This window comes from Texcoconibacillus texcoconensis, from assembly GCF_014202575.1.
Classification (GTDB): domain Bacteria; phylum Bacillota; class Bacilli; order Bacillales; family Salisediminibacteriaceae; genus Texcoconibacillus; species Texcoconibacillus texcoconensis.
The window spans coordinates 57,672-115,342 of the sequence record NZ_JACHHB010000008.1 but is presented as its reverse complement, the minus strand read 5'-3'; the positions used below and the strand labels follow the sequence as shown (position 1 = coordinate 115,342).

The window sequence follows — 57,671 nt, the reverse complement described above, 5'->3', positions numbered from 1 at the left end:
GCCTTGTTCTTCAGCACGGCGAATATGCGACGCTAATTGTGAGAAAGGTGTACCCCAACTGACGTAAAGAAGGTAGGCGGCGTGATCGTGATTTACGAGGTTAGGGAATTCCTCTATGTAATGAGGGTTTCCAGAAGTCGAATCGTGAACCGCATCATCCTCCTCAGCGTAAGCTCCTAATAACGCGCCGATTTCTGGCTCGAATTTTGCCCCCGTGTCATATTGGTCGGCAACTGCATGTGAATCAGCTTCCCTAAACAGTTGAACGTCACTGCGAAGGTCGTTCGCGTTACTCGTTGCGGCGATGGCACTTTGTGTGCTTCCTTCTTTTTCCCAGTAGTTAGCTTCTTGCTCCCAGCTTTCTACAGCTTCTTCATAAAGGCCCAACTCAACTTGCATGCTACCCATTCGGTTGTAGATCATCGCAATATTCGTGTTTCCTTCGTTTTCTAGAAAGCTAGGTAATACAGCTTCATAGTTTTGTAAAGCTGCGTTATATTCCCCATTATTGCGAGCTTCTTCGGCATCACTGTAAATGCTCCACATACTCGCACTCTCGCTTGTGCTCGGAAATAAAAATGTCACTGCCAAAACAAGCGTGAGTAAACTTGTAAACAGGTACAAGTTTTTTTGCATAATACCCCTCCCCAAAAAAGATTTAAAATGGCTACAACGGCGAGTATATCACGCAAGGTTAATGATAGATCGCGAAAAATGTCGAGCACCACACATTGGTGGAATTGTTGCTTTATTTCGGTAAAGGGTAGGTGCTCCTTCGGTAGCACCTACCGTTTCGCACGTTAAAGCGTGAAAGCATGTGCGCTAAAACGAAAATCTAGTTTTAGAAGCGGAGAAGGAGGGAATATACCCGTGAATAGTTTCACCCAATGATGAAGAAGCGGAGGGATCATCGATGCCGGGAATGAAATCGCGCAGACCTTACTTGGACTGGGACATGTTGAGTACTTCCCCAGAAGAAGTGCTAGCCTACAGAGAGCAGGCCGAAACAGAAGAGGAATTGAAGTGCGAAATCGAAGCCGCCGAGGAGCGTGGCGAACGAAAAGGCATCATCCAATCGATCATCAGATACTTAGAGATTCATTACCCAAAAGCAGACCACGCCTACGTAAAAAGAGAACTCTTGCAATACGAAACCGTCACCAAAGCCAAAAACGCCCAAACTGACATCTACCAAGCCCAGTCATGGCAAGAAATAGAAGAAACCACTTTAGGAGAATAAGACAAGTTGCAGCGAGGACACCCGTTCTCGTTTTTTTGTGCACACGAGACTGTTCTGTTTTAAAGCACTAAATGGTAGGTGCTACCAAAGTAGCACCTACCATTCAACACGGTGGTGTGCGAAAGCGGAAAAGTGCATCGTTATCAGCACCCTTTCGCAGCGGACGCGAAAGGGCAAGCTGGTGTGGTCTGGAGAGCTTGTCTTCTTCATGAAAAAGAGTTTTCTTCGCTTTCGCTTTCGTTTTCGTTTTCGTTCTCGATTTCGTGGGCGATGATTTCGTGGAATTTTTTTAGTTGTTGGAGCATGAGTTTGGCTAAAATGGTTTTGTAGTAGTCGAAGATGAAGTCGGGTACTTGCTCGATGAGTTGGTGGCCGTGGTCGGTGAGGGTGAGTCGGACGATGCGGCGGTAGCGTTTTGAGCTTTCTTGTTGGAGTTGGAGAATGTGATGTAACATTTCGTCGACATCGACATCAAAATCCATGTGATCGCCTCTGGTTCGGTCGTTTCTATTATAACGTAATGAGGACAGGGTCTGTCACGTTTTGAAATTTGTGAAATCGTCTCAAAGCTGTGGCGTTGCTAGCTATCTATTTGTAATTTTACTATAATATTTCGTGTGCGAAATAGTTTTTGCGAAAACGATAGAAGTTTTCATTTGTACCAGGGAGGGAAAAGGGATGCATACGACGGTCGATGAGCGGTTAGTTGAAATTCGCAACTTTCTCATCATTTATAAATTTGCAATTGAAGAAATGAAGACGAAGCTGAATATTTTGAGTGAGGAATTTGAATATATGCATGAGCGCAATCCGATTGAATCGGTGAAGTCGCGCGTGAAAAAGCCGAAAAGCATTATGGATAAATTGCAGCGAAAAGGGTTCGACGTCAACATCGACCAAGCCCGTGCCCGGGTGCATGATATCGCGGGTATTCGTGTCGTTTGTTCGTTCGTGTCTGATATTTATACAATCTATGATTTGATTTATAAGCAGCACGACATCAACGTCATCGAAGTGAAAGATTACCTCGAAAACCCGAAGCCTAATGGCTACCAAAGTTTACATATGATCATCGAAATCCCGGTGTTTCTTAGCGACCGTACCGAATATGTGAAAGTGGAAATCCAAATTCGTACCCTCGCGATGGATTTTTGGGCGAGCTTGGAGCATAAAATTCACTACAAATTCCAAACGCATGTCCCAAGTGAGCTTATCGAAGAACTTCGTGAAGCTGCCCATATCGTGAATAATTTAGATCAAAAGATGGAAACAATTAAAGAAGATATGCACGAGTATAAACAAAATTTCATTCCTTTGAAGAAAGAGTAAATGTTTTTTCGATTCAGTTGGGAGGTTGGAGGGAGGAACCGGTTGTCGTTTTTGCTTTAACGAAGTGAAGGGTAGGTGCTACTTTGGTAGCACCTACCCGGCGTCCCTTTAAAGCGCTAAAACACCTCATTTCGAAAGGAGTACGTCTATGAGCACGATTAGCTATATGAAAAACTTCATCAAAGATCGCAACATTGCATCCGTGACACCAACATCGAAACAAGGGGTGCGCGAAATCGCGAATCGAATGGACTTCACTAAACCGATGACGATCGTTGAGTACGGGCCCGCCACAGGTGTGTTTACCGAACACTTGCTTGAGCGCATGACGGACGACTCGCTGATCATCGCCATCGAGATGAACGAAAATTTCGTTCACGAACTACAGGGAAACGTCAATGACTCGCGACTTATCGTTTGTCATGATAGTGCTGAAAACGTCGATACGATTGTAGAACAATACGCATCGTCCGCTGATTACGCACTTTCCGGGATCCCGTTTTCTTTAATGGATGATTCGATGCGATCAAGGATCGTTCAAAAAACATCACAAGTACTGAAAGAGGGCGGACGCTTCTTTCCGTATCAAACGTTTTTCCAAAAGGATGCCCACCTGCTCGATCACTTAAAACAACACTTTCCAGCTGTAAAAGATGAATACTTCTTCCGAAACCTCCCACCAATGCGTTTATACGAAGCCGCAAAATAAGAGAAGCATCTTTTGTGCTGTGCAGAATGAAAGGGTAGGTGCTACTTCGGTAGCACCTACCCTTTACCTTGATAAAGCGGAATCCCCACTCACCCATGCGTATCAACTATGCTATAATAGAAATGACATTTTCTACTAAACATGCACGTATTCCGTGCTTTTTCAAATCTATCAATCTAACAAAATATGGAGGTGCATCAAAGTGAATAAACGATCAAAATGGCTCAGTGCCTTCACCGTTTCAGGTATTCTTTTTGCAACGGGAGGCGTTGGGGGTGTCACAGCTAATGACACAATAAAAGACAACTGTGATCTCACCGCTGACATTGAAGACGGGGAAAACCCTGATTACCAAACGACAAACTGCTTGTTAACTGAAGCCGCCTTAAAGCTAGACGTCCCACCAGAAGTCATCAAAGGGATCGCCCAAGTTGAGCAAGGCGAATGGAAACATTTCGACGAGGACGGAGAGACAATCATCTCTGAAGACGGCGGGATCGGCCTTATGCAAATTACGAACACGCAAGATTATGATGTTGAGCGCCTGCATGACGACTTACTATATAACATCGAAGCGGGCGTTGAAATCTTAAAAAATATGAAACAAGAACGCCAAGAGTTGCCGACGATTCATAAAGGTACTGAAGACTATATCGAAAGCTGGTACTTTCCTGTTATGGCTTATAATGGAATCAAGCCAGTGAATAGTCCTGTTTATATGGCAGATGGTACGCAAAACAGCGACGCTTACCAGGAGCGTGTATTTTCAGAGATCGAAAGTTTAAGTCTCTTAGGCGCTAGCCTCTCACTACCAAACTTTACGAGAGACGATTTTGACTACGATTCTGCTTCAAGTGAAAATATTGAATTTTTAACGGCTGAATTTGAATTGACCGACTCATTAACACGTTCAAACTATCAGCTAACGGAAGGTGACCTCGTTTATACAACTGAAAATGCGAGAATTCGTGAACAGGCAACAACGGAAAGTGACAGCATCACGACCGTTGAAGCGGACACACCGTTAACGATCCAAGCTGGTTATGAATATGAGGAAGTTCTCGATCGTCAAAACCATTTTGTCTGGTATCCTATTGAAACCGCTGATGGACAAGAAGGATATATCGCTTCAGCACTCATCGAACAGCGCCCAAAAGCACCTGACAACTTTCAATACCAGCAAGATGAAGGGATTTTGTCAGGGGAAGCAGCATCGAACAAAACGATCAAAGTAGAAAACGACACGAAAGGTACGTTCACAACAACGACGGATGACAGCGGTCAATTCGCCGTAGAGATCGGAGACATCAACATTCCGATGACTTTCTATGTTACAGCGGCAGACGACCATAACGTAGAAAGCGTGCCGACAGAGTGGGAGGCAGCCATCGAAGTCGACACGCCATTCACTGATGTAGCTTCCGACCATTGGGCGGCCCCGCATGTCAGTTATTTGTATGATTTAAACGTCATAAACGGCATCGGTAATGACCTATTTGGCGTTGACGATGAGCTCACACGCGCCCAAGCTGCTGCGATTCTCGTTCGTCACGAGGGAGGCGAATCGAATCCGAACGCCCTTGATGCATTTGAAGATGTTGATAAAGACCACGAATTTGCCGAAGAAATTGACATCGCTCTAAACGAAGGATTTTTCAAAGGTGTATCTGAAGACAGCTTTGCTCCAGATGCAAGCATGACAAGAGCAGAAATGGCTGTTCTGTTAGAAAGAATTTACGATATTCCAACGTCTGAGGCGGCGCATCCATTCACAGACGTTGAAGCAGGGAAATGGTACGCCGAATCGGTCGCTAATGTGTATGCAGCAGGCGTTGCTAAAGGTACCTCCGAGCAGCGATTCGCACCCGAAGAAACGATTACAAGAGGGCAATATAGCGTGTTTCTAACACGTTCAATGGACGAAAACTACCGATTGAAATAAACGATATTCCTTTACTGAAGTAAAGGGTAGGTGCTACCACGGTAGCACCTACCCTTTCACACACTAAAGCCTAAAACGACGATCACTTCTTTTAAAATATATCAAAGGGGAGCGTGTTACATATGGCTATCAAGGAATCCGAATTTTTTCACGGTACCGTACTCTCACGTATTTTACGAAAAAAAGAACCGACCTCATTGGAGAAAATCGAAAGCGAGCTTGGTGACAAATGGTCCAGCTATATCATAAACGACCGCACCATCATCCATATTTCACACCGAAAATCGACCCGCACCGGCCTGTCCAAATACTGGTACTTTTCCTTCACCCCAGACCAACTAAAAGAACTCAAACACTCATTTCCTTACAAACACACCGTCGCACTCGTTTGCCTCGACGCCAACTCACACCTAGACCAAGCAGAAATTTGTTTTCTTAACAAAAAGCAAACCAACCAACTCATCGACCCGAAATCCAAAGCCGACCAACACATCCGCATCACCCTAGAAAACAAACAACACTTCAAAGTATACGGCAGTTTACGCGACTGGCATCACGCCCTCACCATCGACCGTAACCAGATTGATCAAGTTGATATGTAAAACATATGCGGAAAACGTACAGTCCCCGTTTTTTTATACAAAGCTCTCCATGAATCTACACACTTTAGCCAAATAAAGGGTAGGTGCTACCGAAGTAGCACCTACCCTTTCGTACTTTAAAACGTAAAACCGCTATTGTTGTACTCGTTGTAGCGCATCGAATGTCGGTTTCAAAGTTTCATAAATATTGCGGTACACACCGTACAGTTCACGATATCTAGCGCTCGTGTCAGCATGAGGCGTGACTTTTCCTTGCATCGGAATGTATTCTTTAATAGAGGCAAGGTCGCGTACTTCACCGATGGCGAGCATGCTGAACCACGCCGCTCCCCAAGCAGCACTTTGGTGTGAGGATGGGAGATGTACGTCTTGTCCAAACATATCCGCAAGCATTTGCACCCAAAAAGGCGAACGAGCAAAACCACCATTTGCGTACAAGCTTGTCGTTTCCCCAACGAGACGACCGACGGCCTCATGAATGTTATAAAGGTTGAACATAACCCCTTCCATACCTGCTCTTAAAAAATGTTCTTTTCGATGATCCATGGAGAGCCCGATATAGCTGCCGCGTGCATTGGCGTCCCAATGAGGAGCGCGCTCCCCGTTTAAATACGGTAAAAACAATAAACCATTAGACCCTGGGGAAGCTTGTTCGGCTCGAGCAGTCAGTAACGTGAACGCATCGTCGCCATTTTTCGCAGCCTCTTCAACTTCTTTTTCACCGAGTGTGTCTTTCAGCCATTGTAAGACGATCGCTCCGTTGTTGGTCGGTCCACCTAAGATCCATAAATCTTCCGTCACCCCATAACAGAACACGTTTTGTTGTTCATCAGTGTTTGGGCGGTTCGCCATCTGTCGAATCGCACCGCTCGTTCCGATCGTAATCGCGGTCTCCCCAGGATTGATCGCTCCAATTCCTAAGTTAGCAAGCGGTCCGTCGCTTGCACCTGCAACGAACGGGACATCAACACGAAGTCCTGTTCGTTCCGACACGCGCGCATCTAATCCATGAAAAACATAGGTTGGCGCGACAGGTGTCGATAATTGCGAGCGGTCAATGCCAGCAACATTTAACGCTTGTTCGTTCCACGTCATCTCCTTGATATCAAATAGACCAGTCGCAGAGGCGACCGAATAATCGACCGCATCGACGCCAAACCAGCGGGATGTTAAAAACTCTTTGATCGACAAAAATTTACTCGCGCGCTCATATGGACCGTACGCAGTTTCGCGCATCCAAATCAATTTTGCAAGTGGTGACATCGGGTGGATCGGGGTGCCTGATTGTTGATAAATCTCCGTCCCTTCAGTAGACATCTTCAAACGTGTCGCTTGTTCGGCGCTCCGTCTGTCTGCCCATGTGATCACAGATGACAAGGGTTCGTTGTTTTCATCGACACAGATGAGTGAATGCATCGCCGACGATAAACCAACAGAGAGCACCTCATCTCCGCTGATCCCTCCTGTGACGAGCGAACGCCTTATTGCTTCGATGGCCGCGTTCTCAATCGCAAGTGGGTCTTGTTCAGCTTTGGCGGCATCGGTGTCGAGAAACGGGTATGTCTGTTCCGCTTCGGACACAACCGACCCATCCTTTTTAAAGATGACCGCTTTTGCGCTCGTTGTTCCTAAGTCTAAACCGATGACATATCTTTTCTTGTCCAAAAAAATCAACCTCCTCGTTGATGTAACGTTATATGCGTTTGATAGAGACCGCATTACGCATGTTATTAAGTGATTGTTCCATTTGTTCTTTGCGTGCGATGCTGATGTTGACGTATAGGGCGTCGATGATGCTGAGTTGTGCAAGTCGTGATGAGAGTGCTTCGGATCGGTAGTCAGTTTCTTCGGATACGGTGAACAGCGGGATGTCAACGCCTTCGCTTAAAGGTGATTTGGCGAGGGTCGTGATTCCGATTGTTGTTACGTTGTGTTCTTGGGCGACGTCAAGTACGTCTAACATGTCGCGGTTGGCGCCGGTGTGTGAGATGAGCGCAGCGACGTCGTTTTCGGTTAATTGCGAAGCGGACATGACTTGGAAGTGGGAATCGCTATAGGACGCGGTCGCGATCCCTGTCCGTATGAATTTATGGTGTGCGTCGACGGCGATGACGCCTGAGCCACCGCTGCCGTAAAATTCGACACGATCAGCTTCGAGAATCGCTTTGGTGGCTTCTTTCATCGTGTCTTGGTTGAGGACGGACAAGGTTTCTTCTAATGTACGGATGTTCGCTTTAAATACTTTTTCAGTGACTTGTCTTTCGTCGTCTCCTTCTTGAATCGTTTCGTGGATGTCTTGAAACCCTTTGTCGACTTCGGAAGCGAGTGCGATTTTCATCGCTTGGTACCCCTTGAAACCAATTTTCTTACAAAAACGAAACACGGTTGCTTCCGCGACTTGGATGTTTTCTGCTACTTGACTGATCGTTGAATGAACGATGTCTTCAGGATGTTCTAATATATAATCGGCAATCACTTTTTCTTTTTCGCGAAAACCGGTGTAAGCTGCTTTAATGCGGTGTTTAACGTGAGCCGCTTCAATATTTTCCATCGTGATCCCCCCTGATATATGGTTTTGTAAATAGATCAAGACTTGCTCATCAATGAGAACGTTTTACCGCTTAGTCGTTAAATGAACATCTATGTCTAAGAGGTTCTACATGTAGTATAAATGAAAACGCTTCAAATTAAAAAATATTTTTTCATAATTAGGGGTTGAAAAAGAAATAAAATATCATATAATGAAATCAAATAGAAAAATTATTTCAAAATTTGATCACATATTTGAAGGGAGTATCCATATGAAGCTAGGAATGATCGGTCTAGGGAAGATGGGGTATAATCTCGTTTTAAACCTATTGGACCATAAACACGAAGTCGTGGCGAATGATGTAAACAAGGATGCAGTAGATGATATTAAAAATTCAGGCGCAATTCCAGCTTATACAATTGAAGAAGTGGTGCAGAAGTTGGAAGCACCAAGAACCGTTTGGCTGATGGTACCAGCAGGAGAAGTAACAGGTCAGGTGATTGAACAATTATCTGAATTGTTGGATGCTGGAGATACAATCCTCGATGGTGGAAACTCGAATTATAAAGAAACGCTAGAACGTGCTGCATATTTAGAAGAAAAAAATATTCACTTTGTCGATGTTGGTACAAGTGGTGGTGTTGAAGGCGCGAGAGAAGGTGTCTGCTTGATGGCAGGGGGGGCCGAAGAAGTGCTACAAGGTAACTTAAATGAGATGTTTACTGATATCGCTGTTGAAAACGGTTACCTACATGCGGGAGAAGTCGGTAGTGGACACTTTTTAAAGATGATTCACAATGGCATCGAGTATGGTATGATGCAGGCTATTGCTGAAGGCTTTGATATTTTAGAGAAAAGTCCATTCGACTATGATTATGAACAAGTAGCGCGAGTTTGGAACAATGGATCTGTGATTCGTTCATGGCTCATGGAACTCACCGAAAATGCGTTTTCAAAGGATGAAAAGCTTGATGAAATTAAAGGTGTTGCAAATTCATCTGGTGAAGGGAAATGGACTGTTGAAACAGCACTCGACTACCAAGCGGCCGCACCCATCATCGCACTATCACTTATGATGCGCTATCGTACACTTGAGAATGACACTTTTTCAGGAAAAGTGGTAGCAGCACTAAGAAATGAGTTTGGTGGTCATGCAGTTGTAAAAGGTGACTAATTTTTTGTTTGTTCTTCAGCCATTCATTGAGTCTAATTAAGAGCTTTCCAAATATGAATGACTTCAAACGACAAAGTAATAAAATAGAAAACAAAAATCGACAACTTTTTATTGACAAATGGTTGTACACCTATTAATCTAAAATTAAATAAAGCGCTTTCTTCCCAATTAGAGGAACAATGTTCCTTATTAAGGAATGGGGACTAATAATTGTGTAGGTTGATGGAGGGAGCATAATCTAGCTACGTAGTAGAAAGCCGCCCTCGATCGTAAGAAAATTTCATTAGTTTTGAAAGCGCTTATTTAAATCGAATGCTGCTACAAGAGGGTTGTTGATCATACTGCATAGCAATGTTTCAAGAATGCTAGGTTAATGAATGAAACGCTGCTGGTGCTATGGTAGAGCGTCAAGTATTATGAGAAATTCTTTGTTAGGCGCTTACAATATCGTAGAGGAGGAGAGTCATGTATTTACCTGCAGGTATTATTCCACCTGTTCCGACATTTGTCACAGAAGATTTTGCAATTGATTATCGGAGTATGGAAAATGCCATCGATTACCACATCGAAAAAGGCGTTGACGGATTGTTCTTTCTAGGAACCGGTGGAGAATTTGTGCACTTATCGACGGAAGAACGAAAGGAAATTGCAACATATGCAGTTCAATATACGAATGGTCGTGTGCCAGTACTGATCGGTACAGGAACCCCCTCGACACGAGAGACAAAGCAGTTAAACAAACATGCTCACGAGGTTGGGGCTGATGCAGTTGTTGTCATTAACCCATACTATTTCAAACTTGATGAAACGCATTTGTATCAACACTTTGATGACATTTTTAAAGAGTCAAAATTACCGGTGTTGCTTTATAACTTTCCAGCTTTAACAGGCCAGGATATTCCTGCACATATGATCAAGCAACTTGTAGAAAACCACGAAAATTTTGTAGGGATTAAAAATACGGTGGATAGCTTGACTCATACAAAGGATATCATCAGCGCCACAAAACAATATGAAGACCGGTTCAGTGTTTTGGCAGGTTTTGATGATTATGTGCTAGGAGGTTTGAGTTTAGGCTGTAAGGGTGCAATCAATGGTACTGGTAATATCGCTCCTGACTTATCTACTCAATTATATCAAGCTTATCAGACAGGTGATTATCAAGTCGCAGAAGAACACCAACAAAAGATCTCAGAACTGTGCAAAATTTATCATTTAGATCAACCATTTATAGGTGTCATTAAGGAAGCAATGTATCAAGCAGGAATAGAAGTTCAATCGCAAACGTTGCCTCCTGTACAACCAGTAGGTGATGAACAAAAAGAAGAAATAAGTCGAATATTGCGTGAAGCTGGTATCTTCTCATAGAATTATTTAAAATTCTTAATGGCTTTGACGGAAAAGGAATTAGTGGTTCGGGTTAGCGTTTCAATGATTTGGCTAACTCTTCCATAGATAAAATTAATATTAAATTTTAGGGGGACGAGAATCATGAATAAAAAACATTTTCTTACTGGAACTTTGTCGTTAGCGTTAGTGGCTGGACTTACTGCTTGCGGAGGAGAGGAAGAAGCTGGCGGAGATAGTCAAACTGATGACCAAAATGAAAGCGCTTCAGAAGAAAACGTAGATACTGAGTATTCTAGTAGTGATGCAACATATACCATTGAAGCAGGGATTGGATTAAATAGTGAACACCCTCAATATAAAGGGTTACTTGAATTTAAAAATATTGTAGAAGAAGCGACAGACGGAGATATCTATGTTGAAACGTATCACAGTAGTCAATTAGGTGATGACCGTCAAATGATGGAGGCACTTCAACTTGGATCTCAAGAAGTAACGATTCCTTCTACAGCACCGATTACAAACTTTGTTGAGGAATATGCTGTCTTTGATTTTCCATTCTTATTCCCTAATGACGAGGTAGCAATGGAAGTGTTAAACGGTGAGGTCGGTGATCAACTTCTTGATGCATTAGAAGACCAAGAAATGGTTGGACTCGCTTATTGGGAAAATGGTTTCCGTGACCTATCTAACAGTGACCGTCCAGTTGAAACAGCGGAAGATTTTGAAGGTCTAACCGTTCGTACGATGGAAAACGAAATTCACCTTGATGCATTCTCTGAGTTAGGTGCAAACCCAACGCCAATGGCATTTGGTGAACTATTTACAGCGATGCAACAAGGAACCGTTGACGGGCAGGAGAACCCACTTGCAACGATCTACCTTGAATCATTTTACGAAGTTCAAGACTACTACTCTGATACGAACCACGTTTACAGCCCGTTTGTGTTTCTCATGAGTAAGCAATTCTTCGATGGCCTTCCAGACGACTATCAAGAAATTGTGGCAGATGCAGCACAAGAAGCAGGGGAGTATCAAATTGAAGAAAATCGTGCAGCGAATGCAGAACTTCTTGATGCTTTAATTGAAGAGGGAGTAGAGTACTCTGAAGTAACCGATGAAGCGCGTGAAGAAATGGCTGAAATCGTACAACCAGTGATCGATGAGCATGCTGAAGATCTTGGTACAGATTTCGTTGATGAAGTATATGAAGCAATTGAAGAAGCAGAAGCAAGTCTAGAGTAAGTAAAAGTGAAGGAACTGTTTAGCGGTTCCTTCACTCTCTATAAGGGCAATTCGATTGCATCAGGAAGGCAGGTGGAAGTATGGGCGTATTACGATGGTTGGATGAACACATTGAAGAAGTGTTTCTTGTCATTTTTTCATCGATTATGGTCGTCATTATTGCATTGCAAGTATTTATGCGCTATGTCATGGGAGACTCCCTTTCTTGGTCTGAGGAACTAGCGAGGTTTTGCTTCATTTGGCTTGTGTATATTGGGATTAGCTACGGTGTAAAAAAACAACGCCATATCAAAGTCGATGTCGTCCTCATGTTGTTTAAGCGAAAAGGTAAACTGATTTTGACGATGATTTCAAACGTGGTTTTCTTAATCTTTGCTTTAGTCGTTATTTATTATGGTCAAGATATTGCCATGAGAATCCTAGAGTTAGGACAGAGATCTCCAGGTCTACAAATTCCAATGGGCTTCGTTTACATGGCAACGCCTATCGGAATGGGTTTGACTGTTATACGCCTCATTCAACAACTGATACAGCAAACGAAAGCGCTATTAGGTAAATCAGCATTTGATGTTGAATTAGAACATGATAAGGCGCTTGAAGATCAGGAAGATACACTAGGCGATCAAGACCCGAAACCTGAACGTTAGGAGGGATACCCATGACAGAGGCGATATTGTTTATTAGTTTTGCAGTCCTTCTCTTATTAAGTGTACCCGTAGGAATTGCACTAGGCGTGTCTACACTTATCACTGTTTTATATGCTGGCACATTACCGGTAGAATTTTTAGCACAGGCATTAATCACGTCTGTTGACTCTTTTCCATTAATGGCTGTTCCATTCTTTATTCTTGCTGGGGAAATTATGGGAAGGGGCGGTATAACAGACAGGCTGTTTGGCGTCGCCAATTCCCTAGTCGGAAACAAAACAGGTGGCTTTGCGATCGCGACGATCATTACTTGTTTGTTTTTTGCAGCCATCTCTGGTTCTGCACCGGCTACGGTTGCGGCAATTGGAGGAATTATGATCCCAGCAATGGTACGTATGGGGTATGATAAACGGTTTGCAACAGCAACCGTTGCTGCGGCAGGGTCACTAGGTGTAATGATTCCACCAAGTATACCGATGGTTATTTATGGTGTTACCGGTTCGACATCTGTGGGAGATTTGTTTGTTGCAGGTATTATCCCTGGGTTTATTGTGGCTGGTGGATTAATTGTTTATGCTTATTTTCATTCGAAAAAAATGGGATATAAAGCATCGAATGAAAAGTTTTCAATGAAAGAATTTGGAAAGACATCTTGGGATGCTAAATGGGCTCTTTTGATTCCGATTATTATTCTAGGTGGAATTTACGGAGGTATTTTCACACCAACTGAAGCAGCTGTTATTGCTGTTGTATATGGACTATTCATTAGTGTTGTTGTCCATCGTCAATTGCCAATTAAAGAATTACCAAATGTTATCGCTTCAGGTGCATTAACAACAGCTACAGTACTAATTATTGTTGGATCTGCAACTGCATTTGGACAGTTACTTACACGGGAACAAATTCCAAGTAAGGTTGCCGATGCGATGATGTCCATTTCTGAAAGCCCAATTGTGATTATTTTATTAATAACTCTATTACTTTTAATTGTTGGTTGTTTTATGGATACACTTGCGGCAATTATTATCTTAACTCCATTACTTTTACCGATCGCAGTCGAAATTGGTTATGACCCAGTACATTTCGGTATTATTATGGTTGTTAACTTAGCAATTGGTTTCATTACACCACCATTAGGGGTTAATTTGTTCGTCGGCTCAGGTATATCTGGTCTATCGATTGAAGCAATATCGAGGGCAATTATTCCATTTTTCATCGCGATGTTAGTGACTTTGTTTATTATTATCTTTATTCCAGAACTATCTACGTTTTTACCTTCATTCAGAGGTTAGACGTTAATGGTAGAAAGTCTTGATATCGTGGTCGTGCTTAGACGAAATAAAAGGAGGTTAAGCGATGGAGGAGTATAAAAGGGATATCATCATTAACATTGAAGAAAAACAAACGATTGTTGAACTAAGCCAAATGTTAACTCCTTTTAAATCTGAGGTGTATTTAATCAACCGTTCAGGCGGTCATGTTGTTGAGGCAAATGTGAAAAGTTTGCTTGGCTTAATAAGTATGCAAATTCATAATGGTGATCAAGTGACAGTACGTACAGTTGGATCCGATGCGAAAGAAGCATTGAACAAAATCATTCAGTTTCTTACATGAACACAGGTAGCAACTAATGACCAGCTAAAATTTTAAATCAATTTATAATTGAAAACGTGAAAAATGAATCTCAAATAAGGGGAGAAGGCCATGAAAGTTACATCCTTAGAATGTTTTATTGTCCCACCGCGTTGGTGCTTCCTAAAGGTGGAGACGGACCAAGGTGTGACCGGTTGGGGAGAGCCAGTCATTGAAGGACGAGCTTATTCTGTTAAAGCTGCTGTTGAAGAGTTATCAGAGTATGTGATTGGATCCAACCCTCTTGCTATTGAAGATACGTGGAATCTTCTCTACCGTGCAGGTTTTTATCGAGGTGGTCCGATTCATATGAGCGCCATTGCTGGTATCGATCAGGCTCTTTGGGATATCAAAGGAAAGTGGTTAAATGTACCCGTTTATGAATTGTTAGGTGGAGCTTGTCGTGACAAAATGAGGGTTTATTCTTGGATTGGTGGCGATCGTCCAGATGACGTTGGCAAAGAAGCGAAGCGTCAACGGGACTTAGGTTTTACTGCTGTCAAAATGAACGCGACAGAAGAATTGCAGTATATTGATTCTTATAAAAAGGTTGATGCAGCTGTAGACCGGGTTGCAGCGATTCGAGATAAGGTCGGTGATGATATCGATGTAGGTATTGATTTTCACGGACGTGTACACAAGCCGATGGCAAAAGTGCTCGCTAAAGCATTAGAGCCGTACCGCCCGATGTTTTTAGAAGAGCCTGTACTGCCAGAGAATAACGAAGCATTAGCTGAAATAGCCCGTCATACGTCGATCCCTATTGCGACTGGTGAACGAATGTTTTCACGCTGGGATTTTAAACCGTTGTTTGAACAAGGTTACGTAGACATTATCCAACCTGATTTATCTCACGCAGGTGGTATTTCCGAATGTAGGAAGATCGCTTCAATGGCAGAAGCCTATGATATTGCGCTTGCACCCCACTGTCCATTAGGCCCTGTTGCACTTGCTTCTTGTTTACAAGTTGATGCTGTTTCTCATAACGCATTCATTCAAGAACAAAGTCTAGGTATCCACTATAACGTTGGCAGTGACTTACTCGACTATGTGGAAGATCCATCTGTATTCTCATACAGTGACGGGCACGTAGAGCTACCAAAAGGGCCAGGGCTAGGCGTAGAAATTGATGAAGAAAAAATTCGTCAGGCAGCAGAAGTCGGACATAATTGGAAAAACCCTGTGTGGCGACACGCTGATGGAAGTATTGCAGAGTGGTAAGAAACTTGAGGGAAGGTGAAACCTAGGTCGTTTTTTAGTAGCCATATCTAAGCACGGTATGTTGAATATAACCTTTTGTTCAAACAGTGCTCGTCGACATATGGCCTAAGTTCTATATCGGACAATGTACTTTGTCTCTACAATGGTGGCGTTCACTCATTCGTATGATCCTAGTATCTGAGGATAAACTAAATGTTTCGTTGTTTCATGAACATTTCAATTGTATACTTGAAGCATAAAAGAAAGCGCTAACATAAGTTTTAGTAGAGAGGAAGATTCATATCTCACAGTATAAAACGATTCAATCAGTTGAACGAGCGCTTGTTTGTATCGAAATTTTACAAAATAATAAAAACGGGCTCGGTGTGACGGAAATTGCCAACCGCTTAAATGTCGCAAAAAGTACAGCACATCGAATCCTGTCCACCCTTTTGCTGAAAGGTTATGTACAGCAAGATCCACGTACAGAAACGTATTCACTAGGCTTACGCTTTATTGAGTTAGGACATGTTGTACTTGATAACTTAGATTTACGTGACGCTGCACGCCCGGTATTAGAAACCATTGCGCAAGAAACTGGGGAAACGACACACCTTGTAGTGCCTGAGAGAGATGACATTGTTTATATTGACAAAATTGAGAGTGAAGCAACGATTCGAATGTTTTCAAGAGTTGGTAGACGCGCGCCCCTATATTGTACGGGGGTGGGCAAAGCAATTCTTGCTTATCTAGAGAGTGATGAGTTGCAGGAAATTGTGGAAAGGATATCCTTCGAGCCTAAGACGAAATTTACGATTACAACAAAGGAAGAATTTCTTATTGTGCTAGATAAGGTTCGTTTACGAGGGTATTCAATAGATGATGAAGAGCATGAAGAAGGCATTCGCTGTGCTGCAGCTCCCATTTTCAATCATGAGGGAAGAGTAATTGCGGGTGTGAGTATTGCAGGTCCGAGTCAAAGAATGACCGACGAAAAACTAGACAGAGATTCCTTGATTGTACGACAAAGGGCACAAGAAATTTCTGCAAAATTAGGGTATAGAGAAGCGAAAGGGGTTTAACTTTAGGCAGTTCCTTTTGTTGACCCACAGCTCTTTATATTCTTAAAAGCTATCAATTTTTCAATAGACCTATAAATATAAAATATTTTTTACCTATTGAAGGAACAGTGTTCCTTATAAAGGGACGCGTGAGAACGGTAAAATTTAAAGATATAAAGAAGGAGGGAATGTGATGCAATCGCCAGATGTTATTACAGTCGGAGAAACGATGGTGATTTTAAACCCAGACCAATCTATACCACTTGAGTACGCTCATTCATTTTCTAAGCAGGTGGGAGGAGCTGAATCCAACCTCGCAGTGGGTTTAAGTCGCTTAGGGCATAGTGTCGGTTGGATAAGTAGGCTAGGACACGACCCGTTTGGTCGTTATATTCAACAGGTTATTCGTGGTGAAGGTGTTGATGTTTCAAATACGTCATTTGATGATGAAGCACCGACTGGGGTGTTTTTCAAAGAAAGAAAATTTGGTGATGCGGTTAACGTCTATTATTACCGCGCAAACTCAGCTGCAAGCCGGTTACAGAAAGAACATGTAAGCGAGGCGTATATTAGTGGCGCAAAATATGTGGTCATTTCTGGTATCTTACCTGCACTCAGTCAAAGTTGTTATGAAACGACTGAAGAGGTTATTCGTATAGCACAAAAGTATGAAATTCCAATCGTATTCGATCCGAACTTACGATTGAAATTATGGAAAGACAAAGAGGAGGCTGCTTCTGTTCTTAATAGTATCGCAGCTCGTTCTGATTTTATTTTGACAGGACAGTCTGAGGGTTATCAATTGACGGGTACACATGACCCTGAGGAAATTGCCGCTTTTTATAAACAGAAATCTCCACAAGCAACGGTCATTGTTAAGCTAGGTGCGGATGGCGCTTACTATTCTTATGGATCTGAAAATGGTTACGTACCTGGATTCCCTGTATCGAAAGTCGTCGATCCAATTGGTGCGGGAGATAGCTTTTGCGCTGGCTTTATCAGTGCACAGCTAGATGGCTCGGATATTCATGAATCAATTAAAAAAGGAAATGCAGCTGGAGCTGTTACCGTACAAATTTCTGGAGATATGGAAGGGTTTCCACGTCCTTCAGAGTTAGAGCAGATGTTGCAATCTACTGATGAAGAAAATGGTGGTGTCTATGAAGAAGTGAATCGGTAAATGAAGTCCAATAGTTATCCCCCACGAGGGAGAAACACAATAGATTTATGAAAGTAAGAACTTTCTCATTAAAATAAATAAGAGGTGACTGTTCATGGTTGAATCAGGTTTGAAAAAATTAGAGAAATCGCCAATTATTGCTGTTTTACGTAGACCTCCAAAAGATCAAGTGTTTTCTATTGTAGAAGCAATCATTAATGGTGGTATCACAAATTTAGAGCTCACGATGGAAGGACCAGAATCATTAACGGTATTAAAGGAGTTAAACGAACGCTTTTCTGATCGAGCTTGGATTGGGGCAGGTACCGTTCTTGATGAAACAACAGCAATTAATGCAATTCACGCTGGAGCATCATTTATCTTTTCGCCGAACTATAACGAAAATGTTGTTAAGGCGGCAAAGCGTTATGGCGTAACAGCAATTCCTGGCGTTTTAACACCGACTGAAATCGTTAATGCGGTAGAAGCAGGAGCGGACGCGGTGAAAATCTTCCCAGCCTCAACGCTAGGTCCTAAATATATTAAAGAGCTTAAGGGGCCTCTTCCTCATATTCCAATGGTGCCAACAGGTGGCGTAGGTGAGGATAATATCGGTGAGTATATGCAAGCGGGTGTTCTTGCATGTGGCGTCGGTGGTTCATTGTTAGATAAGCAGTTAATTGCAGATGAAAATTATGAAGAGCTAACGAACCGTGCGAAAAGACTGGTCGATGCGACCGGGTTATGATGAATCGAAGTGTCCAATGTAATTAGGCGAGGAAGGGAGGATCAAGGTGCAAAAAAGTGATGTCGGAATTATTGGTTTAGGTGTTATGGGAAAAAACCTAGCACTGAATATTGAAAGTCGTGATTATGCTGTTTCATTATATAATCGTTCTTCTGAAAGGACGGATGATTTTTTGAACGGTGAAGGTCTGAATAAGTCCTTCCATGGAACGTATCGTGTAGAAGAGTTTATCCAATCGCTAGAGAGACCACGGCAAATAATATTGCTTGTGAAGGCTGGAGAAGCGACAGACGAAACGATTCAACAGTTAGTGCCTTACCTTGATGAAGAAGATGTCATCATAGATAGTGGCAACTCCCACTTTAAAGATACAATGCGTCGAAACGAGAAGTTAGCGGGAACAGGTGTACATTTTATGGATATTAGTTTTTCCGGTGGTGCCGAAGGGGCTTTAAATGGTCCGGCGATCATGCCCGGTGGTTCTAAAAAAGCTTTTGAAACCGTGGCCCCCTTACTATCAGCTATTTCAGCCAAAGTAGACGGATCTCCTTGTTTTACACATTTAGGCCCTAGTGGTGCAGGTCATTATGTGAAAATGGTTCATAATGGTATTGAATATAGTGATATGCAGTTAATCTCGGAAGCCTATTTTATTTTAAAGCATATTCTTGGCTTAAGTGCAGAAGAGTTGCATGAAGTGTTTGCTGAGTGGAATAAAGGGGATCTAGAAAGTTATTTAATTGAAATTACGGCGGATATATTGACTAGAGTGGACGAAGAAACAGCGAGTCCGTTGATTGACATGATATTAGATACAGCAGCACAAAAAGGAACCGGAAAGTGGGCAAGTCAGAATGCACTTGATTTAGGTGTGCCGTTATCAATTGGTGCAGAATCTGTGTTTGCTCGAATCATGTCTTCCCTCAAAGACGAGAGAGAAATAGCCAGTCAAAATTTATTGGGACCTGAACAACCACCTCTCGTTGATCAACGAACGTCATTTATAGAACTGGTTCGTAAGGCACTATATATGGCGAAGGTATGTGCATATGCTCAAGGGTTTATGCAAATGAAAGCAGCATCGAAAGAGTATGGTTGGGCATTGCCATATGGTGAGGTTGCGATGACTTTTCGGGGTGGATGTGTTATCCAAGCCCAGTTTTTAGACAAGATCAAAAGTGCGTTTGATCAAGACCCATCTATGACGAACTTACTGCTTGATTCTTACTTCAAAGAGATCGTGGAAAGTTATCAATTTGCATTGCGGAAAGTCATTTCAACTGCAGTTGAGGCAGGAGTTCCTGTTCCTGCTCTATCAAGTGCATTATCCTACTACGATAGTTATCGCACGGATCGATTACCGGCCAACCTTCTTCAAGCACAAAGGGATTACTTTGGTGCACATTCTTATCAACGAATAGATAAAGAAGGAACCTTTCACACCGATTGGTAAGAAGGGTTAGGGTGTGATTATTCCTTTGAAACATCTATTCTATATAAGGTTTCGACAGATTAGACGAGGTGAATCGAATGATGAGTGACGTTGATTTAAAGAAAAAAGCGGTTGGTGAAAAAGCGGTAGAGTACATTCAAGACGGGATGACCATCGGTTTAGGATCAGGATCAACAGTGTATTGGATGATGAAAAAGCTAGGAGCGCTCGTTAGCACCGGATTAAACGTGAGGGGGGTGCCTTCATCGTTAAGGACAGAAAAGTGGGCCAAAGAATTCGGTATCCCTTTAGTCTATTTTTCAGAAGTTAGTCGGTTAGATGTTTCGATTGATGGTGCTGATGAAGTGGATAGAAACTTTAACCTCGTAAAGGGGGGCGGCGGTTCATTACTTCGTGAAAAATTGGTTAACGATGCAGCGGACAAACGAATCATTGTTGTTGACGACAGCAAGAGGGTTCAGCAACTTGGGGCGTTTCCAGTGCCTGTTGAAGTCGTTCAATTTGGTTGGGAAAATACCGCAAAAAAACTAGTTAGTATTGGCTGTGAGCCAGCATTAAGGTTCGTTGATGGAGAACGATTTGTGTCTAACAACGGGAATTATATCCTAGACTGTCAATTCTCTAACATTTCAGATCCGTTTACACTTCATGAACAAATAAAACGTACGCTTGGTGTTGTCGAAACAGGATTATTTTTAAATATGACTGAAACCATCATTGTAGGTGAAGAGGAGGGCATGACAATTTTAAAAAAGTGTGCCCCAGTAGAGAGTGTGAAGTACTAACTAGCGTCGAATGGATGTCATTGAACAAAACCCATTAATGAGGAAAAAACAAATATAAATTGAGGGAGTGAGTAAGGTGAGTAAATTTAAAGTAGTTGTGACAGATTTTGAATATAGTACATTTGTGCCTGAACAAGAAGTTTTAGATGAGTTGGGTATTGAACTTCAGTTTGAACAATGTAAAACAGAAGATGAACTTATTGCAGCTTGCCACGATGCGGATGCTTTATTAAACCAATATGCTCAAATTACAAGAAACGTGATTGAAAACCTACCAAACTGCAAGATTATCTCTAGGTATGGTATTGGTTTTAACAATGTTGATCTGGAAGCGGCAAATGAAAAAGGGATTATTGTTAGCAATGTAACGGATTACTGTTTAGATGAAGTGTCAGACCATGCTATGGCGCTTCTTCTCGATAGTGTTAGAAAAATAACGAAGTTAAATAACGCTGTAAAAAGTGGTACGTGGGACTTTAAAAAAGCAGCTCCTATATACCGTTTAAGAGGAAGTACGCTTGGACTCGTTGGGTTTGGAAATATTCCACAAGTCTTGTCGCAAAAGGCGCAAGCTTTTGGTATCAACGTGGTTGCTTACGATCCGTTCGTGCCTTCTGAAGTTGCTGAAGAACATAGTGTGGAGCTAGTGAGTTTAGACGAGCTTTGTGAAAGATCGGATTATGTGTCGATTCACTTGCCATTGAATAAAAAGACAGAAAAAATCATTAGTCATGATCAGTTTGAGAAAATGAAAGAAGAGGCCTTTATTATTAACACGGCACGTGGGCCTGTTATTGATGAGAAAGCACTGATTGAAGCGTTACAAGAAGGAAAAATTGCAGGCGCAGGTTTAGATGTTGTGGAAAAAGAACCGATTGAACAAACAAATCCACTTTTAGAGATGGATAATGTTGTTCTAAACCCTCATGCGGCCTTTTATTCGGCAGAGGCAGAAGCGGAGCTGAAACGAAAAGCTGCAGAAAATGTTGCTGATGTTTTATCTGGTTATTTCCCAACTTATATTGTGAATAAAGAAGTAAAAGAGAAGCTTGATTTGCAAGAGAAATAATCTGACCAAATAGACGTGTCACTTTACTGAAGTAAAGGGTAGGTGCTACTTCGGTAGCACCTACCCTTTCGCTTGCTAAAGCGTCACCCTAAAAGTCCGAGTGTATCAATAAATATAATCACGATCGTTCCTGGAATCACGTAGCGGATAAGAAACGCCCAGAGGGGATAAAAAGGAAAGACGTTTCCTTCTTTCTCAACTTCTTTTCTTACCTCTAAAGGTTTCCAAATCCAGCCTAGGAAAATGCTCAACACGAGTCCGGCGATCGGGAGCAAGATTTCGGCTGATAGAAAGTCGAACAGCTCGAAAATCGTTCGGTCGAAAATCGTCACGTGTGACAGCGGGCCGAATGATAGTGACGCGAACACACCGATGAAGGTAATTACGACCGCTGTGATGGGTGTTGCGGTTTTGCGTGACAGGCCGAATCGTTCTTTCACGAAAGCGACGACGACTTCGAGAAGCGAGATCGCAGACGTTAAAGCTGATACGAAAATAAAGAAAAAGAACACGACAGCAAATAAGCCACCCATCGCCATGTCGGTAAACATCGCTGGGAATGTGATAAACACAAGTTCAGGGCCGCTGCCGGGATCGATCCCGTAATGAAACACAGCTGGAAAGATGATCAAACCGGCCATGATCGCAACGAGCAAATCGAGTGCGACGATCCCACCTGCGTTGGCGGGGATGCTACTGCGATTTTTGTTGTAGCTTCCGTACGTGACGTACAAGCCAGAAGCAAGCCCTAAGCTAAAGAACGCCTGTCCTAAAGCGGCGAGCACAGCGTCTGAGTCAATCACTGAGAAATCTGGCTGTAAGAAGAATTGCAAACCTTCTCCAGCGTTTTCAAGACTGACGCTTCGAAACACTAAAATCATCAACAAGACGAAAAGGGTCGGCATAAGAATGTTGTTCCACTTTTCGATCCCTTTTTTGACCCCACTCATAACGATGAAGACGACGATCGTCATCAAGATCACTTGCCAAATGATTGGCATAATCGGGTGCTCGGTAAACGCGCCGAACGCTGCGCCGTAATTTTGCTCCGCGCTAATCAGTTGTCCTGTCAGTGCTTGAATCAAATAGTAAAACGCCCAGCCAGCAACGACTGAGTAAAACGACAAGACGAGGAAGTTGACGACGACACCGATCAATCCGTTTAAATACCACTTTGCCTGTCGGTTAGGTTGGATCGCTTGGTAGCTCCCCATCGCATCTGAGCGCCCGCGGCGTCCGATGCTGACTTCCCCGATCAATAACGGAAGGCCAATCATTAGCACGAATCCTAAATATAAGAGCACAAAAGCCGCCCCTCCGCTTTCGCCAACGACGAACGGAAACCGCCAAATGTTGCCCATACCAATCGCAGATCCTGCAGCTGCGAGCATGAAACCGAGTCTCGTTCCCCATTGCTCCCTCGGTTCTAGGGCGTTACTGTTTTTTGTTTTCATGGTACATACTCCTCTCAACTATTCAAACTAAGCTCAGCTTCTCTAAACCCTTTCATATTGACATTGAAGTTTTTGGTTATCTTTCCAGTCCATCAATTCATATAGTCAAACGAAAAGGTGGTTCATATTCTAACACATTTTTTCAGGGACGTGGTCGCTTTAGCATAGTGAAGGGTAGGTGCTACTTCGGTAGCACCTACCGTTCAACACTTTAAACCGCAAAAGCACAAACGCACAAACGCACAAACGCAATCCCTTCTTCCCTTTTCCATACATAGTCAAGTAAAATATGGGTCATGCATAATACCAAGAAACACCACTACAGAAGAAAAAGAGGTCGAAGTATGGATAAAGGGTTTATAGACTACAAATTAAGTAACGACATTCAACAAGCTTTAGCGGATTTAGCGTACGAGCAACCGACAGAAGTACAAAGAAAGGTCATCCCTCGCGCACTCAAACAAGCCGACCTTGTCGTCAAATCACAAACGGGCAGCGGTAAGACGGCTTCATTTGCGATCCCGACCTGCGAACTGATCGATTGGGAAGAAAACCGACCGCAAGCTTTAGTACTCACACCAACGCGCGAGCTAGCCGCGCAAGTGCAAGAAGACTTCGTCAATATAGGCAGATATAAACGAGTAAAAGCGACAGCCATTTTCGGCAAACAATCCTTCGAGCGCCAGAAGCTTACACTCAAGCAGAAAAACCATATCGTCGTCGGTACCCCAGGACGCGTGCTCGATCACATCCAAAAAAACACACTTCCTGTAAACAGAATCAAGTACTTAGTCATTGACGAAGCAGACGAAATGCTCAACATGGGATTCATCGAGCAAGTGGAAGCGATCATCGAAGCCCTTCCCGAAGATCGCGTCACTTCACTCTTTTCCGCGACGATTCCTGAAGATGTCGAGCACCTTTGTCGCAAATATATGAAAGCACCAGAAAACATTGAGGTAGCCAGCACTGGCATAACGACCGATCAAATAACACATTCCTTGATCGAAATCCCACAAGACGATAAAAAAATATCACTATTAAAAGACGTCACAACCGTCGAAAACCCCGATAGCTGTATCGTGTTTTGCAATACGAAAGAAAACGTCGACCAACTTTACCGACAACTAAAACGCACCAACTACTCATGCGAAAAAATCCATGGCGGGATGAGCCAAGAAGAACGCTTCTCCGTCATGAACAAATTCAAACGCGGCAAATTTCGCTATTTAATCGCCACAGACGTCGCAGCCAGAGGCATCGACATCGCAGACATCTCACTTGTCATCAACTACGACATCCCTTACGAAAAAGAAAGCTACGTCCACCGAACAGGCCGAACTGGACGCGCCGGCCATTCAGGCAAAGCAATTACCTTCATGACCCCTAGGGAAAGAAAACAAGTTTCGCAAATTGAACAATATGTTGGTTTTTATATCCCGATCAACAAAGCGCCGTCCAAAGCAAGCGTTGCCAAAAGTACAGCTGCCTTCAAACAAAAAATGAACGCGCAACCTTCCGAAAAAAAGGACAAGAGCGCATCTTTAAACAAAAACATTATGAAGCTCTATTTCAATGGGGGCAAGCAAAAGAAACTTCGCCCCGTCGACTTCGTCGGCACGCTAACGAGCATCCCAGATGTCACCGCCGATGATATCGGCGTCATTAACATCCAAGAACGCGCAACGTATGTGGATATATTAAACGGCAAAGGAGAACACGTCCTCCAAGCGATGAAACAAAAGACGATCAAAGGAAAACAACTAAAAGTCCACCCAGCAAGAGAATAACACGCATCACCGTAGTAAAGCAGTAAATGGTAGGTGCTACCGCGGTAGCACCTACCATTTAACACTGTACACCGTTAAAGACTATTCAGCAGTCGGAAACTCGATAATAAAGCTTGTCCCTTCATTTAACCGACTTTTAACGTTTAGTTTCCCGTTCATAGATTCAATGATCTTCATCGAAGCCATCATACCAAGCCCAGTGCCTTCCGAACCTTTCGTTGTGAAATATGGCTCTCCTAAACGTGAAATTTGTTCTTCGGACATCCCTTTTCCATTATCAGAAATCGTTAATAATACTTTGTCACGTTCAGTTTTCGTATCGATAGAAAGCTGTCCGTTTTCAGGCATCGCTTCAATACAATTTTTCGTCATATTGACCAAACATTGTTGTAAAAATTGATTGCCACCCTTGATCGTCACATCATTAATATTCGTTTTGATTTCCACACCATTCATGTTCGCAAGTGGTGTGATGATTTGAAGTGTTCGCTCAATTTCTTCTTTTAAACTAAGCGTTTCTACTTGATCTGGAGTTGGCTTAGCAAACGTTAAGTAGTCGCAGATGATATCATTTGCACGGTCGATTTCGTCAATCGACGTTTCTAGGAATTGTTTCTTTTTGTCTTCAGATAAATCTGTATGTAACATTAACTGCAAAAATCCTCTTACGGTCGTCATCGGATTTCTCACTTCATGTGAAATCGAGGAGGCAAGGTGGCTAACAGCCTCTTTTTTTTCTGCTTTCAAAACGCGTTTACTCGTTGAAATATGGTCGCTGATGACTTCGTACAAATAAAGGATCATTAAGGAAGTAACCAATGTGAGAGTTAAATGCGTAAAAATAAATAGGTATGAAAGTTGAATATCAAAAAGAAAAACGGAATTCAAAATAGTAACTGTCGCCGTGAAACAGGATAGAGAGGTACCAATAACGATTCTTTTCTTTCTTGATCCTGCATGAAAACGACGAGTGAGTAAAATTAACAGAACGAGCAAGAAGAGGATGACGAAGGTCGACGCAATAACTCCAGCCCCTCCAATGACAAATCGATAAACGATCGCAATGGTAGAAAATGTAATTGCGGCTGGGACGCCACCATACAACCCGCCGTATACTAAAGCGATCGTTCGCAAGTCAAAAATATAGCCATCCATAGTTGGGATCGGAAAGCTCATACAAGCAATGATGGCAAGTGATGTCGTGGTGTATAGGACAAATGTTTTTATTCGCTTCGTCAATGTGTACCCATGTACCTCTAATAGCAATGGTACAAACAAGATGAGAACGATTAAGAATAAGACATTTAAAAACAACTCTTCAAGCCCAAGACCGTACAACGTAAACCACCTCGAATGAACAATAGAATTTTCGCGTTGGTAATCTATGTTAACACTGTGATTTTATTAGAAAATTGTACCAAAACTAGTTATGTTAAATCTAGTAAAAATTTTCACTTTAACGAAGTAAAGGGTAGGTGCTACCGAAGTAGCACCTACCCTTTCACACTGCACATTAATAAAGGAACAGCGCTTTTACGCTGTCTCTTTCGATTATCCATTCTCCTCCACAATAGGCAACTCAATAAGGAACCTCGTCCCTTCATTTAACCGACTCGTGACGTTCAACTTGCCATTCATAGATTCAATGATCTTCATCGACACCATCATCCCAAGCCCGGTTCCTTCCCGTCCTTTCGTCGTAAAATACGGCTCTCCTAAACGTAACAGCTGATCCTCGGTCATTCCTTTTCCGTTATCAGAAATCTTTAATAATACTTTGTCACGTTCAGTTTTCGTAACGATAGATAACTTTCCTTTTTCTGGCATCGCTTCAATACAATTTTTCGTGATATTCACTAAACATTGCTGCAAAAACTGTTCTTCTCCTTTGATGTAAACGTCTTCAAGGTTTGTTTCGACTTTCACACCGTTCATATTTGCTAGTGGTGTAATAATTTGCAGCGTTCGTTCCAATTCTTGTTTTAGATTCAACGTTTCCTCATTTTCAGGAGAAGGCTTTGCGAATGTTAAATAATCGCGAATGATCTCTGTTGCACGATCGACTTCATCGATGGACGTTGTTAAATATTGATTTCTTTTATGTTCTGGTAAGTCCGCATGTAACATCATTTGCATAAATCCTCTAACCGTTGTTAATGGATTACGAACTTCGTGTGATATTGAAGAAGCAAGGTGGCTGACAACTTCCATTTTCTCCGCCCTCATGACTCTTTTACTAACGATAATGTGCTCATGGATGACTTCGTATAAATAGATAATTAAAATAGCAGCGACTGTTGTAATGAATAGGTGAAGGAAAAGTAGCATTGGGTCAAAAGGCGTTTGAAAAATAATAATTGCAACAATCATAGCAAAAGTAGACAAAAACGATAGCGTTGCGCCAATGATTACTTTTTTCTTTCTTGAACCATCATGAAAACGTCGGTTAAATATAAACATCAGTATAATAAGGGTGAAGAGTGCCACTAAAGCAACAGGAACACCAGGTCCACCAAGTAGAACACGGTATAGGGCTGTGACACTTGCTAAAAGTAAGGCTGTTGGAATCCCACCATACAGTCCCCCGATTGTTAGTGCGACGAGACGTAAATCGAATATGTAACCTTCTAGGATCGGAATTGGAAACGATATACAAGCAATAATGGCAAGAACCATAGATATCGTAAAAATGCTTTTTTTGTTTTTTTGAAAAAACGCGTTTGCGTGCACCTCTAATAATAGAGGAACAAACAGTAAGAAAACGATTAAAAAAAGGACATTGAGTAAAAGCTCTTCAAGACCGAACACCATATAACCACCTACAGCAAGAATAGTTTTTGACTCTATTAATAGTTATTCTAAACATAAATGTAAGAAAACGCCACCAAAATTAGCGGATATTTGTCAGAAAATAAATTATTTTCTAGTAAAGAGGGACAGTCCCGCTTCAACTCATTAAAGAGGTGAAGCGGGACTGTCCCTCTTTCGTGCTTTAAAAGGTGAAAAGGTCGTGGGCGATGGTTGTGTTTGCGAAGATGTTTTGTGCTTCTTCTTGCAAGTACAAAATATCTTCATCTTGGTAGCGGGTGCTGATGTGATTTAGAATGAGATTTTTCACGCCGGCACGTGCGGCAATGTCGGCGGCTTGTTTTGTCGTTGAATGGTAAAACTCGTGAGCAAGTTTTTCTTCCGTTTCGGAGAAGGTTGCTTCATGAATGAGCGTATCGCATCCTTCGGCGAGGCGGACGGCTGCTTCGGTGGCTCTTGTGTCACCGAGAATGGCTATGCTTTTTCTTTTTTTCGGTGCGCCGAGAAAGTCTTTGCCATTCACCGTTCGTCCGTCTTTGAGTGTGACGGTTTCTCCGTGTTTGAGCTGCTTTAACACGGGTCCTTCTGGGATACCGGCTTCACGGATTTTTTCCATTAATAGTCGACCCGGTTTGTCTTTTTGTTGGATACGGTAGCCGAAGCACGGGACTCCGTGATCTAGTTTGGCGGTTTGTACGGACCATTCCTCATGGTCTATGGACAAGTCGCGGATTCCTTGTATTTCATCACCCAATTCTTGAATGTTCAAAGGGTATCTTAAATAAGTCCCGCTGATGGCAAGGGAGGTGTCGATAAATGACTTGATCCCTTTTGGGCCGTAGATGGTCAGTGGAGATTCAGCACCTTGAAACGAGCGGCTGCCCAAAAAGCCGGGGAGCCCGAAGATGTGGTCGCCATGAGTATGGGTGATGAACAGTTTGTCGATTTTGCTCAGCTTGACGGCTTTTGTTTGTAAAATTTGCTGTTGGGTGGCTTCGCCGCAGTCGAACATCCATTGTGCGCCTGATTGGTCCATGAGGTGTAAGACGAGTGATGAGACGTTGCGGTGTTTGGCGGGAACGCCTGCGCCAGTGCCTAAAAAAGTAATTTTCATCGTTGTCCTCCTAAACGTTTGCGCTTATTGTTATGTTCTATCGTAAGGAAGATGGCTGCGAGAATCAAATTAGTTTCTTGCGTTAAAGTACTGAAGGGTAGGTGCTACCGAAGTAGCACCTACCCTTCAGTACTGCACACTAGTAAAGCGAAATTCGTCATTCTCGACACAACCCAATAATTTCCGACAAGAAAAATTTAAAAAGCTGTTGCTTTTCGTGTATATACAAGCTACAATAACATTACAACAAACAGCAAATGTATATACAAGTAAATGAAAGCCTTTACCTTGTATGTACAAGTTAACTATAACGCTATAAACTAAATCAACCATTGTGAAAGGGGTTGCTAATAGGGGCAAAATCACCGAAGATCGTTCAATTATTTTTTTCATGAAAGTGAAAGCGTTGCTATTATATCTATTTTTTTATCACTTTGATGAAATCGTTGCCACGAACAAGGGAAGACCATTTTATTTTTCACATTGGTGAAAACGCCTACAGAAAGGGCTTTTATTTTCACTGGATATGTAAATGGCACTTATAAACAGCACGATCTATTTTTTGTCCGGACGATGAAAGCGTCAACATCGATTGTTTGACAAACTTCTTTTCTTTTCAAAAAGAGAGAGATTTTTAGCTGCCGCGTGAAAGCGGTGACAGGGTTTAACTATAACAAGTGAGGAGTAACGCATATGAGTATTCAACAAGAGTCTGTTCAGCAAATTATTGATGCGATAGGCGGAGTGGAAAATATTAATACAGCGAGTCATTGTGTGACGCGCTTGCGACTTTCTTTGAAAGATGAGGCGAAAGTGGATATCGACAAGTTGGAAAGCATTGATCTTGTCAAAGGTTCGTTTTCGGCGAATGGTCAGTTCCAAGTTATTATTGGACAAGGGACGGTTAACAAAGTTTATGACATGATGATTGATATGACGGGGTTAGATCGTGCGTCAAAAGGTGATGTGAAAGAGGAATCGACGAAGAAGCTGAACCCGTTCCAGAAGTTTGTCAAGATTTTAGGGGATATCTTTATTCCGATCTTGCCGGCGATTGTAACGGCTGGTTTGCTTCTTGGACTAAATAACATTTTAGTCGGGGAAGGGATTTTCTTTGAAGGTAAGACGTTAATTGAAGTTTATCCGCAATGGAAAGGGTTCTCGGAGATTGTTAACGTTATTGCCAGTACCGCGTTCGCCTTCTTACCTGGTCTCGTCGGTTGGTCGGCTGTGAAGACGTTTGGCGGAACGCCGCTACTCGGTATTGTTATGGGTCTGATGTTGATTCATCCATCCCTTGACCCGGCAAACCAAGTATTACAGCAAGATGTGATGCCAGCTTGGGATCTATTTGGGCTAGATATTCCGCAGATTGGTTATCAAGGACAAGTTTTACCGGTATTATTGGCAGGTTACATTTTAGCGAATATTGAGAAGTTCTTAAGAAAACGCGTTCATGATTCGATTCAATTGTTAGTTGTCGCACCAACGGCACTATTGGTTACAGGTTTTCTCGTCTTTACGGTGATTGGACCGATTTCTTTAACAATCGGTACAGGGATTACAGATGGTATTTTGGCGATGTTTGACAACGTTGCGCCGGTTGCAGGTTTTATTTACGGTGGTATTAACGCGCTATTAGTTGTAACGGGTATGCACCATACATTTATCGCGCTTGATTTACAAATGATTGCAGCGGTTGGTATGACGTACCTATGGCCAGTACGAGTCATGTCTAACATTGCGCAAGGTTCAGCAACACTTGCGATGATGTTCGCAACAAAGGATAAAAAGCTTAAAGGTACAGCTCTTGCAGCGTCTATTTCGGCTTACCTCGGTGTTACCGAGCCGGCGATGTTCGGTGTTAACATCCGCTTTAAGTTCCCATTCATTGCTGCGATGATCGGTGCTGCATTCGGTGGTATGATCGTTGCGATGAACCAAGTAGAAGCGACAATCGGAATCGGTGGTCTGCCTGGATTCTTAAACGTCTTCCCACAATTCTGGGGTGTCTTCTTCCTAGCGATGGGTATTGCGATCGTGGTACCATTCGCGCTTACACTCGGTTATGCGAAGTATAAAGACGGAAAAGAAAACGCGAAGAACAACGAATCAGCAAAAAGTGAAAACTCCGCAGCATAATCATTTGCAGCAATCGGAGAAGTTCAATGACATGAAGTGCACATGCAAAGGGAACAACCTTTGGTGGAACGGAAAAGTTCGCTTGTTAGAAAGTTTCAATGGTACAACCGACAAGTGCGTCGCCGATGGCCGATATAAGGGAAGAAACATCGAAAACTTCGCTTACGTACGAAACGGTGAAAGGGACAACCCCGCACCCATCAACAACTTTTACGGGGAACGGGGTGCCTCTTCACTTCGCGTTGACTAACCTTTGCTCATCTAGCAGACGACGCGTATGATTGTGACGAACTCATCGCAAGCTATAAACAGTAAGCCAGCACGTGACATATGTGCAATAACGTTACGATGATATGAGTAGGTTGTGCCAACTTGAAAAAGTAAAAGGGATAATAAATGAGGCCTTAAAGACGTTTGTCTTTAAGGCTCCCCGTATATTAGAACAGAGGCTGTGGTGAAAAGAGACACCAGCCATAGATAAGAACAGTTCAATTTCATGACAAAACGCTTGTCACATATAACAAACAAAGGGTGAAAAACATGAATCAACCAAACATTGTATTTATCATTTCTCACGATACAGGAAGATACTTAGGTACTTACGGTCACAAAGTAGAAACACCAGACATCGACGCGATGGCCGAAAACGGTGTTCAATTTAATCAATACTACTGCCCAGCACCGCAATGTAGTCCAAGTCGCGCCAGTGTGCTCACCGGCTTATATCCACATAACAACGGCATGCTCGGCCTTGCCCACAAACACTTTACGATCAAAGAAGGCACGACGACGTTGCCGAAAGAATTACAAAATGCAGGTTATGAAACGAGACTTTTTGGTTTAAGCCATGAAACGATTGGCGAGGAACCACAAGGCGTGACAACTTCCGGAACGAAGCTCGGCTACGACCACTATCAAGAAGTACCAGGCAACCGCGCACCGAAGGTAACCGATTACGTCGAAGATTACTTAGAAGAAAAAGCGCAAAATCAAGACAAGCCATTTTTCATCAACATCGGCTATGAAGAAACGCACCGTCCATTTGATGAGTATGAAGATGAAGCCGACGACCCTGCGGATGTGGAAGTCTTGTCTTATTTACCCGACACAGAAAATGTCCGTAAAGACTTGGCGCTCATGAATGGCTCGACGAAAGTATTTGATCGTGCGGTTGGTCGCGTGCGCCGCAAGTTAGAGGAAACGGGGCTGGCTGAAAACACGATTGTGATTTTGACGACGGACCACGGCTTGGCGTTCCCGCGTGCGAAAGGGTCGCTCAAGGACTCGGGGATTGAAACGTTCTTAATCGTCCACTCACCAGCGATGGTCGACAAAGGGGCGGTTCGTGATCAGTTGCTTTGTAACGTTGACATGATGCCGACGATCTTGGACCTTGCGGGGGCTGAAATTCCTGAAGGCTTAGACGGAAAGAGTTTCGCGCATTTACTAAAAGGCGGCGAAGAAGAGATCCGTGACGAGTTTTTCTGTGAGTTAACTTGGCATGACCGCTTCCACCCGATGCGCGGCGTGCGCACGCACAAATACAAGTACATCCGCAACTTCGAAGACGGCCCAGACGTGTACATGCCGTATGACATCCACAGTAGTTTGAGCGGTCAAGATGTGCGCGAGCAGTTTTACGTGCCAAATAGCGAAGAAGAACTGTACGACGTCGAAAACGACCCGAAAGAAGACAACAACTTGGCGGCTGACCCAGCTTACGCCGAGGTGCTCGAAGACTTGCGTGGGCGCGTCGATCGCTGGATGAAAGAAACGAACGACCCGATTTTACATGGTCCTGTCGAAGGTGTAGAATCAACGAAATGGGCTGAAGAAGCCGCTAAAGGCCAAACGTACGAATCCCGAAACAAGTAAGAAGGTGTAAGCGTGGAAAACGAACCGAAAAAATGCTGCTGCACGCCGACAAGAGGGAGTAGTGGTGCTTCCGAGCATCGTGCTGGCCAGGAGATTTCCGTCTCACGCGGCGGGGACACCTCCGGCATGGCGCACATCGCAGGTGGCACTTTTACAATGGGCACCGACGATGAGGTTGGTTATGAAGCCGACGGCGAAGGCCCGCCCCGCGAAGTTAAAGTCTCACCGTTTTATATTGATATTCATCAAGTATCGAATCGCGAATTTGCCGCCTTTGTAGAAGAAACGAAGTATATGACCGAAGCAGAGCGGTTCGGTTGGTCTTTTGTGTTCTATCAATTTGTTTCCGATGAAGTCAAACGCACCGTCAAACAAGTCGTACCACAAACCCCATGGTGGCTCGTCGTCGAAGGGGCCTCCTGGCTCGCGCCAGAGGGCCCCGACTCTTCCATAGAAGACCGGATGGACCACCCAGTTATTCACGTTTCTTGGAATGACGCGCTCGCCTATTGTAAGTGGGCGGGCAAGCGTCTGCCGACAGAAGCAGAGTGGGAGTTTGCCGCCCGTGGTGGTCTGGAGCAGAAGCGGTACGCGTGGGGAGATGAACTAACGCCAGATGGCGAACATCGCTGCAACATTTGGCAAGGGGAGTTTCCGAAGACGAACACGGGTGATGACGGCTATGTTGGTACAGCGCCTGTTGATGCGTATGCGCCGAACGGGTATGGATTGAAGAATGTTGCCGGTAATGTGTGGGAATGGTGTGCCGATTGGTTTAGTCCGACGTATCACCAGCAAGACGTGCGCGTTGATCCGAAAGGTCCTGGCTTTGGCACGTCGCGGGTGATCCGTGGAGGGTCCTATTTGTGCCACGAATCGTATTGCAACCGGTACCGCGTCGCAGCTCGGAGTTCAAATACGCCAGATAGTTCGACAGGAAATACGGGCTTTCGCTGTGTGAAAGATATATAATAAGAGGAATCTATAGACCACACGTTTCGTGTGGTCTATAGATGTTTATGCTTTAAAGCACTGCAGGGTAGGTGCTACCGCGGTAGCACCTACCCTTTAACATACTAAACTGTTTTCTCGAGATCCGCGCCTGAAATGATTAAAAAAGTGTCATTTTCGCCGTTTTCGAAAATGACACTTTTCAGCGTATATGCTTTGTATTATGCTGTAATATGGAAAAAACGTTGTAAAACAAAGGTGCTGTGTCGCTTTAAAGTGATAAATGGTAGGTGCTACCGAAGTAGCACCTACCATTCACTACACTAACACAGTAAAGTATCGAAAAGGGTCTGATAATATTGAATCCAACAACGAAAAATCTATTAAAAATCGATTCCTCGTACAACCGCGACATGCTCATGCGCGATGTTATCGCAGGACTGACGATCGTCGTCTTACTCGTTCCGCAAGCGATGGCGTACGCGATGCTTGCCGGCTTACCGCCTGTTATGGGGCTTTACGCATCGACGATCCCACTGATCATTTATGCACTATTCGCCTCATCAAAACACTTAGCCGTTGGCCCGACGGCGATTACGTCATTACTCGTCTTTTCGGGTGTGTCGGCTTTCGCTGAAGCAGAAACATCACAATACATCGCGATCGCGCTCGTCCTGGCGCTTATGGTCGGAATGATCCAACTCCTCATGGGTGTGTTCAAACTTGGCTTCATCGTGCAATACATATCCGGCGCTGTCATCAACGCATACACGTCAGCCGCCGCGTTTATTATTGGCTTGAGCCAGTTAGGCCACTTGCTCGGTATCGAGCTGGAAAACCATTTGCAACTCCATCACCTCATGTATGACGTGATCACATCCTTTGGTGACCTGAATGTGATAACGGCAGCGATCGGAATGGGGAGTATCATTTCTCTTATTCTCGTAAAAAAATACATGCCACGAATTCCATCGGCGTTATTTATCGTCGTCGTGACGATTGCGGTCGTTTTTGCGTTTGGTTTTGAAGCAGAGGGCGTCGATATTGTCGGAGCTGTGCCATCTGGTCTTCCAGAATTAGGTGTTCCGGAAATTACGTTTGACACGGTGCAAATGTTGATTCCGACGGCGTTTCTCGTTGCGCTCATGGGCTTTATGGAGTCACTTGCGATCGGCAAGACGATTGCGGACCGGGAAAACTACACGCTTGATGCGAACCAAGAGTTGAAGTCGTTAGGCCTTGCGAACATGAGTAGTGCGTTCGTGCAAGCTTATCCGGTGAACGCGAGCTTGTCGCGTAGCGCGATCAATCACCAAGCAGGCGCGGTGTCACAAGTAGCATCGCTCGTTACCGCGGCATTTATTATTTTGACATTGCTCTTTTTCACAAGCTACTTCTATTATTTACCACAAGCCGCTCTAGCAGCGATTATCATGGTCGCGATTTCTAAACTCGTCGACTTTCGCACGTTGAAATATCTTTGGAAAGTCAAGCGGACCGACGGCATCAACTGGCTCGTCACCTTTTTCGTCACGCTTTTCCTAGGCATCCAATGGGGATTCTTCCTCGGCGCGCTATTCTCGTTTGCGATCATCATCAACCGCAGCACGAAGCCGAATATCGTCGAGCTAGGTCTTTTGGGTCAGGAAGGAAATTTCTATGACCGGAACCGTTTTCCAGAAGCGAAAACATTTGAAAACACCGTCATTGCGCGCGTTGATGCTTCGTTGCATTTTGCGAACATTTCCATGCTCAAAAATGCCGTCAACAAAATGATCAACGACCGACAAGACGTCAAATTCATGGTGATCGATTTAGCAGGTGTCAATGACATCGATGTCGGCTCGATCAAGGTGTTAAAAGAAATGGTCGAATCATTAGCGGCAGATCGTGGGATTACGCTTTACTTTACGAACATGAAAGGACCGGTCCGCGACGTCGTTGAGCGTGCGGAAAGTGAGGATGGGACGATTCACAGCAGCATGTACCGAACGATTGAGCAAGCGCTCGAAGCGCACGGCGTAAGCGAGCGCCAATAAGCGGACTGTTCAAAGGGGAAAACTACTGACAAAGGGAGCAAAACAATGGGGAATCCAGACATCGTAAGTGTGATGTGGAAGACCGTGTCCGAATCTTGTAATCTCGCATGCGATTACTGCTATTATAGCGATTGCGCCGGGAATGCAAGTGCGGTCGACCGCATCGACGACCAGCTACTAGAGACGTTTATTGAAAAATACATGGCGATGACACGTGGTGCTGCCGTCTTTTCTTGGCAAGGCGGCGAACCGCTCCTCGCTGGGCGCGATTTTTTCGAAAAAGTCGTCCACCTGCAAGCGAAATACGCACCGAAAAACACCGTCATCAGTAACGCGATCCAAACAAACGGAACGCTCATCGACGACGAGTGGGCGAAGTTTTTCAAGAAGTACAACTTCCTCGTCGGTGTCAGCATCGACGGCCCGAAAGATATCCACGACAAACGGCGCCCGACCGGCTCAGGAGCAGGCTCCTTCGACCGAACGATGGCCGGCGTCGACGCCTTACGTCGCTACGGCGTGCCATTTAACATTTTAACCGTCATTCACGAAGATAACGTAGGACGCGCCGCTGACTTGCTTGAATTTTATAAGCAGGAACGTTTTGCACATATTCAGTTTTTGCCTTGTATGGATTTCAAATCACAGTCCCCGGGTGAACCCGGACAGTATTTAGTCACACCCGACGAGTATGGGGCGTTTTTGTGCGAGGCTTTTGACACGTGGTATAACGACGGACAACCGCTCGTCGATATTCGCTTTTTCGATAACATTTTACGGGCGTATTTAGGGATGGAGATGGAATCGTGCGTACAACGGGAGGCGTGTCCGAAAGTGTTGATTTTAGAGCAAAATGGGGATGCGTTTCCGTGCGACTTTTATATCAGTGATGAGTATAAGCTCGGGAACGTCGGCGTTGATTCGTTGGAGGCGATTTTAAACCACCCGCGCTACGACGAATTTTTGAAGATGAAACCGGACTTGCCAGAAGCGTGCCGCTCGTGCGAGTACTTAGCGCTATGTAACGGAGGCTGCCCACGAAACCGCGTTGGCGGTACCGAGCGGAGCGCGATGGCCGTGGATGACCGCGACTACTTTTGTACCAGTTTTAAACAACTGTTTAAACACGCCGACAGCCGATTAACAAAGCTTGCTGCTTTACTTCGGTAAAGCGGGACTGACCCTCTTTAGTGCTTTACTTAAATGAATGGTAGGTGCTACTTCGGTAGCACCTACCATTCAGTACTTTAAAGCGCTAATTCAAATCAGCAAAGGCATTTTCGATTCTTTCCATCGCTTCTTTGATCAATGGCCTAGGTGATGGAACGCAAATTCTTTGGAAATCGAGCCCTTCTTCGCCAAACATTTTTCCGTCTTCTAATATGACATTCGCCTCGTTGTATATGCGGTCGTGCACTTCATCAGCTGATATGCCATAACCACTAAAGTCCATCCACATCACGTACGTGCCTTCAGGGATGTACGTTTTCACTTTCGGCATTCTCTCATCGAGAAACTGTTTCACAAACGCCAAGTTTTCATCTAAGTAAACTTTCAATTGATCCAACCATTCTTGCCCTTCGTTGTATGCAGCAATTAGTGCCGAGACAGTAAATGGACTCGGTAAAGACATGCCGATTTCCGCTGTGAATAAATCGCGCATTTTCTGATTAGAAATAATCACGTTCGTACAATGCAAGCCCGCGAGGTTGAACGTTTTGTTGATCGCCGTCAAAGTGACGATGTGATCGTCGTTTTCCACGGTTTTGACGATCGGAGTAAACGTTTGACCCGTGCGGATAAGGTCACCGTGAATTTCATCAGCGACGATCGTGACCCCATTTTCCGCACAAATGTCCGACATGCGCCGCAAATCTTCATTACTGAAAATTCGTCCCGTTGGATTATGCGGGTTACACAAAATAAACATCGTCGTGTTCGGATCTTTCGCTTTCGCCTCAAAATCAGCAAAATCAATCACGTAATCACCGTCATCATTTTGAACGAGGGCGTTATTTTGCACGACGCGCTCATGTCTTTCAACCGCATTTGTAAACGGTGGATAAACAGGCCGTTGAATGATGACACCATCCCCTTTTTCAGAAAACGCCTTAATTGCCATGTTTAATGCATGGACTGTACCTGGGGCATAGACGATTTCCTCGACGGCGATTTGCCAATCGTACTTTTCAGCGAACCATTTTTGAATCGCTTCATAGTATTCAGGTGGAATGATCGTATAGCCAAAAATTTGATGGTCAACCGTTCTATGCAAAGCGTCGATCACTGGCTGTGGAACAGGCAAATCCATATCCGCTGTAAATAAAGGGATCGAATCCTCATCATACCTCTCCGTCAAACCAATTTGTTTAATGAGCTCACCGCCATCCCACTTCAAAGAATATGTTCCACGACGGTTAATTTGTTTATCAAAATCGTACTTCATACAAATGTCCCCTTTATCATAAGTTAAAATATTGGAAAATGATGTCGAATGTGGCTATACTTAAAGCATTCAAAAAACAAGGGTTAACCTCATGCGTATCTATGTATTGATGTTATCATACGTGCAAACGTTCAGCTAAACGATCGCTTCATCAGTTAGAAGTGGAAGGGGGTAGTTCATTAGAACTATCTATCAATTACTTTAGTGAAAAAGTTTATCTTGTTGCGTGGCTAGGGATCGCTTTCATATAGAGATATTGTGTGGATTTTATGAAAGTTGTATGGTCAAGTAAGATGTTTTGCTATAATATAGTCGTTTAGTCTCATTTCAATTAATAGTAAAGGTGCAGATCAATGAATTCTATTTTTCAGCTCATTCATAAACGAACTTATTATATTTCAATACTTTTTATTATTTCAATATTGGTTTTAGGTTTGCTCGTTGACAATCCACGTCACGCAGACATTGATGTCATTTTTTTCATTCATACTTTGTTCGTCATTTTTATATCAGTGGGTTTAATCATGTATCCGCGCTTTGAAAAGCCTTGGTTTCGAAATCTCCTGATCACAGTGATGTTTGCTTTTTTTTATTTGTTGTTTTTCATTTATCCTGATGCGACGACAACACCCGTATTAATTTCTTTTATTCCAGCGATTTCAATTCTGTTCTTTGATTCAAAATTGTTTTACATCACACTTATAGCAAACACTGTGCTCGTTTCGCTATTTTTTATGTATATCATTTTTATTGATCAAGGCACACACTTTCCTTACTTGACGATGCATATAGCAGGAAATTTGATCAATATTTTCTTATGCCAAACGTTATTATTTATTATTTTTAAAATGCATCAGGCGAGAATACGGAATCTCCAATCATATTATGCAGAAGTGCAACAATCAGAACGTTTAAGAACAACAGGAGAACTTGCAGCAGGTGTAGCCCACGAAATAAGAAACCCGCTTACTGTCGTCAAAGGGTATTTACAGTTGCACCGATATGACCAATCGCTAACCCCAGCTGTTAAAAGAAGTTATACGTTAATGATCGATGAGCTAAACAGCGCCGAACACGTGATTTCAGATTTCTTAACGATTGCGAAATCAAGTAAAGAGCAAATGCCAGAAACTGTTGATGTGAAGCGAGAACTTAAAAATATTACAGATTTACTATTATCTTACGGCCATTTACATGATAATGATATCAACTTACAAGCAGAAGAAGGCTGTTACATTGCTGCAAACAGTGTTGAATTTAAACAGCTGATTATTAACCTTGTGAAGAATGCCATTGAAGCTTCTGAAACAGGGGCTTCCATTGATGTGCGAGCTGTTAAAAAGAAAGGTAACGTCGAAATCGACATTGCCGACTACGGTTGTGGCATGTCTGAAGAAGAAATGAAGGTACTCGGAACTCCATTTTACACGTTAAAAAGCCAAGGAACCGGGCTCGGTTTAATGATTTGCTATAACATTGTCGATAAATATAACGGAAACCTTGATTTCCAAAGTGAAAACGGACAAGGAACAACCGTGCATATTCGCTTCCCACTCGAAATCTGACGCAACCATGCGTCAGATTTTGTGCTTTATCGAAGTGAAGGGTAGGTGCTACTTCGGTAGCACCTACCCTTCACTGCTTTAAAGTAAACAAGTGTACGTTTAAGCACATTAGCAGGTGACGGAACAGAGTTGATATTTTATCTATTTTTGTGCAACGATTTAGAATGATTGGCGTCTCTTATGTGAGGAGGAATTCATATGGCAAAGAAAACAAGGATCCCATTTGTAACAGCGGTTGTGTTAACAGTGTGTATGATCTACATGCTTGGAGGGTTAACCGCAGCAATCGGTTCTGGGGTGTCAGGTGCAGCCATTCTACTTTTCGGTCACTTAACCCTGCCGGAAATCATGGAAGTATTCAATGTGCTGAGTATGCTAACAGTTGTTGCATGGGTGATTTGGGCTTTTTTGTTTGTGGTAGAGGAAAAGAAGTCGTGAAGTGTAGGTGGGGAAGAAATACACGCGCGGTGACAAGTCATGTATTATTTCATGGTACGGCCAGTGCTCCTTATCTTGAGAGATTCCGGACACGTTAGTTTTTCACTTTATCAAAGTAAAGGGTAGGTGCTACTTCGGTAGCACCTACCCTTTCGTACTTTACAGTGTTGGAGTCACGAATTCCCTATTTTTTTGGACTGAAAAAATGGTAAAATAGATTTTATGAGTCAAACGTGTTTTATTCAAAAAGGGAAGTAGAAGGAGAGGACGATGATGGATCATCAATTATTTCACTGGCTTCACGGTTTCTCGAATCAATACGATTGGTTAGATGCTGTGATGATGGCGATGACAGAACACGGCCCTACGTTTTTTGCGTTGTCACTCGTTGTCGTGTTTATATATCACCTTGTGAAAAATCATTGGCAAAATACGTTCGCGACGTTTACGGTTGCTGGTTTGTCGATGGGGGCGACAGTCGGGATCGGTTTTTTGATCAAGGAGTTGTATTATCGGGATCGTCCGTTTATTACGTATGAATTGGAACTTTTGATTACGCATAACGAAGCGTCGTCGTTTCCGAGTAATCATACGCTCGCGGCGTTTGCGATTGCGTTTGCGATATTTTACGTGTACCGAAAGCTAGGTGTCGCGTATCTCGTGTTGGCGGCACTGATGGGCTTGTCGCGGATTTACCTTGGGCATCACTATCCGGTGGATGTTATTAGTGCGGCAGTGATTGCCGTTGTCGTCGCGAGTGTGCTATTGAAAGTCCGCTACGAAGAGACGATTTTACGCTTTCTTGAGAAAATGAAAGCCAGTCGAGACAGTGCATAAAGAACGGACACTTTAGTTGAATGAAGGGTAGGTGCTACTTCGGTAGCACCTACCCTTCAATGCTTTAACACAAAAAAAGTCAACATCATAACCTTACAAAATGTTGACTTTTATTGAAAACTGTCGAAAAAGCTACACTTTCATGAGGTGAAGTGGTAAGCTTTTAAAAAAGGGAGGGGGACTTCCGTTGGACACTGGGGGATCCATAGATGAATTAAGAATGTCCGATGTAAAAAAGAAAAACCTATTGGCGGTGCTCGTTTTTTCGATATCACTTGCCAGCGCAGGGGTTTTAGCAATTTTTCAACAAAACATAGAGGTAGCGTTTTTATATGGCATTGAATTGTTCTTGTTGTTTGCCATTTATGCAGGTTTGAAATATTGGCTGAAAAAAGAGACGTTTTTCCCGTATGCGCTCGTCATCCTCGTATACATATTTACAATATCGTCTATATTCTTCCTAGGCGGTGGCCTATCGACAGTGGTGATTTTTTTCTTTTTACTATTTTTATCAACCGTACATTTGTATAAAATCGTATTTTTGAGCGGGTTCGTTGCAGGTGGACTAGGCCTTTACCTCAATGCGTTTTACAGTTCGGTTGACACAGCAGTATTGCAAGAGATATTTCCTTTTGTCATGCTCGCGTATGTATTAACGGGTACAGTTGCATGGGTGCTCATTTACTTAAATCAGAAACAAATGGAGACGATCGAACAATTATTGCACCGAAGTGAAGCGGATGGCGCGCGAAAGGAAGAGGAAAAACAATCTCTTGAGACGAACGTTGCAGCGATGAAGGAACAATTCGATAATGTTAACGAACGTGTGCAAACAAATATTGATGCACAAGGCGAAATTTCAGAAGCGATCTCCGAAGTGGCCGCGGGTACGTCAGCACAAACTGAAAAAGTGACGAATATCTCGCAAAGCGCGCACGATACGCTGAATGTTATGGAAACGATGGTGAAGGATATACAATCGCTGAACACTGAATTTCAAGAAGCATCGGCAAACGTCACAAGTGGCAGCGATGACGCACGGAGTTTGAATGGGGATATGACGAAATTCCAGCTCCAAATCACCAAGCTTAGCGAATCATTTAGTGCACTAACTTCCAACATTGACGAGATGCGCAACTTTTCCGAAGATATCATCAATATTAGCGAACAGACGAATTTATTAGCATTGAATGCATCCATAGAAGCGGCCCGTGCCGGTGAAGCAGGAAAAGGGTTCTCTGTTGTCGCGGATGAAATCCGTAAACTCGCCGATATGACGAACCAAACGGCCGCTAAAATGACTGATAACTTACAAGTCGTAAAAGAAACCAATGATTCCGCGCTCGACCATATGCAGAACAGCCGTACAATGGTTGATGAGACATTGAATCAGGCAGAGAGGGTGAGTAGCGCTTTCGAACAGTTGCGTTCTTACATGGACGAGCTTAATGGAAGACTCCGTTCTTTTGAAGAATCAGGAGAAACATCCAAAGACAATGCGGCACAAGCCGAAAAAGCGCTCGGAGATCTCGCAGCAATCATTGAACAATCGTCGGCTAGCATCGAAGAAATGAATGCTTCTGTAGAAAACTTGAACGAACAAAATGAGTCGATCCGCAAAGAAATGAAAGACATCGAAGACCGCGCACAAGCGTTGGTGCTTTAGTTAAGTAAAGGGTAGGTGCTACTTCGGTAGCACCTACCCTTCAATGCTTTAACGAGAAACAGTGAGCGTGTATAATAGAGGAAATGATACACGTTGAGGAGGACTAACCCATTGCCAACGAAAAAGTTATTCTATGAAGATGCATACATACAATCATTTGAAACAAACATCGTGCGACAAGCGCAGGATGAAGAGGGTCACGATTATGTCGTCCTTGAGGAAACGGCGTTTTACCCGACAGCTGGGGGCCAACCGAATGACACGGGAGAAATCAATGGCCAAGCAGTCGTAGACGTTGAAGAAGTTGATGGCGAGCTTCGCCATTATTTGAACGAACCGCTTGATCTCGCGGTTACGGACAGAGAAGTTTCTGCGCAAATCGATTGGCCGCGTCGCTTTGATCATATGCAACAACACACAGGGCAGCATATTTTATCGGCAGCTTTTGCAGAGCTTTTTGAAATAGAAACGGTCAGTTTTCATCTCGGAGAACGGATCTGTACGATCGATTTGGATACAGACGGGTTAACAGAACAGCAAGCAGAGCAGGTGGAAGCGCGTGCCAACGAGATCATCCAAGAAAACCGAGCGATTGAAACGCGCCAAGTCCCTGAAGAAGAATTAGCTAACTACCCACTTCGCAAAACCCCGTCAGTGACAGGGACTGTCCGACTGATCATCATCCCTGATTTTGATTACAACGGTTGCGGTGGGACGCATCCACGTTCGACGGGTGAAGTGACGATGAGCAAAATTTTAAATTGGGAGCGGCAAAAAAAGCGTATCCGTGTGCAGTTTATTTGCGGGGATCGTGTACGGCATCAGTTCAACGAAAAGCAAGCCGTGTTACATAAGTTAAACGATCGTTTAAATGCGCCGGACGATGGGCTTGTCGAGGCGGTTGAACGGTTGTTAGAAAACGAAAAGCAAATGGAGAAATCTTTGCAGGAAACGAAAACGGCTCTTCTTCATCATGAAGCGAAGGAATTGGCATTTGAACGGGAAGAAGCGTTCGTTGGCAAAGTATATGAAGGTCGTGGAATGAAGGAGTTGCAACAGTTGGCGCGGGCTGCGGTCGCGGAGGCGAGTGAGGCGATTGTCGTGCTTGTTGCGGAAAACGATCAGCAGTTACAGTTTGTTTGTGCGCGTGGGCAAGCGGCTGATGCGAACATGAAGGAGCTTGCGGATGTGCTTCTCGCGGAAATTGACGGGAAAGGCGGCGGAAACGAGCAAATCGCCCAAGGTGGTGGAGAAAAGAAAGTACGTGGCTCAGAATTGCTGGAAACAGGACGCGGGGCTTTAGCTAAATAAAGGGTAGGTGCTACTTCGGTAGCACCTACCCTTCAACACACTACAGCACAAAAACAAGGAGGCATCTTCAGCATGACGACGAATCCAGCAAATTTCGCAACGGAATTTTACAATCAACTTACAAATGATTACGACACAAACTTAAGCCATTCAGGTGTTAGCGGCGAACGACTCGCCAGCCGACTCGCTGAACTGAGTAAGATCGGACTTACTGAAGATGGCGGATCTAGCCGCATGGGCTTTTCCGCCGAAGAACGGGAAGCCAAAGAGCTCGTAAAAACGTGGATGCGAGATGCCGGTCTCGCTGTCCATGAAGATGGTGCAGGCAACATCTTCGGTCGCCTAGAAGGCGCAACGTCAGACGCGCCCGCCATTCTCTCAGGTTCGCACGTCGATAGTGTGCCAAACGGTGGCCATTTTGACGGTCCGCTCGGTGTCCTCGCTGCACTTGAAGTCGCCGAAGCGTGGAAGGAAACGGGCTACACACCTGACAATCCTTATGAAGTCGTCATCTTCACCGACGAAGAAGGATCGCGCTTCAAATCCGGTATTAGCGGAAGTGCGGCGATGGTCGGGGATGCCGATCGTGAAGAACACGTAGCGTACACCGATGTCAATGGTGACAGCTTTCAAACGGTCATCGAACGGGACGGGCTCACTGTCGACGGCTACTTCGCCGCCAAACGCAACCTCGATGAAATCGACACTTTCGTCGAAGTCCATATCGAACAAGGTAAGCGCCTCGAAAAAGAGGGTCTTTCCGTCGGTGTTGTCACAGGCATTGCAGGCCCAGCCTGGATGGAAGTGACGATCACAGGTGAAGCTGGTCACGCTGGAAACACGCCGATGGACGACCGTGCGGATGCCTTGATCGCCGCTAGCGAATGCATCCACCAAATCGAGCACCTTCCTGCCAAAGTGAGTGAGAGCGCCGTCGCCACCGTCGGACAAATGTCCGTCGAGCCGAATGGGATCAATGTCATCCCAGGAAACGTCACGTTCACCGTCGACATCCGTGACATCCACATAGAAACCCGTGACCAACTCATCAACGATGTGACAAACCTTGTTCACCGAGTTTCGCGCGAACGTCAAGTCGACGCGCAAGTTAAAGAAAATGTCCGTATTCCGCCAATGCCTATTGCGGATGATTTGCAAAGAAAAGCAGCCGCTGCCGTCGAGAAAGCCCAAGGGTCTTCCTTCTTTTTGCCAAGCGGAGCTGGTCACGACGCAATGATCGTTGGCGCGCATCGTCCCAGCGCGATGCTATTTGTCCGCAGTAAAAACGGTATTAGTCACAACCCGCTCGAATGGTCTTCCTTGAATGATTGCACGCTCAGTGTACATGCACTTAAAGGCACACTCGAGACTTTAGTAAAGTAAAGGGTAGGTGCTACTTCGGTAGCACCTACCCTTTCGTTCGCTAAAGGATCTTATTGTTTGAGTTTTTCTTCTTGGCGGAGTTTTCGAAACTTGTTCGTTTCTCTTACGACGACGCCTGATAGAAGTAAGAGAGCGATCAAGTTTGGAAACGCCATAAGTCCGTTCATGATATCGGCAAAGCCCCAGACAATTTCAGACGAGGCAACTGCACCGACAAAGAGGGCGATCACGAATACGAAGCGGTAATAAATCGATGCTTTTTCGCCGAATAAATACGTGATACATTTTTCCCCGAAGTAAGACCAACCGAGGATCGTCGAAAATACGAAAAACAAGAGTGCAATTGCTACGATAACTCCACCAATGCCAGGCAAGAATTGTTCAAAGGCCGCGGACGTTAGTTGGGCGGCTGAGTCGGACTCCTCCAGGTACATACGACCCATAACAAGGGAGAGCCCTGTAATCGTACATACAATGATCGTATCAATAAAGACTTGCGTCATCGACACGAGCGCTTGACGCGCAGGTACATCGGTTTTCGCAGCAGCTGCGGCAATCCCACCTGTACCGAGACCGGCTTCGTTTGAGAAGATACCACGGGCGACTCCTTGTTGGATGACAGCACCGATGGCACCACCTGCGACAGCTTGGCCAGTGAAGGCGTCGGTGAAAATGAGTGCAAAGGCAGCGCCGACCATATCAATGTTGATGACGACAATGGTGAGGCCAGCAAGAATATAAAAGATGATCATGACAGGTACAATGGCACCGACGACTTTTCCGATACTTTTAATCCCACCAATAATGACTAAACCTATGAGAACACTTAAAATAAGACCTGTTACCCACATCGGAATTCCGAAATTTTGAGCAGCAACACCTGCGGCTTCTTCAGACTGGACCATGTTACCGATCCCGAAGGCAGCAATGGAAGCGAAGAGAGCAAAGATAACAGCGAGCCACTTCATACCGAGCCCTTTTTCGATGTAATACATCGGACCGCCAGCCATTTCCCCTTTGGCGTTTTCCGTACGGTATTTAACCCCGAGGATCGCTTCGCTGTATTTCGTTGCCATCCCGACAAAAGCGGTGATCCACATCCAGAATACAGCACCTGGACCGCCAGCAGCGACAGCCGAGGCGACCCCGGCAATGTTCCCGGTACCGACTGTTGCGGCGAGCGCGGTCATAAGCGCTTGAAAGTGAGAAATGTCCCCTTTCTCGGTGTTGTCACGCTTAGTGAACAATAATTTCAATGAATAGGGTAGCTGTTGAAACGAAAAGAACATTAAGCGGACGGTTAGGTACAAACCTGTCCCGACAAGCAAAATAATGAGCGGTAAACCCCATACAACACCATTAACCGTATCAATCCAATGTTCAATTGCTTCCAATTTTCATCACCCCTTTCGGTAAGTTTATATATATCTTTTAATAATGAAAATATTCTATAAATTTAACAAATACATGTCTATAAATCAATAGGAAAAAAGGTAGGGGGATTTCGTGCTTTAGTGAGTCAAAGGGTAGGTGCTACCGAAGTAGCACCTACCCTTTAACAAGATAAAGTGAAAATGTAGAAGGTTTTTGGCAAATGATGTCGAAATGTAATCTATAGAAAACAGAAAGGAAGTGACGCCATGGCGTATCAAAGAAGAAAATGGGTCCCTCATTATTTTTATCATATTAATACGAGGGGGAATAGTAAGAAAGAAATCTTTCATGAAGAAGCCGATTATTACAAGTTTCTCAAGTTACTCACTCGTGCGCATGAAAAAATCCCTTATGAGTTATGTGCTTATTGTTTGATGAGTAATCACTATCATCTTCTCCTCCGTGCCCCATATAAGGCAATTCCCAAAATTATGTTTCACCTCAACAAAAGATATGCTGATTATTACAATCGAAAATATGATTCAACAGGTCATGTGTTTGAAAAACGTTACCATGATAATGCTGTGAAAACAGCGAAAGGTTTGCTTGTGACGAGTGCTTATATTCATACGAACCCGTACGCAGCGAATCTCGTCAGTGATTTGACATGGTACCCGTGGAGTAGTGTCCACTACTTTTCTCCGCAAACATTGAAACGACCGCCACAATTTCTTGATCCCACACCTGTCTTAACGAATTTTCCTGGAACTGAACGCGAACAAAAATTAGCTTATATGAATTGGTTATCTATGCAAGCAGTGAGCGGAAAACAAAGTACGCATAACCTTTAGCACTGTACAGTAAAAAACGGTAGGTGCTACCGAAGTAGCACCTACCGTTCAATGCATTAAAGCGGAAAAGCGGCATCCAACCTCCACATGAAAACGAAAAGTGGGTGACAGCAACATACGCTTGTCTTATTTTCTTCCAAAGTAAAGAATGCCGAAAAGTAGCCAAAACAAGGTGATGATTGATGTGATCACGAGCATGGCCACGGGTCCGAATTGGAAGATGAGTGGCATAGAGATTGCAGTAACGAGACCACCGCCGACGAATGGTTCAAAAAGGATTTGTTTGTAGCCGAAACCTTCCAGTGCGGGTGTGCGGTTTTCTGGGTCGGCGACTTTCATGAGTAAGAGTCCAGTTGCGGCAATCCCTGTGCCTTGTCCGAAGTCACCGATTCCACGTTCGAACCAGTGGGACGGAATCATTTTCGGTGCAAGGACGATAAATGCAAAGACGTTCCAGACGATACCGATGACAGCGAGTGATACGAATGCGACGATGTTCTCACCGATAACGGAAAGGGAGATGGTCGCAAGTGCGCTGACGATCAGAACGTCTAATGAAAAGCCACTAATTCGGTTGATCGTTTTTCGGTCGATTAATTTGAATTGGTCGTAACGATCAGACAGGCCTTGGGTAATGATACCGCCAACCATCGCGAGTGGGAAGAGTGGGATGTAAGTCATGATTTCTACATCTGTCCAAGCGGCCCAAGTGTATTGTTCGAGTAAAACGAGTCCTTCGAGTAGGATGAAACCAATACCGATTGCGATTCCGACGTATGCTAAATGAAGTGATAGTGGGTCAACGGATTCAGGGCGTGTCGTCATTTCTGACCCTGCATAACGGTTGTCCAACTCAACAATTCCGTTACGGCCTTCACTTGAGAGGGATTCTTCACCACCGACGTGTTTCGCGCGTCCTGAACGTGCGCCCCAGTTAATGAGAATGATCCCGATGATGACACCGCTTAAAATACCGATTGTAGCCAAACCGACGGCGAGGTCGGCACCTTCTGCGAAACCGAGTTGGGCGAAGGTATCACCTAAACCGGCCGCAGTTCCGTGACCACCGACGAAACTAATTTCGATCAATGCGCCTGCAAGAGGGTTTGTCCCAAAGAAAGGCGTCAAAATGAGTATGACAAGTAACAAACCGACAACGTATTGTCCCCAAGAAACCATTTGTCCCATGGCAACTTGAGGGCCACCGACCATCCATACTTTTCGTATGCTGGGGAGTGATGTCCCTAAAAATAAAGACGCAAAAACGACATTAATAAATAGGCCGGGAAGTGTTCCCCAAACTTGTAAGATGTGTTCTGGAATTAATCCTTGTGATAGGACATGCTCTTCTGATGAGAAAAAGGCAACGATACTGCCGAAAATTTCAGGTCCTAATAATAAAGCTAAAATACCAGCGATGATCGATGAAGGTAAAAATAACTTCTGAAATATATGTGTGTAAACACGAAGCCATTTTCCGATTACGAGAAAGAAACCTAGTACAATAAAACTGAAGCCAATTTGTTCTGGGCTCATATTCATTCCCTCCTTGTGAACGTGTTCTTAGTACTCTGTAAAAGAGTGAGTCAAGCGAAAGGATCAACCTTTAGCTATGAGAGCGGAAACATCACATGCGCTGAAAAACCCGCCTCTTATGAAAGTTGCGGGTGGCATTAAGTTAAGAAAAACAAAATCGCTTTTCAAACGGTGGGTAAAATACTTGAATTAACGGGCCGATAGAAAATGCGATGATCAATGTTCCTAAGCCGATAGGGCCGCTAAAGATGAAAGCTGCTGTAAGAGCAATGAATTCAAGTATCGTTTTAGAGACATTCAGACTTTTACCTGTACGGTATTGGAATGCAATCATCAAATTATCGATCGGGTTTTTGGCAAAGCCTGCTTGTAAGTATAAAGAAATTCCAACGGCCATTAACATTACTCCGCTAAAGAGTAAAAAGAGCTGTAATGAAAACGATGAAAGTGTTACGTTACTAAAAACGAACAATAGCCAAAAATCAAGTAACAACCCTAGTAAAAAAATCGTTGCCACTGCTGGGAGATCAGGTTTTCTTTCGAGTAAAAATGCATTAATGATAATAAGCATAATGCCAATGATGAAAATCCAACTACCAGCTGTCAAACCAATTGTTGTAGATAAGCCTACAAATAAAGCGTCCCAAGGACCAACACCTAAGTCTGCGGTAATTAATAAACTGACACCAAATGATAGGATGATCAGACCTGCGGTGTATACAATACTACGTAAGATCCACGTATTCATGCTGTTATTCACCCACTTTTATTCTATTTTCCCAAGTTTTCATTATACTTTATAACAAAAATGTTGTCACTATGTAAAAAAAAGGAATTTACGGAGTGCGTTTTAGTGAAAGGCTTGTGACAAGCAATGGTGTGAAGGTTGCTTTAGTGGAATTTTTATAAGAGAGGGTAAATACTATTTATATAGTGGGAAAGTTTTTTAGAGGGCGGGAAGTTGGTGTGCTTTAGTTTGGTAAAGGGTAGGTGCTACTTCGGTAGCACCTACCCTTTCGTACGCCAACGTAATAAAGCGTCTAATGAACGCCTGTTCAAAGTGAATTTCTTCTATTATATAGTGACTATTTTACTAAGGTGTATTTCTTGCTAAACAAGTTCACTATGCCATAAACTAATGTTAGTTTTGAGCATGCAAATGATAGAGAAAGAAGGATGTTCACGGTGTGGGATTTGTTAAATGTAATTGGAACGATTGCTTTTGCTTTGAGTGGTGTTTTGGTTGCGATGGAGGAGCGGTATGATTTGATGGGGGTGTATATCCTCGGATTTATCACCGCCTTTGGTGGTGGTGCGGTGCGAAACCTTTTAATCGGTGTACCGGTCTCGGCATTATGGGACCAAGGAACATTATTTACAGTTGCTTTTATCGTTATGACGATTGCTTTCGTGTTTCCAAAAATTTTAAGGTGGACGCTCCTTCATCGTGGGGTTTTCTTCGATGCGATTGGTCTTGGCGCATTTTCTGTGCAAGGCGCAATGTATGCCTATTCCATGGGACATCCACTTAGTGCGTGTATAGCAGCAGCTGCGTTAACAGGTACAGGTGGCGGCATGATTCGTGATGTTCTTGCTGGTCGGAAACCGCTTTTTCTGCAAAAAGAAATTTATATCGCTTGGACGTTGATCCCTGGCTTATTCATCGGACTCGGTTGGCTGACAGGAACAATTGAAGTATTACTGATCGTGGTTGTGATTGTCGCACTTCGTCTATGTTCGGTTTATTACGGTTGGCAGCTTCCCAGCCGGTCGATTGAAGAAGAGCACCAGGAACCGTATGAAAAAAGTGCTTTAACAGAGTAAAGGGTAGGTGCTACCGAAGTAGCACCTACCCTTTCGCACTTCACCGCGCAAAATCACGGAAAATCATATCTAAGCGGACAAGCTTAACGTTTCAAAATATGAATTCGGCCTGTTTCGCCTGTCTTTGTTTCGCCAGCTTTATCAATTTGTACGAATTGGTCACTGCTCAAGTTCGTAAAGATCACTGGTGTAATAACAGCTGGGACTTGTTCACGGACGCGATCAAGGTCAACCGTAAGAAGTGGTTGTCCCACTGTTACTTCATCACCTTGCGCAACGTGAGCGGTGAATCCTTCGCCTTTCAAATTGACGGTGTCGATACCGAAGTGGATCAAGATTTCTGTTCCCTCTTCTGTTTGTAAACCGATGGCGTGGTTCGTTGAGAACAAGTTTACGACTTTACCAGCAACAGGAGCGACAACCACACCGTCAGCTGGGTCGATCGCAAAACCATCACCCATCATTTTTTCAGAGAACATTTTATCTGGCACTTCAGAAAGTGGTTTTACTTCACCGTTTAGTGGCATCGCGATTTCTACATCACTTTCAACTGTAGCTGGAGCAGTCGCAGCTACTTCCTCTTCAGGTACAGGCGTTTTTCCTTGGATAATATCTTCCATTTGCCCTTTGATCGTTTCTGAACGTGGGCCGAAAATCGCTTGGATGTTTTTGTCAATTTCCATGACGCCAGAGGCACCAAGTTGCTTAAGGCGCTCTTTGTCGACTTGTGATTTATCTTCAACTGAGATACGAAGACGTGTAATGCACGCGTCTAAATACGTTAAGTTTTCTTTTCCACCAAAAGCTTTCAAAATTTCGTATGGTAATTCAGCGTTTCCATTTTCAGAGCCACTTGCATCGCCATTGCTGTTGTCTTTTTCACGACCTGGCGTCATAAGGTCAAACTTCTGGATCGCAAAGCGGAAACCAAAGTAGTAAATGACAGCAAACACAAGGCCGACTGGAATAACGAGCCACCATTCTGTTCTACCTGGCAAGATGCCGTAAAGGAAGAAGTCGATGACTCCGCCTGAGAACGTCATCCCAATTTGGACATCTAATAGGTGCATCACCATAAATGATAAACCAGCGAAAATCGTGTGAATCGCAAACAATAATGGTGCAACAAACAAGAAACTGAACTCAATCGGTTCTGTAATCCCTGTTAAGAAAGACGTTAACGCCGCAGAACCCATGATACCTGCAACAACAGTTTTCTTTTCAGGGCGTGCGCAATGGTAAATCGCAAGCGCAGCAGCAGGAAGACCGAACATCATAAATGGAAACTTACCAGTCATAAATGCACCCGCTGTAACCTCAGCGCCATCACGAATTTGGTTAAAGAAGATCTGTTGGTCACCACGGATCACTTCGCCAGCAGCGTTTGTATACTGACCGAACTCAAACCAAAACGGCGAGTAGAAAATGTGGTGTAAACCGAATGGTATCAATGCACGTTCAATGACACCGAAAATAAATGTTGCCAATGTACGGTTTGCTTCTGTCATAAAGTACGAGAACGAGTTGAGCCCTTCTTGTGCAAAAGGCCAAAAAATGTTCATCGCAACCCCTAATAAAATCGCAGAAGCTGCTGTGACAATCGGAACAAAACGTTTACCAGCAAAGAATCCAAGGTATGACGGCAATTCAATATTGTAGTATTTATTATACAAATACGAAGCCATCAGACCGACGATAATCCCGCCGAATACGCCTGTTCCTAACGTATCAACGCCAAGAATATTTACATAACCAGGGTTGTCACTAACCATTTCCGGTGTGACCCCACTCATCACATTCATCGTCACATTCATAATTAAATAACCAATGATCGCCGCTAAACCAGCAACCCCATCACCGTTTGATAATCCGATCGCAACCCCAACAGCAAACAAGAGCGCTAAGTTACCAAAGACGATATCACCAGATGCTTGCATAATTTCAGCAATCAGTGTCACAACCGCACTATCCAAAAACGGAAAACGAGCGATCATGTCTGGATTTTGCATCGCGTCACCGAAGGCGAGTAGAATACCCGCTGCCGGAAGCAACGCGACTGGAAGCATTAAGGAACGTCCGATTTTTTGCAGGACCCCAAATGAATTTTTAAACATCGCTTAAAACACCTCTCCTATAAAGTGAATAAGATGAATCCTCCGCAACAACAAACAAAAAAGGCATGAGCAAAAAGAGAGTAGCGAAAATTCCACAAAGCAGAGGGTATACGACACCCCACTTCATGTGTTCACTACAATCTTTTTCACTCATGCCTGCATAACCAGTAACACGGAAAAAGGATTGTTATCATTCCGGTATAAAATTATTCGTTCGATTTCGCCAACCGCTGTAGATGTAACGTTAAATAAACAGCTTCAGCATCCGGTATCGGCGTTTGTAATTGTTGTTGCATCACTTTCATCAATTGCCAAGACAAAGAATAGCACACAGGATATTCAGATTGCAACACCTTTTGTAAATTGTCCTGTTTTTCCATGTACGTTTTCGACTGAATTCGCTCAATCGTGTGGTGCAAATGCCGCACGAGACGCAAGTAATCCATATCCTGCCGGTCCACTTTGATCTTCAAAGAATCCTCAATTAACTCGACAAGCTGACTAATCAACTGCGTATGCTTATTCACCTCAGCAAGATCCCGATTCGTTAACGCACTATGAATGTGAAGCGTTATAAAACCAATTTCCCCTTCAGGTATGAGAACGTCCAATTGTTCGTTCAGCCATTCGGTCAGTTCACGAGCAACAGCGTACTCCTGAGGATAAGCAAGCTCCGTTTCTTTGCAAAAAGGGTTCGAGATACCATGACCTTTTTGTATGCGCTTTATTGCAAAGTACAAGTGGTCCGTCAAACCAACATGAATATGCTCATGAAGTTTCGTGCTAAAACGATTTTCGATCATTTCAACAGATTCATTCATAACCCCGATGAATGACTCATCGACATATTGTAACAAATTCATGTATTGGCGCTGTTCTTCATCATTTTTCAACACGAAAAATTTCTCAGCATGTTCACCAGCAATCTCGTCACCATTTTTCTTCCCGAAACCAATCCCTTTCCCAATGAGGACGACTTCATCATAATTCGGGTGCTCGGCAATCACGACATTGTTATTTAACACTTTTTTTACGGTTAGCATCGCATCACCTCCATTATGAACCGTGCCAGCATTCGAGCATTTTCGACAGTGGTACTTATTATAGAGAAACAGAGCAAATATTTCAAGTAAACGTTTTCTTTAGTGAACTAAAGGGTAGGTGCTACTTCGGTAGCACCTACCCTTTATCACGATAAAGGATCTCGCCGCATACTGACAAAATGTGAACCAGCAATCAGGGTGCGACGGCAACCTTTTATTTCCAATAACCATAAATTCGCTTGAATCGTCGAAACCGCGTTGTAAAGCGACAAAGTCTGTTCATTTCCTAGGAAATGATGTCGAAGTAGGGGGACGACTCCATCAAACATAGCTTAATAAACGCCTTACATCTCATACAGAATGAATAAAGGAGGATTTCCTAGAAGGATGGAATTAGCACGAGTGAGAGAGATGATCAAACCTATGAATGACTGTTCAACATCGCTTCTGTGACCCGACAGACGTACGACAATAAAACATGACGAATCACGACGCACTTGTTGAACGTACACACGTCATGTCTTATTTCTGTGGAAATAATGTCAAAAAATCCCTCGTCAAAGAACCGTCGAAGAACGTTGTCAAATAAATAACAACCAGGTGATACGGCGAAATGTGTTTCTATGTAATTAGAGGAGGTTCAAAGGTTCAATAACATCCTTGAAGTTTAACGAACGCCCATTTCCAATTTCCAAAACTACCATTGAAAAAAGTATTTTAACGACAACGTAATCATTGTGTAAGATAAAACACCGATGGTAAACGTGCTGAAGTGAGATTCGTGGTCTGGTGGCAGTTCGTATTTAAGGACATTTAGAATCATCGCTCCAGAGATGAAAGCAAAAATGATCGATTCAGTTAAAGAAGATAAGTTAAGGGTCAGTCCGGTAGCCCAACCGGCGATAATCCCGAGAGCAAGAATATACCTACCAACACGGTTATAAGCTTCTCCATACTCGATCCATAAATCGTGGGCAACGGCAATAAAGTGAAGGCCAACAGCCAGTCCATAAAAAACAGCCTGAACCCCTAAGACTTCTTGAGAAACAACTGTATAAGCGACAAGCATGTTATAAAAGCCAAAAAAGCTGATTTGAAACCAAAAAAGCATTCCAATATGATTTTCTTGATTGTCGACGTGTGCTTTTCTAACGACTTTTTGAATACCATAAAATATGATCACGCCAAACAAACCAATGAAATATAACTCCGATTCCATCGTGAAAAAATCATGGTGCTCTTTGGTCATAAGTTGTTCTTTATGCAAGGTAGGGAGGACATAGACAAATACGTAGGAAACAGCTAACCCTCCTGAAAATGAGAACCATTTTAATCGATGAATTCTATTAGCAGGTATAAGCTCATTAGCAAACATATGGATCATGATGAAAGTTAGACCCATAATAAAGGCATCAATGGACATACGAATACTCCTTTTTTCATTTTCAAACAAGTTATTGTTAGAATTTTCTGTCATATAAAGACCTTTTAATTCAATGATATGTACATATCGATTTGAACGCTAAGTAACTGAAAGACAGTATAGATGATGATGTCAACAAACAAGGAAATATGTTTGATGCAAGTATTTCTTTTGTTCCCAATAAATGAGAGCATGGTATAATGATGATAACGTACTTTTAAAAAAGATATCAAGGTCAACGCAGTCAAAACATACACAGCCAACTGCGATAGAAGTTCTTCTATAAGGCTCATGTGAAGAGCTTGCCAAAGTTTATAGACACAACGAAGGATTTCTCATAAAAGCCCTCATTTTTCCAAATTGAAGGTTAATAAGGAGGAAGCGTATGATTGATATTCATTGTCACATACTTCCAGAGTTAGATGATGGCGCGAAAAGTTTATCTGAAAGTATAGCGATGGCAAAACGTGCAAAGGAACAAGGCGTTGAAGGCATTGTCGCAACACCACACCACGCTGAACCTGTTTTTTCTAATACCCGCTCAACAATACTACAAAAATCGCAACGCCTAAATCGAGCCCTCGCTAAAGAAGGTATTGACTTGACCATCTTCCCAGGGCAAGAAGCGCGCATTCACCCAAAACTCCCAGAAGCCGTCGACAACCAAGAAGCATTGACGACAAACGACGCCTACAAATACATGCTTGTCGAGCTCCCGTTTCACTATTATCCTGACTATACCGAACAAGTCCTATTACACTTATTAGATCGCGGTGTCACCCCAGTTCTCGCTCACCCAGAACGAAACAGCGAACTCGTCAGAAATCCAAACATACTTTATCGTTTAGTCGAAGGAGGTGTATGCACACAATTAACGACAGCAAGCGTACTCGGCTATTTCGGTGAACAAACGAAAACCGCATGCGAACAATTTATCGACCAAGGTCTCATTCACGTCCTAGCATCCGATGCCCACAACACGAACAAACGCCCATGTCGTTGGCTTGAGACAAAAAAATATATCGATCAAACTTACGACCAGTCAACATGGGCGATGTTTAACGACAATACCCACCGCATCATTCTTGGCAAACCACTCCATAAACGAAAACCGAGAGAAATCACATCGACCGACGGTATAGAGCCATTCAAAACATCTTTTCAATAACATCGTATCAATGGTTTATTCATAACAATAAACAACAATAACTAAAAGTAAGGAGGGACAATGATGAAAAATACAAATTATACGATTCATAAACATTGCCATCACAACGCTTGGGATAACAGCCTCGAACCCGTTCTTTCTGTCGATCCAGGAGAAAGCGTCAACTTTGAAGTCCATGATGCTTCAGGGGGACAATTATCTCCGAAATCCATCGCAGCCGACATTCCAAAACTCGACCTTTCAAAACTGAACCCACTCACAGGTCCCGTTTACGTAAAAGGCGCCCAACCAGGTGACACACTAGAAGTAGAAATCGAAAACTTTGGCACACAAAGCTGGGGATGGACAGCGATTCTCCCCGAATTCGGCTTACTACAAGAAGAGTTTTCCGAACCTTACCTAAAAACATGGGACTTGAAAAACCAACAAACCGCCGAATTCGCCGACGGCATCGAAATCCCAATTCGCCCATTCCCAGGCACAATCGGCACCGCTCTCCCAGAACCAGGCGAACACGATGTCATCCCGCCTCGTAAAAACGGTGGCAACATGGACATCCGCCACCTGACAAAAGGAACAAAACTTTTCTTACCTGTATGGGTCGAAGGCGCCCTATTTTCCGTCGGCGACACCCACGCCGCCCAAGG

General features: G+C 43.6%; 49 protein-coding genes (2 of these 49 cut by a window edge). 34 read left to right on the top strand and 15 right to left on the bottom strand.

Annotated elements, in window-relative coordinates; all coding sequences use genetic code 11:
* On the bottom strand, positions 1–636 hold the 5' end (the start) of the coding sequence (locus HNQ41_RS10000) for a stalk domain-containing protein (RefSeq protein WP_184664290.1). The gene continues 1,299 nt to the left of window position 1, outside the view; only the first 636 of its 1,935 coding nucleotides appear in the window; it begins with the start codon at positions 634–636; its stop codon lies off the left edge, out of view.
* A 277-nt stretch (positions 637–913) separates the two neighbouring features.
* Here HNQ41_RS10000 and HNQ41_RS09995 point away from each other — a divergent pair, with 277 nt between their 5' ends.
* Complete coding sequence (locus HNQ41_RS09995; RefSeq protein ID WP_184664289.1) at positions 914–1,240, top strand: hypothetical protein; 327 nt, start codon at positions 914–916, stop codon at positions 1,238–1,240.
* Positions 1,241–1,446: 206 nt separating this feature from the next.
* On the opposite strand, the gene HNQ41_RS09990 is transcribed toward HNQ41_RS09995, so the two are convergent.
* Positions 1,447–1,722, bottom strand: a complete 276-nt coding sequence (locus tag HNQ41_RS09990) for a hypothetical protein (protein ID WP_184664288.1) — start codon at positions 1,720–1,722, stop codon at positions 1,447–1,449.
* 196 nt (positions 1,723–1,918) lie between these two features.
* Here HNQ41_RS09990 and HNQ41_RS09985 point away from each other — a divergent pair, with 196 nt between their 5' ends.
* The 4 genes from HNQ41_RS09985 to HNQ41_RS09970 all read left to right on the top strand — a co-directional run bounded on the left by HNQ41_RS09985 (position 1,919) and on the right by HNQ41_RS09970 (position 5,822).
* Positions 1,919–2,569: a GTP pyrophosphokinase gene (locus tag HNQ41_RS09985; protein ID WP_184664287.1), complete on the top strand. Its 651-nt coding sequence runs from the start codon at positions 1,919–1,921 to the stop codon at positions 2,567–2,569.
* 148 nt (positions 2,570–2,717) lie between these two features.
* Positions 2,718–3,278, top strand: coding sequence for a class I SAM-dependent methyltransferase (locus HNQ41_RS09980; protein ID WP_184664286.1), 561 nt, complete (start codon positions 2,718–2,720; stop codon positions 3,276–3,278).
* 202 nt (positions 3,279–3,480) lie between these two features.
* A complete protein-coding gene (locus HNQ41_RS09975; RefSeq protein ID WP_184664285.1) occupies positions 3,481–5,220 on the top strand; it encodes an S-layer homology domain-containing protein in 1,740 nt (579 codons plus the stop codon).
* A 122-nt stretch (positions 5,221–5,342) separates the two neighbouring features.
* Positions 5,343–5,822, top strand: coding sequence for a hypothetical protein (locus HNQ41_RS09970; protein ID WP_184664284.1), 480 nt, complete (start codon positions 5,343–5,345; stop codon positions 5,820–5,822).
* 132 nt (positions 5,823–5,954) lie between these two features.
* Here the strand turns inward: HNQ41_RS09970 and HNQ41_RS09965 are convergent, their stop codons facing one another.
* Both HNQ41_RS09965 and HNQ41_RS09960 read right to left on the bottom strand, forming a co-directional pair.
* Positions 5,955–7,487: a gluconokinase gene (locus HNQ41_RS09965; RefSeq protein WP_246421597.1), complete on the bottom strand. Its 1,533-nt coding sequence runs from the start codon at positions 7,485–7,487 to the stop codon at positions 5,955–5,957.
* A 28-nt stretch (positions 7,488–7,515) separates the two neighbouring features.
* On the bottom strand, positions 7,516–8,373 hold the full coding sequence (locus HNQ41_RS09960) for a MurR/RpiR family transcriptional regulator (RefSeq protein WP_184664282.1): 858 nt from the start codon (positions 8,371–8,373) through the stop codon (positions 7,516–7,518).
* A 250-nt stretch (positions 8,374–8,623) separates the two neighbouring features.
* Here HNQ41_RS09960 and gnd point away from each other — a divergent pair, with 250 nt between their 5' ends.
* From gnd to HNQ41_RS09895, 13 genes are all read left to right on the top strand, one after another.
* The gene (gnd, locus tag HNQ41_RS09955; protein WP_184664281.1) at positions 8,624–9,526 is read left to right on the top strand and encodes a phosphogluconate dehydrogenase (NAD(+)-dependent, decarboxylating); all 903 of its coding nucleotides are present in this window, start codon (positions 8,624–8,626) and stop codon (positions 9,524–9,526) included.
* A gap of 465 nt (positions 9,527–9,991) precedes the next feature.
* Positions 9,992–10,894 (top strand): dihydrodipicolinate synthase family protein, encoded by a 903-nt coding sequence (locus HNQ41_RS09950; protein WP_184664280.1) that lies wholly within the window; start codon positions 9,992–9,994, stop codon positions 10,892–10,894.
* A 123-nt stretch (positions 10,895–11,017) separates the two neighbouring features.
* The gene (locus tag HNQ41_RS09945) at positions 11,018–12,118 is read left to right on the top strand and encodes a TRAP transporter substrate-binding protein (RefSeq protein WP_184664279.1); all 1,101 of its coding nucleotides are present in this window, start codon (positions 11,018–11,020) and stop codon (positions 12,116–12,118) included.
* A gap of 80 nt (positions 12,119–12,198) precedes the next feature.
* Positions 12,199–12,765, top strand: coding sequence for a TRAP transporter small permease (locus HNQ41_RS09940; RefSeq protein WP_184664278.1), 567 nt, complete (start codon positions 12,199–12,201; stop codon positions 12,763–12,765).
* An 11-nt stretch (positions 12,766–12,776) separates the two neighbouring features.
* The gene (locus HNQ41_RS09935) at positions 12,777–14,057 is read left to right on the top strand and encodes a TRAP transporter large permease (RefSeq protein WP_184664277.1); all 1,281 of its coding nucleotides are present in this window, start codon (positions 12,777–12,779) and stop codon (positions 14,055–14,057) included.
* A 64-nt stretch (positions 14,058–14,121) separates the two neighbouring features.
* A complete protein-coding gene (locus HNQ41_RS09930) occupies positions 14,122–14,379 on the top strand; it encodes an HPr family phosphocarrier protein (RefSeq protein ID WP_184664276.1) in 258 nt (85 codons plus the stop codon).
* Positions 14,380–14,469: 90 nt separating this feature from the next.
* A complete protein-coding gene (dgoD, locus tag HNQ41_RS09925; RefSeq protein WP_184664275.1) occupies positions 14,470–15,618 on the top strand; it encodes a galactonate dehydratase in 1,149 nt (382 codons plus the stop codon).
* Between the two features lie 275 nt (positions 15,619–15,893).
* A complete protein-coding gene (locus HNQ41_RS16870; protein ID WP_343043354.1) occupies positions 15,894–16,679 on the top strand; it encodes an IclR family transcriptional regulator in 786 nt (261 codons plus the stop codon).
* Positions 16,680–16,851: 172 nt separating this feature from the next.
* A complete protein-coding gene (locus HNQ41_RS09915) occupies positions 16,852–17,838 on the top strand; it encodes a sugar kinase (protein ID WP_184664274.1) in 987 nt (328 codons plus the stop codon).
* Between the two features lie 94 nt (positions 17,839–17,932).
* Entirely contained in the window at positions 17,933–18,565 is a 633-nt protein-coding gene (locus HNQ41_RS09910; RefSeq protein WP_184664273.1) for a bifunctional 4-hydroxy-2-oxoglutarate aldolase/2-dehydro-3-deoxy-phosphogluconate aldolase, read from the top strand.
* Positions 18,566–18,611: 46 nt separating this feature from the next.
* Positions 18,612–20,018, top strand: a complete 1,407-nt coding sequence (gene gndA, locus HNQ41_RS09905) for an NADP-dependent phosphogluconate dehydrogenase (protein WP_184664272.1) — start codon at positions 18,612–18,614, stop codon at positions 20,016–20,018.
* 80 nt (positions 20,019–20,098) lie between these two features.
* On the top strand, positions 20,099–20,803 hold the full coding sequence (gene rpiA, locus HNQ41_RS09900; protein ID WP_343043353.1) for a ribose-5-phosphate isomerase RpiA: 705 nt from the start codon (positions 20,099–20,101) through the stop codon (positions 20,801–20,803).
* A gap of 76 nt (positions 20,804–20,879) precedes the next feature.
* Positions 20,880–21,872, top strand: a complete 993-nt coding sequence (locus HNQ41_RS09895; protein ID WP_184664270.1) for an NAD(P)-dependent oxidoreductase — start codon at positions 20,880–20,882, stop codon at positions 21,870–21,872.
* Between the two features lie 83 nt (positions 21,873–21,955).
* Here the strand turns inward: HNQ41_RS09895 and HNQ41_RS09890 are convergent, their stop codons facing one another.
* Positions 21,956–23,326: a sodium-dependent transporter gene (locus HNQ41_RS09890; RefSeq protein ID WP_184664269.1), complete on the bottom strand. Its 1,371-nt coding sequence runs from the start codon at positions 23,324–23,326 to the stop codon at positions 21,956–21,958.
* A gap of 344 nt (positions 23,327–23,670) precedes the next feature.
* Between HNQ41_RS09890 and HNQ41_RS09885 the strand changes: the two genes are divergently transcribed.
* Positions 23,671–25,116 carry a DEAD/DEAH box helicase gene (locus HNQ41_RS09885; RefSeq protein ID WP_184664268.1) on the top strand — a complete coding sequence of 482 codons (1,446 nt, stop codon included), beginning with the start codon at positions 23,671–23,673 and terminating at the stop codon, positions 25,114–25,116.
* A gap of 81 nt (positions 25,117–25,197) precedes the next feature.
* Here HNQ41_RS09885 and HNQ41_RS09880 read toward each other — a convergent pair whose 3' ends face one another.
* The 3 genes from HNQ41_RS09880 to rnz all read right to left on the bottom strand — a co-directional run bounded on the left by HNQ41_RS09880 (position 25,198) and on the right by rnz (position 29,038).
* Entirely contained in the window at positions 25,198–26,454 is a 1,257-nt protein-coding gene (locus HNQ41_RS09880) for an ATP-binding protein (protein WP_184664267.1), read from the bottom strand.
* A 213-nt stretch (positions 26,455–26,667) separates the two neighbouring features.
* Complete coding sequence (locus HNQ41_RS09875) at positions 26,668–27,924, bottom strand: ATP-binding protein (RefSeq protein ID WP_184664266.1); 1,257 nt, start codon at positions 27,922–27,924, stop codon at positions 26,668–26,670.
* Positions 27,925–28,108: 184 nt separating this feature from the next.
* On the bottom strand, positions 28,109–29,038 hold the full coding sequence (rnz, locus tag HNQ41_RS09870) for a ribonuclease Z (protein ID WP_184664265.1): 930 nt from the start codon (positions 29,036–29,038) through the stop codon (positions 28,109–28,111).
* A gap of 693 nt (positions 29,039–29,731) precedes the next feature.
* On the opposite strand from rnz, the gene treP reads away from it, so the two are divergent.
* From treP to HNQ41_RS09845, 5 genes are all read left to right on the top strand, one after another.
* A complete protein-coding gene (gene treP / locus HNQ41_RS09865) occupies positions 29,732–31,180 on the top strand; it encodes a PTS system trehalose-specific EIIBC component (protein WP_184664264.1) in 1,449 nt (482 codons plus the stop codon).
* A 540-nt stretch (positions 31,181–31,720) separates the two neighbouring features.
* Entirely contained in the window at positions 31,721–33,055 is a 1,335-nt protein-coding gene (locus tag HNQ41_RS09860; protein ID WP_184664263.1) for a sulfatase family protein, read from the top strand.
* Between the two features lie 12 nt (positions 33,056–33,067).
* Entirely contained in the window at positions 33,068–34,027 is a 960-nt protein-coding gene (locus HNQ41_RS09855; RefSeq protein WP_343043352.1) for a formylglycine-generating enzyme family protein, read from the top strand.
* A 338-nt stretch (positions 34,028–34,365) separates the two neighbouring features.
* Positions 34,366–36,045, top strand: coding sequence for a SulP family inorganic anion transporter (locus HNQ41_RS09850; RefSeq protein ID WP_184664262.1), 1,680 nt, complete (start codon positions 34,366–34,368; stop codon positions 36,043–36,045).
* A gap of 45 nt (positions 36,046–36,090) precedes the next feature.
* Positions 36,091–37,215 (top strand): anaerobic sulfatase maturase, encoded by a 1,125-nt coding sequence (locus tag HNQ41_RS09845; RefSeq protein ID WP_184664261.1) that lies wholly within the window; start codon positions 36,091–36,093, stop codon positions 37,213–37,215.
* Between the two features lie 85 nt (positions 37,216–37,300).
* On the opposite strand, the gene HNQ41_RS09840 is transcribed toward HNQ41_RS09845, so the two are convergent.
* Complete coding sequence (locus HNQ41_RS09840; RefSeq protein WP_184664260.1) at positions 37,301–38,491, bottom strand: MalY/PatB family protein; 1,191 nt, start codon at positions 38,489–38,491, stop codon at positions 37,301–37,303.
* 353 nt (positions 38,492–38,844) lie between these two features.
* Between HNQ41_RS09840 and HNQ41_RS09835 the strand changes: the two genes are divergently transcribed.
* From HNQ41_RS09835 to HNQ41_RS09810, 6 genes are all read left to right on the top strand, one after another.
* Positions 38,845–40,056, top strand: a complete 1,212-nt coding sequence (locus HNQ41_RS09835) for a sensor histidine kinase (RefSeq protein ID WP_184664259.1) — start codon at positions 38,845–38,847, stop codon at positions 40,054–40,056.
* A gap of 198 nt (positions 40,057–40,254) precedes the next feature.
* Positions 40,255–40,494: a hypothetical protein gene (locus HNQ41_RS09830; protein ID WP_184664258.1), complete on the top strand. Its 240-nt coding sequence runs from the start codon at positions 40,255–40,257 to the stop codon at positions 40,492–40,494.
* A 273-nt stretch (positions 40,495–40,767) separates the two neighbouring features.
* Entirely contained in the window at positions 40,768–41,331 is a 564-nt protein-coding gene (locus tag HNQ41_RS09825; protein WP_184664257.1) for a phosphatase PAP2 family protein, read from the top strand.
* A 187-nt stretch (positions 41,332–41,518) separates the two neighbouring features.
* Positions 41,519–42,997 carry a methyl-accepting chemotaxis protein gene (locus HNQ41_RS09820; RefSeq protein ID WP_184664256.1) on the top strand — a complete coding sequence of 493 codons (1,479 nt, stop codon included), beginning with the start codon at positions 41,519–41,521 and terminating at the stop codon, positions 42,995–42,997.
* Between the two features lie 111 nt (positions 42,998–43,108).
* The gene (locus tag HNQ41_RS09815; protein ID WP_184664255.1) at positions 43,109–44,308 is read left to right on the top strand and encodes an alanyl-tRNA editing protein; all 1,200 of its coding nucleotides are present in this window, start codon (positions 43,109–43,111) and stop codon (positions 44,306–44,308) included.
* A gap of 72 nt (positions 44,309–44,380) precedes the next feature.
* Positions 44,381–45,691, top strand: a complete 1,311-nt coding sequence (locus HNQ41_RS09810; RefSeq protein WP_184664254.1) for a Zn-dependent hydrolase — start codon at positions 44,381–44,383, stop codon at positions 45,689–45,691.
* Between the two features lie 50 nt (positions 45,692–45,741).
* On the opposite strand, the gene HNQ41_RS09805 is transcribed toward HNQ41_RS09810, so the two are convergent.
* Positions 45,742–47,085, bottom strand: coding sequence for an alanine/glycine:cation symporter family protein (locus HNQ41_RS09805; protein ID WP_184664253.1), 1,344 nt, complete (start codon positions 47,083–47,085; stop codon positions 45,742–45,744).
* A 246-nt stretch (positions 47,086–47,331) separates the two neighbouring features.
* Here HNQ41_RS09805 and HNQ41_RS09800 point away from each other — a divergent pair, with 246 nt between their 5' ends.
* Complete coding sequence (locus HNQ41_RS09800; RefSeq protein WP_184664252.1) at positions 47,332–47,916, top strand: transposase; 585 nt, start codon at positions 47,332–47,334, stop codon at positions 47,914–47,916.
* A gap of 126 nt (positions 47,917–48,042) precedes the next feature.
* On the opposite strand, the gene HNQ41_RS09795 is transcribed toward HNQ41_RS09800, so the two are convergent.
* Together HNQ41_RS09795 and HNQ41_RS09790 are read right to left on the bottom strand one after the other, a co-directional pair.
* Positions 48,043–49,452, bottom strand: a complete 1,410-nt coding sequence (locus HNQ41_RS09795; protein ID WP_184664251.1) for a sodium/glutamate symporter — start codon at positions 49,450–49,452, stop codon at positions 48,043–48,045.
* Positions 49,453–49,594: 142 nt separating this feature from the next.
* Positions 49,595–50,200, bottom strand: a complete 606-nt coding sequence (locus HNQ41_RS09790; protein WP_184664250.1) for a YczE/YyaS/YitT family protein — start codon at positions 50,198–50,200, stop codon at positions 49,595–49,597.
* A gap of 437 nt (positions 50,201–50,637) precedes the next feature.
* On the opposite strand from HNQ41_RS09790, the gene HNQ41_RS09785 reads away from it, so the two are divergent.
* On the top strand, positions 50,638–51,276 hold the full coding sequence (locus tag HNQ41_RS09785) for a trimeric intracellular cation channel family protein (RefSeq protein WP_343043351.1): 639 nt from the start codon (positions 50,638–50,640) through the stop codon (positions 51,274–51,276).
* An 83-nt stretch (positions 51,277–51,359) separates the two neighbouring features.
* On the opposite strand, the gene ptsG is transcribed toward HNQ41_RS09785, so the two are convergent.
* The 3 genes from ptsG to HNQ41_RS09770 all read right to left on the bottom strand — a co-directional run bounded on the left by ptsG (position 51,360) and on the right by HNQ41_RS09770 (position 55,856).
* A complete protein-coding gene (gene ptsG / locus HNQ41_RS09780) occupies positions 51,360–53,390 on the bottom strand; it encodes a glucose-specific PTS transporter subunit IIBC (protein ID WP_184664248.1) in 2,031 nt (676 codons plus the stop codon).
* A 206-nt stretch (positions 53,391–53,596) separates the two neighbouring features.
* Positions 53,597–54,433: a glucose PTS transporter transcription antiterminator GlcT gene (gene glcT, locus HNQ41_RS09775; RefSeq protein WP_184664247.1), complete on the bottom strand. Its 837-nt coding sequence runs from the start codon at positions 54,431–54,433 to the stop codon at positions 53,597–53,599.
* A 697-nt stretch (positions 54,434–55,130) separates the two neighbouring features.
* Entirely contained in the window at positions 55,131–55,856 is a 726-nt protein-coding gene (locus HNQ41_RS09770) for a hypothetical protein (protein WP_184664246.1), read from the bottom strand.
* A 385-nt stretch (positions 55,857–56,241) separates the two neighbouring features.
* Between HNQ41_RS09770 and HNQ41_RS09765 the strand changes: the two genes are divergently transcribed.
* The gene (locus HNQ41_RS09765; RefSeq protein ID WP_184664245.1) at positions 56,242–57,024 is read left to right on the top strand and encodes a tyrosine-protein phosphatase; all 783 of its coding nucleotides are present in this window, start codon (positions 56,242–56,244) and stop codon (positions 57,022–57,024) included.
* A gap of 63 nt (positions 57,025–57,087) precedes the next feature.
* On the top strand, positions 57,088–57,671 hold the 5' portion of the coding sequence (locus HNQ41_RS09760) for an acetamidase/formamidase family protein (protein ID WP_246421595.1). The gene runs 352 nt beyond the window's last position; the window shows 584 of its 936 coding nt (coding positions 1–584); it begins with the start codon at positions 57,088–57,090; its stop codon lies beyond the right edge, outside the window.

Bases quoted from the DNA above. Each gene is read 5' to 3' on its own strand.
- HNQ41_RS09995 (WP_184664289.1), top strand. From the start codon at position 914: ATGCCGGGAATGAAATCGCGCAGACCTTACTTGGACTGGGACATGTTG.
- HNQ41_RS09990 (WP_184664288.1), bottom strand. From the start codon at position 1,722: ATGGATTTTGATGTCGATGTCGACGAAATGTTACATCACATTCTCCAA.
- HNQ41_RS09985 (WP_184664287.1), top strand. From the start codon at position 1,919: ATGCATACGACGGTCGATGAGCGGTTAGTTGAAATTCGCAACTTTCTC.
- HNQ41_RS09980 (WP_184664286.1), top strand. From the start codon at position 2,718: ATGAGCACGATTAGCTATATGAAAAACTTCATCAAAGATCGCAACATT.
- HNQ41_RS09970 (WP_184664284.1), top strand. From the start codon at position 5,343: ATGGCTATCAAGGAATCCGAATTTTTTCACGGTACCGTACTCTCACGT.
- HNQ41_RS09960 (WP_184664282.1), bottom strand. From the start codon at position 8,373: ATGGAAAATATTGAAGCGGCTCACGTTAAACACCGCATTAAAGCAGCT.
- gnd (WP_184664281.1), top strand. From the start codon at position 8,624: ATGAAGCTAGGAATGATCGGTCTAGGGAAGATGGGGTATAATCTCGTT.
- HNQ41_RS09950 (WP_184664280.1), top strand. From the start codon at position 9,992: ATGTATTTACCTGCAGGTATTATTCCACCTGTTCCGACATTTGTCACA.
- HNQ41_RS09945 (WP_184664279.1), top strand. From the start codon at position 11,018: ATGAATAAAAAACATTTTCTTACTGGAACTTTGTCGTTAGCGTTAGTG.
- HNQ41_RS09940 (WP_184664278.1), top strand. From the start codon at position 12,199: ATGGGCGTATTACGATGGTTGGATGAACACATTGAAGAAGTGTTTCTT.
- HNQ41_RS09935 (WP_184664277.1), top strand. From the start codon at position 12,777: ATGACAGAGGCGATATTGTTTATTAGTTTTGCAGTCCTTCTCTTATTA.
- HNQ41_RS09930 (WP_184664276.1), top strand. From the start codon at position 14,122: ATGGAGGAGTATAAAAGGGATATCATCATTAACATTGAAGAAAAACAA.
- dgoD (WP_184664275.1), top strand. From the start codon at position 14,470: ATGAAAGTTACATCCTTAGAATGTTTTATTGTCCCACCGCGTTGGTGC.
- HNQ41_RS09915 (WP_184664274.1), top strand. From the start codon at position 16,852: ATGCAATCGCCAGATGTTATTACAGTCGGAGAAACGATGGTGATTTTA.
- HNQ41_RS09910 (WP_184664273.1), top strand. From the start codon at position 17,933: ATGGTTGAATCAGGTTTGAAAAAATTAGAGAAATCGCCAATTATTGCT.
- rpiA (WP_343043353.1), top strand. From the start codon at position 20,099: ATGAGTGACGTTGATTTAAAGAAAAAAGCGGTTGGTGAAAAAGCGGTA.
- HNQ41_RS09890 (WP_184664269.1), bottom strand. From the start codon at position 23,326: ATGAAAACAAAAAACAGTAACGCCCTAGAACCGAGGGAGCAATGGGGA.
- HNQ41_RS09885 (WP_184664268.1), top strand. From the start codon at position 23,671: ATGGATAAAGGGTTTATAGACTACAAATTAAGTAACGACATTCAACAA.
- rnz (WP_184664265.1), bottom strand. From the start codon at position 29,038: ATGAAAATTACTTTTTTAGGCACTGGCGCAGGCGTTCCCGCCAAACAC.
- treP (WP_184664264.1), top strand. From the start codon at position 29,732: ATGAGTATTCAACAAGAGTCTGTTCAGCAAATTATTGATGCGATAGGC.
- HNQ41_RS09860 (WP_184664263.1), top strand. From the start codon at position 31,721: ATGAATCAACCAAACATTGTATTTATCATTTCTCACGATACAGGAAGA.
- HNQ41_RS09845 (WP_184664261.1), top strand. From the start codon at position 36,091: ATGGGGAATCCAGACATCGTAAGTGTGATGTGGAAGACCGTGTCCGAA.
- HNQ41_RS09840 (WP_184664260.1), bottom strand. From the start codon at position 38,491: ATGAAGTACGATTTTGATAAACAAATTAACCGTCGTGGAACATATTCT.
- HNQ41_RS09835 (WP_184664259.1), top strand. From the start codon at position 38,845: ATGAATTCTATTTTTCAGCTCATTCATAAACGAACTTATTATATTTCA.
- HNQ41_RS09830 (WP_184664258.1), top strand. From the start codon at position 40,255: ATGGCAAAGAAAACAAGGATCCCATTTGTAACAGCGGTTGTGTTAACA.
- HNQ41_RS09825 (WP_184664257.1), top strand. From the start codon at position 40,768: ATGGATCATCAATTATTTCACTGGCTTCACGGTTTCTCGAATCAATAC.
- HNQ41_RS09810 (WP_184664254.1), top strand. From the start codon at position 44,381: ATGACGACGAATCCAGCAAATTTCGCAACGGAATTTTACAATCAACTT.
- HNQ41_RS09800 (WP_184664252.1), top strand. From the start codon at position 47,332: ATGGCGTATCAAAGAAGAAAATGGGTCCCTCATTATTTTTATCATATT.
- HNQ41_RS09795 (WP_184664251.1), bottom strand. From the start codon at position 49,452: ATGAGCCCAGAACAAATTGGCTTCAGTTTTATTGTACTAGGTTTCTTT.
- HNQ41_RS09790 (WP_184664250.1), bottom strand. From the start codon at position 50,200: ATGAATACGTGGATCTTACGTAGTATTGTATACACCGCAGGTCTGATC.
- ptsG (WP_184664248.1), bottom strand. From the start codon at position 53,390: ATGTTTAAAAATTCATTTGGGGTCCTGCAAAAAATCGGACGTTCCTTA.
- glcT (WP_184664247.1), bottom strand. From the start codon at position 54,433: ATGCTAACCGTAAAAAAAGTGTTAAATAACAATGTCGTGATTGCCGAG.
- HNQ41_RS09770 (WP_184664246.1), bottom strand. From the start codon at position 55,856: ATGTCCATTGATGCCTTTATTATGGGTCTAACTTTCATCATGATCCAT.
- HNQ41_RS09765 (WP_184664245.1), top strand. From the start codon at position 56,242: ATGATTGATATTCATTGTCACATACTTCCAGAGTTAGATGATGGCGCG.